Origin of the sequence: Ornithinimicrobium cavernae (genome assembly GCF_003121625.1) — a bacterium.
Lineage (GTDB): Bacteria > Actinomycetota > Actinomycetes > Actinomycetales > Dermatophilaceae > Ornithinicoccus > Ornithinicoccus cavernae.
The window spans coordinates 285,217-335,812 of record NZ_QDDJ01000003.1; the positions used below are offsets into that span (position 1 = coordinate 285,217).

Genomic DNA, 50,596 nt, shown 5'->3' on the forward strand with positions numbered 1-50,596 from the left:
GCCGGGATCGCGACCGCGCTGGTCCACGCGCGCGGCGACGACTGACCGCGCTGGTCTCCACGCGCGCCGCGACGACTGACCGCGCGGCAGGACGCGGCCTCCCCGAGTGACCTTCCGGGGGTCTCAGCTGAGGGCGATGGCGGCGAAGACCCCGCCGGGCCACCACAGCCACCAGCCGACCGAGCGCTGCACGAGGCACAGCCAGCGGTGACCACCGGCCAGTTGGATGACCGTGGTCACCACCAGCGACAGCACCGGTAGCAGTCCGATGACGAGCGCAGCCACGGGCTGGTCTGCAGCGAGCGCCACCCCGACGAGGACCGCCAGGGTGTAGAGCCCCAGCGTGAGGGCCGGGATGATCACGTAGTTGCCCAGCCGCCACCAGAAGCCGTGGGCGTGCGTGGGGACCTCGCGACCGCAGGGGCAGAGTCTCTTGCCCACCCCGATCACGGCCGGGCGGCTGCCTCCGGCCCGCTCCGGACTGCTGGTCACTGACTCGCCGCCGTCCCCCTGCACGGCAGCGACGATACCGCTGCCACGCGGGGAGGAGTCACGTACGCTGACCCGTGCTGGCTGCCCGGTCTGGTGACTGGTAGGCATAGGCCAGGAAGCAAGCCGTCCGATCACCGAGGAGTTCACCGTGCCGAGCACAGTCAAGGGAGTCATCGCCCGCAGCAAGGGGGCCGACGTCGAGGTCGTCGACATCGTCGTGCCGGACCCGGGGCCGGGGGAGGCGGTGGTCCGCGTCGAGGCCTGCGGTGTCTGTCACACCGACCTGCACTACCGGCAGGGTGGCATCAACGACGAGTTCCCGTTCCTGCTCGGGCACGAGGCCGCCGGCACGGTCGAGGCGGTGGGTCCGGGCGTGACCGAGGTGGCACCCGGGGACTTCGTCATCCTGAACTGGCGCGCCGTGTGCGGCCAGTGCCGGGCCTGCGCCAAGGGTGAGCCGTGGTACTGCTTCAACACGGCGAACGCGACCCAGAAGATGACGCTCACGGACGGCACCGAGCTGTCGCCGGCCCTGGGGATCGGTGCCTTCATCGAGAAGACCCTGGTGGCCGCGGGTCAGTGCACCAAGGTCGACAAGGAGGCCTCGGCCGCGGCGGCCGGACTGCTGGGTTGCGGGATCATGGCAGGCTTCGGTGCCGCCGTGAACACCGGCGGCGTGCGGCGTGGGGACTCGGTCGCCGTCATCGGGTGCGGTGGGGTGGGCAACGCCGCGATCGCCGGTGCGGCGCTGGCCGGCGCCACCACGATCATCGCGGTCGACCTGGACGACCGGAAGCTCGAGGGCGCCAAGGGCTTTGGCGCCACCCACACCGTCAACAGCTCGGACCGGGACCCCGTCGTGGCGATCCAGGAGCTGACCGGAGGCTTCGGCGCCGACCTGGTCGTGGACGCGGTCGGTCGGCCGGAGACCTACAAGCAGGCCTTCTACGCCAGGGACCTGGCCGGCACGGTCGTCCTCGTGGGCGTCCCGACCCCCGACATGATGATCGAGCTGCCCCTGCTGGACGTCTTCGGGCGCGGCGGCTCGCTGAAGTCGAGCTGGTACGGCGACTGCCTGCCCTCGCGCGACTTCCCGATGCTGATCGACCTCTACCGCCAGGGACGCTTTGACCTGGATGCCTTCGTGACCGAGACGATCCCGCTGGACGGGGTGGAGCACGCCTTCAGCAAGATGGAGCGCGGCGAGGTGCTGCGTTCGGTGGTGCAGCTGTGAACGGCGCCGGACTGCCCCGCATCGACCACGCGGTGACCTCGGGCACCTTCAGCCTGGACGGTGGCACGTGGGAGGTCGACAACAACGTGTGGGTCGTCGGTGACGACCACGAGTGCGTCGTGATCGACGCCCCGCACGACGTGGACGCGATCCTGGCCGTCGTGGGCGGCCGGACCGTCACGGCGATCCTGCTGACCCACGCGCACGATGACCACATCGATGCTGCGGTGGCGCTGTCCGAGGCCACCGGTGCACCGACGCACCTGCACCCGGAGGACCGGATGCTGTGGGACCGGGTGCACGACCAGGCGCCGGACGAGGAGCTCGCCGACGGCGACACCATCGAGGTGGCCGGCACGGTGCTGCACGTGCTGCACACGCCGGGCCACTCCCCGGGGGCCTGCTGCTTCCACGCGCCCGCCCTGGGCGCCGTGTTCAGCGGCGACACCCTCTTCCAGGGTGGCCCGGGGGCGACGGGCCGCTCGTTCAGCAGCTTCGACACGATCATCGAGTCGATCACCGGCAAGCTGCTCACGCTGCCGCTCGACACGGTCGTGCACACCGGGCACGGCGACACGACCACGATCGGGGCCGAGGCCCCGAACCGCCAGGAGTGGATCGACCGCGGCCACTGAGAGACGGCTGACCGGCGCGCTGCAGCCCTAGCGCGACCGGCGTCGACTGGAGCACACTGGTGTCGTCCGCCCTCAGTGAGGAGAGCCGATGAGCGCGATGGGTGTCGAGCAGCAGGACGTCGAGGCAGGCCCGATCGTCTGCACCCGCCGGGTCGACGTCGATCCGGTCCATGCCTTCGAGGTGTTCACCGAGCGCCTCGGTGACTGGTGGGACCCCCGGTTGACGCCCGACCCGGGGACCTACGAGGGAGCCGATGTCGAGGAGGTGGAGGGCGGCGTGGTGGCCCTCCACCACGACGGCGAGGACTACCCGATCGGCGAGGTGCAGGAGTGGAGCATCGGCGAGCGGTTCGCGATGACCTTCCACCTGACGCTGCCGCGGGACCACCCGACGGTCCTCGAGGTCGACTTCGAGCCGTCCGAGGGTGGCACCCTCGTCACCCTGACCCACGGTGGCTGGGGCCCGGACAACCAGTCGCACCGGGGCCGCTTCACCGAGTGGCCGAACCTGCTCGAGCGGTTCGCGGCCACCGCCGTCAGCGAGTGAGCGCCCCGGCGCGGGAACGTGGCGGAGGCGGGCGCTGCCCGCAGGTAGCCTTGGGCGGGTGAGCCTGCGCCTGTACGACACCGCCACCCGCGCCCTGCGGGACTTCCAGCCCCTCGAGCCCGGGCGGGTCGGCATCTACATCTGTGGTCTCACGACCCAGGGCGCGCCGCACATCGGCCACATCCGCTTCGCGGTGGCCTTCGACATCCTGCGCCGCTGGCTGGTCCGGGGGCACGGGCTGGAGGTCACTCTGGTCCGCAACGTCACCGACATCGACGACAAGATCCTCACGAAGTCGGCCGAGCACGACCGGCCCTGGTGGGCCTGGAGCTACCACCACGAGCGCGAGACGACGCGGGCCCTGGAGACCCTCGGCGTCCTGCCGCCGACCTACGAGCCCAGGGCCACCGGGCACATCACCGAGATGGTGGAGCTGATCGATGCCCTCATCGAGCGAGGCCACGCCTACCCGGCCGAGGACGGCAGCGGCGACGTCTACTTCGACGTCCGGTCCTGGGCCGACTACGGCGAGCTGACCCACCAGCGGATCGAGGACATGGAGCCAGCCGCGGACGCCGACCCGCGCGGCAAGCGAGACCCGCGGGACTTCGCGCTCTGGAAGGGCGTGAAGCCCGGTGAGCCGCCCACGGCCAGCTGGCCGACGCCGTACGGCCGTGGGCGCCCGGGGTGGCACCTGGAGTGCTCGGCCATGGCCCGCAAGTACCTCGGCGACGCCTTCGACATCCACGGCGGCGGTGTCGATCTCCGCTTCCCCCACCACGAGAACGAGCAGGCCCAGTCGCGCGCGGCCGGCCTGGGCTTCGCCCGCTTCTGGCTGCACAACGCCTGGGTCACCCTCAGCGGCGAGAAGATGAGCAAGTCCCTGGGCAACACCCTCACCGTGGCCGAGCTGACCAGGCACGTGCGCCCCCTCGTCCTGCGCTACTACCTCGGGGCGGCGCACTACCGCTCGACGATCGAGTACGGCGACCACTCCCTGGACGAGGCGCGCGCCGCGGTCGAGCGCATCGAGGGCTACGTGCAGCGGGCCCTCGAGGTGGTCGGTGAGCCCGTCGAGGCGCTCCTGGCCGAGGCCGGCAGGGTGGACGTGCCCAGCGGCTTCGCCGCGGCCCTGGACGACGACGTCAACGTCCCCGAGGCGCTCGCCGCCCTGTTCGGCACCGTCCGCGAGGGCAACCGCGCCCTCGAGCAGCCGGGGGCCGCCGACCGGGCGACCGTGCGGCATACCCTCCTGGAGGTCGTGTCGATGACCGACGTCCTGGGCATCAACCCACTGGACCCCGGCTGGGGCGGCGGGGACGAGGCCGGCGCGGCCGAGACCGTCCTCGACGCGCTGGTGCAGGAGCGGCTGGCGGCCAGGGCCGCCGCCCGGGCGGAGCGCGACTTCGCGACCGCCGACGCGATCCGTGACCAGCTCACGGCCGCAGGCGTGGCGATCGAGGACACCCCCGGCGGCGCCCGCTGGTCGCTGAGCCGACCGACAGGATCGAGGTAGATCAGGATGGCAGGAAACTCCCAGCGCAAGGGTGCCGTGCGCAAGACGACCAAGAAGGGCCCGCAGGTCGGCAGCGGCGGTCAGCGCCGCAAGGGCCTGGAGGGACGCGGGCCCACGCCCAAGGCCACCGAGCGGACCGGTCACCCGGCCGCACGGCGGGCGCGGCAGGGCGCCACGACGTCAGCGCGCCGGCCGCAGCAGCGCGCCGGGGCCAGGGCGAGCACCGAGCTCGTCCTCGGCCGCAACTCGGTCCTGGAGGCGCTACGCACGTACGTGCCGGCCACCGCCCTCTACGTCAGCTCCCGGATGGAGTCCGACGACCGGGTGCGGGAGGCGATCAAGCTGGCCACCGAGCAGGGTGTGTCGATCCTGGAGGCGGCCAAGCCCGAGCTGGACCGGCTGACCGACGGAGCGGTGCACCAGGGCCTGGTGATGCAGGTCCCGCCCTACGACTACGCGCACCCCGAGGACCTGCTGTCCGCGGAGCTGCCCGGCACGCCGCTGATCGTGGCCCTCGACGGCATCACCGACCCCCGCAACCTCGGGGCGATCATCCGCTCCGTCGGTGCCTTCGGCGGTCACGGGGTCGTCGTGCCGTCCCGCCGCTCTGCCGGGATGACCGCCGCCGCGTGGAAGACCTCGGCGGGTGCGGCCGCCCGCGTCCGGGTGGCGCAGGCCACGAACCTGACCAACGCCCTCCTGGACTACCGCCGGGCGGGCTGCTTCGTGATCGGGCTCGATGCCGACGGTGACGTGCAGCTGCCGGACCTCGAGCTGGCCGACCTGCCGCTCGTGGTGGTCGTCGGGTCCGAGGGCAAGGGCCTGTCCCGGCTGGTCCGCGAGACCTGTGACCAGATCGTGTCCATCTCCATGGCGGGGGTCACCGAGTCCCTCAACGCCGGCATCGCCGGCGCTGTCACGCTCTACGAGATCGCCCGCAAGCGCCAGCGCTGAGCCCGTGGCCCTCGTCCGCGCAGCCAGCCGCGGCCTCGTCGTGACCGACGCGGGGCTGCTGGTCACCGTGCTGCAGGGCAGGACGGGGGAGTACTGGCTGACCCCTGGCGGCGGACAGAACTTCGGGGAGTCCAAGGTCGAGAACGTGGCCCGGGAGGTGCTGGAGGAGACCGGCTACCGCGTGCGCGTCGGCGACCTGGCCTGCGGACGCGACTACATCGGCGCCCGGCACTTCCCCGACTGGGACACCGCGTTCCAGCAGACCGAGCTGTGGTTCTGGTGCGAGCTGCTCGACGACGAGCAGGACCCCGACGCCATGGTCCCCGACGTCGACCAGCGGGGCGTGCGCTGGGTGCCCCTGCCCGACCTCCTCGGCTCCCCGCTCTATCCCCGCCGCCTGGCGGCGTGGCTCAACGAGGACCCCCGCACCCGGCCGGTCTGGCTGGGCGCCGTCAACTGACCGGGCGGGTCGCCGTCCGCGGGCGCACCCCGGTCAGCCGCGGGTGCGGATCGGGATCTCCTCGGTGTCGACGCCGAGGATCGCCACCTCGTCCGGCTTGCTCGGCAGCACCGTGTCGACGTAGTCCTGCACGGCGGCCTCGAGCGGGACGTCGTAGTCGGCCCGCTCGGAGAGGTACCAGCGGTGCTCCAGCAGCTCGTGGAACAGCTCGGCCGGCTCCAGCTTGCTGCGCAGCTCCGGGGGGACGGTGCGGGTCACCGGCTCGTAGATGCCGGAGAGCCAGTCGTGGGCCACGAGCTCCTCGTCGTCGTTCTGCCGGTTCTGGGAGGCCCGGTAGGCGTCCAGGTCGTTGAGCAGCCGGCGGGCCTGGTTCTCCTCCACGTCGAGGCCGGTGAGCCGCAGCAGCCGGCGGCTGTGGTGACCCGCGTCCACGATCTTGGGCTCGATCTGGATGTGGGTGCCGTCCAGGTCGGTGCTCATCGCGAGCTCACCGACGTCGAAGCCGAGGTTGTTGAGGCGCCGGATCCGCTCGTCCACCCGCCACCGGTCGCCCCGCTCGAACCGCTCCGTGGCGGTGAGCTCGCGCCACAGCAGCTCGTAGCGGTGCATCAGCCGGTCGGCGATCTCCAGGGCGTCGGCGTCCTCGGCCAGCAGCTCACCGGCGGCCAGGTCCATCAGCTCACCGGCGATATTGCCGTGCGCGATGTGCAGGTCGTGGGCACGCTGGCCGTCGCTGAGCTGGTTGTGGATCTCGGCGGTCTCCGCATCGACGAGGTAGGCCGCGAACTCGCCGGCATCCCGCCGGAACAGGGTGTTCGACAGGGAGACGTCACCCCAGTAGACCCCTCCGAGGTGCAGCCGGACGAGCAGGACGGCGAGGGCGTCGAGCACCCTGCGCGCGGTGTCGGGGCGCAGCTTCTGGCTGAAGATCGCGCGGTAGGGCAGGGAGAACTTCAGGTGCCGCGTGACCAGGCACGCGTCCAGCTCGTTGCCCTCGGCATCGGTGCGTCCGGCGATCACCGCCAGCGGCTCGACGGCGGGCTGGTCGATCCGGCGCAGCAGCTGCAGCGTCTGGTACTCGCGCCGGGCGAGCTCGTCCTTGATCTCCTTCACGGCGAGGACACCGCCGGAGAGCCGGACGAAGCGGACCACGTGCCGGGAGATGCCTCGCGGCAGAGCGGCCAGGTGGTGCTCCGGCCAGTCCTCCAGCGGCACCTGCCAGGGCAGGTCGAGGATGGCGGGGTCCGGCCTGGCGGCAGTGATCTGCAGTGCCATGGTTGCCTCCTCGGGAAGGGTGCGGTCTGGCCATTGTCCGCCAGACCGCACCCGCCGGACCAGTCCGGTGCGTCCCGGGACCTCAGTCGCCGAGGCGCAGCCCCGACTCGGCGTGGAAGACGTGCAGGTGGTCGGACTTCGGCGCGAAGTGGACGACCTCGCCCTTCATCGGCGGCGTGCGGCCGTCGACGCGGGCGATGAACGGCTTGTCGTCGGCCTCCTGGCCGGGCACGCGGCCGTAGACGTAGGCGTCCGCGCCGAGCTCCTCGACCACGTCGACCTCGATCGGCAGGCCCGTGCCGTCGGTGGACAGGCTCAGGTCCTCGGGACGCACACCCACGACGACCCGGTCGCCGGCCCCGGCGAGGACCTCGCGGGCGATCGGCAGGATGGTCTCCCCGAACCGCACGCCGCCGTCGGCGACCGCGACGTCCATCAGGTTCATGGCCGGGGAGCCGATGAAGCCGGCCACGAAGGCGTTGTCCGGGTGGTCGTACATGCGGCGCGGGGCGTCGCACTGCTGGAGCACGCCGTCCTTGAGCACGGCGACCCGGTCGCCCATGGTCATCGCCTCCACCTGGTCGTGCGTGACGTAGACGGTGGTGACCCCGAGCCGGCGCTGCAGCGAGGCGATCTGGGTGCGGGTCTGGACGCGGAGCTTGGCGTCCAGGTTGGACAGCGGCTCGTCCATCAGGAACACCTGCGGCTGCCGCACGATGGCCCGGCCCATGGCCACACGCTGGCGCTGCCCGCCGGACAGGGCCTTGGGCTTGCGGTCCAGGTAGGGCTCCAGGTCCAGGATCTTGGCCGCCTCCTCGACCCGCTGGCGGATCTCCGCCTTGGACTTGCCGGCGATGCGCAGGGCGAAGCCCATGTTGTCGGCGACCGACATGTGGGGGTAGAGCGCGTAGTTCTGGAACACCATGGCCACGTCGCGGTCCTTGGGCGGCAGATCGGTGACCTCCCGGTCGCCGATCAGGATGCGGCCGGAGTTCACCTCCTCCAGGCCCGCGAGCATGCGCAGGCTGGTGGACTTGCCGCAGCCGGACGGGCCCACGAGCACGAGGAACTCGCCGTCGGCGATCTCGATGTCGAGGGAGTCCACGGCCGGGGCGTCCGAGCCGGGATAGATCCTGGTGGCCTGGTCAAAGGTCACAGTTGCCATGGTGACTTCTCCTTCACCGGCAGGAACGTGCCGGACGATCCGTTGTAAAGGACGGTCCCGCCGCCGGATGACGACGGGTCAGCCGGGGCCGTGCCCCGTGAAGTCCCGGCCCTGGGGCCGGTCACCGGCGGCACTGCCCGTGACTATGTGCACACAGTACATCTGCAAGTTCTTGCAGAATTTGTAAGGTGGTGTCATGCTAGCCGACGTCCTCACCGGGACGAGCCCTGGCTGCGGCCACCGCGAGCTGCTCGCGGACCACCCTGTTCGAAGGAGAACACATGAAGCGCACGACCGGCGCGATCGCGATGGCGGGCATCACGGCCCTGCTGCTGACCGCCTGCGGTGGCGACACCGAGTCCGAGGACCCGACCAGCCCGGCGGCCGACGAGGCCGACGCGCCCGAGGGTGATGACGAGGGGGCGACGTCCGACGCGGGCGATGCCGCCGACGAGACCGCTGCCGGAGGTGAGGGCGACGCGGCCGGTGAGACCGCCGGCGCCCCCGCGGCCAGCGACGGCACCAGCCTGGTGATCTGGGCGGACGACCTGCGCGCCGCCGCCATCGAGCCGCTGACCGAGACCTTCACGGCGGACACCGGCGTCGAGGTCAAGGTCCAGGTGGTGGCCCAGGAGAAGCTGCGCGAGCAGTTCAAGGACGCTGTCGGCCAGGGAGCCGGCCCGGACATCACCATCGGCGCGCACGACTGGCTGGGTGAGCTCGTCCAGAACAACGTCGTGGCCCCCGTGCAGATCGCCCCGGACGTCGCTGAGCAGTTCGTGCCCGAGTCGATCGAGGCCGTGACCTTCGAGGGCCAGCTCTACGCGGTGCCCTACTCCGTCGAGTCCCTCGCCCTGATCCGCAACACCGACCTCGCGCCGGAGGTGCCGGCCTCCATGGAGGAGCTCGTCGAGAACGGCCAGGCCATGGTCGAGGCCGGCGACACCGAGCTCATCCTGGCCCAGGAGCTGGGCAAGGAGGGCAACGCCTACTCGATGTACCCCTACGTGTCCGCCTACGGCGGCGGCATCTTCCCGCTCCTCGAGGAGGGAGGCTTCGACGGCAGCAAGGCCATCCTGGACTCGCCGGAGACGCTGCAGGGTGCCGAGAAGCTGGCGTGGCTGGGCGAGGTGGGTGCGCTCAGCACCAACCAGGACGCCTCCAACGTCATCCCCAACTTCATCGACGGCAAGGCCGCCTACATGGTGTCCGGCCCGTGGGCGATCGACCAGATCACCGAGGGCGGCATCAACTACGCGATCGACCCGATCCCGGACTTCGCGGACGGTGGCGAGACCGCTCCCTTCCTGGGTGTCCAGACGTTCTACGTCTCCGCGGAGTCGCTGAACCCGCAGATCGCCCAGACCTTCGTGCAGGAGTACGTCCCCACGGAGGAGATCCAGGTCGGCATGTTCGAGGCCGACCGTCGCCCGCCGGCGCTGACCGCCGCGGCCGAGCAGGTCCAGTCCCAGGACGAGGACGTCGAGGCGTGGTCCGCCGCCGCCGAGGGCGGCACGCCGATGCCGAACATCCCGCAGATGAACGCGGTCTGGGGACCGTTGGGCAAGGCCACCGCCGACATCGTCGGCGGCGCCGACCCCGCCGAGCGCATGGCCACCGCACAGACCGAGGTCGCCAGCGCCCTGGGCGGCCGGTAGTCGCTCCGGACCTGGTGTGCCGACCCGGCCGGTCGGCATACCAGGTCCAGGTGGTGCGGGTCCGGTCCGCCGGACCCGCACCGTGACCACCTCCCCCTCCCCGACAACGACGTCCCCTGGAGTCCTCGATGTCCCAAGCTCCCGTCGGCCAGCCGGTAGCGACCCCACCGTGGGTGCTCGCTGTGAAGTGGCTGCTGATCGCGCTCACGCTGGCCGCCTGCACCTACCTGGCCTGGCTCGCGGTCGAGGGCGGCTCGTGGCTCATCGTGACCGTGGTGGCCTTCCTCGCCATGTCCGTGCTGGTGGTGTACTCCACGCGCCGGGGCATCACGATGAAGTACCTGCTGCCCGGGCTCATCCTGCTGGCGCTCTTCCAGGTGTGGCCGATCGCCTACACGGTCGCCACCGCCTTCACCAACTACGGCGACGGGCACTCCCTCAGCAAGGAGGAGGCGATCGAGGCCATCCAGGCGCAGTCGGTCCGGCCCGCGCCGGACTCGGCCCGCTACGGGATGTCCGTGGCGATCCCCGAGGGTGAGGAGATCGCCACCGCCGAGCTCTCCTTCCTGCTCACCCGCCCCGCCCAGGAGGGCGCGACCGGTGAGCACGTCGTGGACGGGCAGGAGCTGTTCGTCGGCACACTGGAGGGACTGGAGCCACTCCCCGTGGAGGGGGTGACGCTGCGCGGCAACGGCACCATCGGTGCGGCACCCGGCTACCGCGTGCTCACCCTGGTGGAGGCCAACGAACGCGCCCAGGACGTCTCCGCGTTCGCCGTGCCCGTGGACGGCGACCTGGGGATCAAGGCGGCCACCGGCACCCAGGCCTTCGTCGGTCGCGCGACGACCACCTACAACCCCGACGCGGACACGATGACCACCCTGGAGGGCACGGTCTACGTCGCCCGGGACGGCAACTTCGTCCCGCAGGACGGGCAGGGCCCGGCCCTGCCGACCGGCTGGACCGAGAACGTGGGGCTGGACAACTTCAGCTCGATCTTCACCGACTCCACCCTGCGCAACGGCTTCGTCAAGATCTTCGTGTGGAACCTGGTCTTCCCGCTGCTCAGCGTCGGGTCGACGTTCCTGCTCGGGATGCTGCTGGCGCTGCTGTTCAACGACCCGCGCCTGCGCGGCAAGGGGATCTACCGGTCCCTGCTGATCCTGCCGTACGCCCTCCCGATCTTCGTCACGGCGATCGTCTGGGCCGCGATGTTCAACCAGGACTTCGGCATGATCAACGAGGTCACCGGACTGAACATCGACTGGCTCGGTGACCCGTGGGCGGCCCGGGCCGCCGTGCTGATCACCAACCTCTGGCTCGGCTTCCCCTACATGTTCCTGATCTGCACCGGTGCGCTGCAGTCGATCCCGACCGACGTCCGGGAGGCCGCCTCGGTCGACGGCGCAGGGCCGTTTCGCACGCTGTGGTCGGTGGTCATGCCGCTGCTGCTGGTCGCGGTCGGGCCGCTGCTGGTGGCCTCGTTCGCGTTCAACTTCAACAACTTCGGGCTGATCTACCTGCTGACCGGGGGTGGGCCGTTCGACGCCACGAACAGCCAGGTCGGCAACACCGACCTGCTGATCACCTTTGCCTACCGGCTCGCGCTGGAGTCGGGCACACCCAACATCGGGCTCGCCTCGGCCGTCAGCATCATCATCTTCCTCCTGGTGGGAGCCCTGAGCTATGTCGGCTTCCGCCAGTCCAAGGCACTCGAAGAGGTGAACTGAGATGTCTCAGCCCACTGCCGCCGGGGTCCCCGGCGCCGTCCCGGCCGAGGTGCCCGGCCCGGCCGTCGGCACGGTGCCCGACACCGGGACCGTCCGGGTGCCGCCCGGCCAGAAGCCGCGCACCGGCGTGTGGTGGCGACACGCGCTGGCGGTCCTGGCGCTCGTCTGGGCGCTCTTCCCGGTGCTGTTCATTCTGTCGGCCGCGCTCAACCCGGCCGGCACGCTCAACAGCGCGTCGCCGGTGCCGACGGCGTTCTCGTTCGACAACTTCTCGGACCTGTTCGCCTCGCAGACCTTCCCCTTCTGGAGCTGGTTCCGCAACTCGCTGGTCGTCGCGGGTCTGGGCACGGTCTTCCAGGTCTTCATCGGTGCGGCCGCGGCCTTCGCCTTCTCCCGCCTGCGGTGGCGCGGGCGCCGGCCCGGCCTGATGGCCCTCCTGCTCTCCCAGATGTTCCCGGCGCTCCTGGCCTTCCCTGCCCTCTACCTGATGTTCCTCAAGATCGGGGACGTCCTGCCGGCGATCGGCCTGAACACCCTGTGGGGCCTGCTGCTGGTCTACCTGGGGGGCGCGATGGGAGCCAACGTGTGGCTGCTCAAGGGCTATTTCGACACCATCCCCAAGGAGCTGGACGAGGCCGCCAAGATGGACGGGGCGAGCCACGCGCGGATCTTCTTCACGATGACGCTGCGCCTGGTGGCCCCGATCCTGGCGACCGTCGGCATCCTGGCGTTCGTCGCCCTCTGGGGCGAGTTCCTGCTCGCCAGCATCTTCCTGCTCGACCAGGAGCGCCGCACACTCGGAGTGGGCCTGTACTCGCTCAACCTGGCCGACCGCAACAAGTACTTCGGCATGTTCTGCGCCGGTGCCCTGATCGCCTCCCTACCCCCGGTGGTCGTCTACCTCACCCTGCAGAAGCAGCTCATCGGCGGGCTCACGCAGGGCTCGGTCAAGTAGCCGTGGCTCCCCGACGCGCGCCCCGCGCCACCCCTGCGACACAGCCGGCAGGTGGACGATGAGCAGGCTGGCCGACCTGGCGCAGTACGCCGGCGTGAGTGAGGCCACGGTCAGCCGTGTCCTCAACGACCGGCCGGGGGTCGCCGCCGCCACCCGGCAGGCCGTGCTCACCGCGCTGGACGTGCTCGGCTACGAGCGGCCGAGCAAGCTGCGCCGCAGCAGCGCGGGACTGGTGGGGCTGATCGTGCCCGAACTCACCAACCCGATCTTCCCGGCCTTCGCGCAGGCCGTGGAGACCCACCTGGCCGCGGCCAACTACACCCCGGTGCTGTGCACGCAGGTCCCGGGCGGCGTCCACGAGGACGAGTACGTCCAGATGCTGCTCGAGCGGGGAGTGGCCAGCATCATCTTCATCAGCGGCTACCACGCGGACACCAAGGCGGGCGTCGAGCGCTACACCACGCTGCGGGAGCGCGGGCTGCCGATCACGATGATCAACGGCTGGCGCGCGGACATCGAGGCCACCTTCATCTCCAACGACGACGTCGCCGGGGTGCACCTGGCCGTCCGGCACCTGCGGGACATGGGGCACACCAGGATCGGGCTCGCCACGGGGCCGTCCCGCTACGTGCCGGTCCAGCGCAAGCTCCGGGGCTACCAGGAGGCGATGGACGACCTGCTGCCCGGCTCGGACCAGTTCGTCCAGACCACCCTGTTCACCGTCGAGGGCGGCGCCGCTGCGGGGCGGCGGCTGCTGGACCAGGGAGTGACCGCGGTGGTCTGCGGGTCGGACATCATGGCGCTCGGCGTCGTCCGCGCGGCCCGGCAGGCAGGGCTGCGGGTTCCCGAGGACGTCTCCGTGGTCGGCTCCGACGACTCCCAGCTCATCGGCTTCACCGACCCGCCGCTGACGACGGTCCGTCAGGACGTCACGGCGATGAGCGAGGCCGCGGTGACGGCGATCCTGGAGGAGATCCAGGGCGAGGAGGTCGCGCACCGGGAGTACCTGTTCGCCCCCGAGCTGATCCTGCGCGGCTCCACCGGCGCGGCCCCCCGGGGCTGAGCCGGCGCGTCAGTCTGCGCGGCGCCGGGCGAGCAGCTCGCGGAGCACCAGCTGCACGTCCGCCTCGTCGGCGACCCGGTGCGTGGCGACGGTGTCACCGCTGCCGACCTTGATGGTCACGTGGGGCGGCGGCAGCACGGCGAAGGCCTCCTCGTCGGTGACGTCGTCGCCGACGAAGAGCACGGCGTCGACCTCCCGCTCCCGCGCCAGGTCGTGCAGGGCCGTTCCCTTGCCGACGTGCTGGGTGGCCATCTCGAGCACCCCCTTGCCGGGGGTCACGACCAGGCCGGTATGCCGTGTGAGCACGGCCTCTGCCGCCCGCACCGCGGCCTCCGCGTCCTGGTCGGACAGCCCCCTCGTGTGCAGCACCAGCGAGTGCGGCTTGCGCTCGATGCGCGCCAGCGGGTGCGCCCTGATCATCTCCGCCAGGTCCTCGTCCAGCGCCTCGAAGCGTGCCCGCTCGGCCGTGTCCGCCCCGGGAGCGGTGGGGTAGTGCGATCCCTCCACGCCGTGGCTGCCGATGAGCACCAGCGGCTCACCCATCCCGGACAGCTCGCGCAGCGTCGCCAGGTCACGCCCGGACACGATGGCCACCAGGGTGTCGGCCAGTGCAGCCAGGCCGCTGAGCAGCTCGCTGCTGCCCGGCAGCGCACGGGCGTCCATCGGCTCGTCGACCAGGGGGGCGAGGGTGCCGTCGAAGTCCATCGCGACGAGGATCCGGGGCAGCCGGGCGAACTGGTCCAGGGCCTCCGACAGGCGGTGCGGCAGCCTGCCGGCGTCCGTCCGACCGGACGTGGGGTCGAGCGTCATCCGCGGCCCGGCTTCCCCGGGGCGGCCTCCAGCGCGGTGAGGTACCGCTGCGCCCAGGCGTGCACATCGTGCGAGCGGACCCGGCGCCGCATCGCCAGCATCCGCTTGCGGAGCGAGGCAGGATCCTCGCGCATCGCCGTGAGGATCGTCCCCTTGAGGCCGGCGATGTCGTGGGGATTGCACAGGAAGGCGCTGTTCAGCTCCTGGGCGGCCCCGGTGAACTCGCTGAGGACCAGGGCGCCGCGTCCGTCCCAGCGGCTGGCGACATACTCCTTGGCGACCAGGTTCATCCCGTCGCGGAGCGGGGTGACCAGCAGGACGTCCGCGGCCTGGAACAGCGCGGCCATCTCTTCCTTGGGGTAGGCGTGGTGCAGGTAGTGCACGGCGGTCGCGCCGATCCCGGAGTGGTCCCCGTTGATGCGGCCGACCTGACCGTCGACCTGGCTGCGGAGGTCCTGGTAGGCGCTCACCCGCTCCCGGCTCGGCGTGGCGATCTGGAGCAGGGTGACCTCGGGGGCCGCGATGTCACCGTCCGCGAAGAGCTCGGAGATCGCGCGCAGCCGGTGCCGGATGCCCTTGGTGTAGTCGAGCCGGTCGATGCCCAGGAGCACCGTGCGCGGGTTGCCGAGGGAGGCGCGGATCTCGCGGGAGCGTCGGCGGACCGCAGGGGTCCTGGCGAGCTCCTCCATCGCGGTGAAGTCGATCGAGATCGGCACGCTGGCGGTGCGGACCCGACGCGGCTCGGCGCCGATCCGGCCGTCATCGGCCCCACGCCAGGAGATGACGTCACCCGTCGAGCTGGTCCCCAGCAGCTGGTGGCAGGCACGGGTGAAGTTGGCGGCATCGTTCGTGCGCTGGAAGCCCAGGAAGTCCGCGCCGAGCAGCCCACGGAGCACGGAGTGCCGCCACGGAAGCTGCCCGAACAGCTCCACCGGGGGGAACGGGATGTGGTTGAACCAGCCGATGCGCAGGTCCGGGCGCAGGCTCCGGAGCATCGCCGGCACGAGCTGCAGCTGGTAGTCGTGCACCCAGACCGTCGCGCCCGTGTTGGCCACCTCGGAGATGGCCTGCGCGAACCGGGTGTTGACGCGTTGGTAGGACGCCCACCAGCTCCGGCGGAAGCGGGGCGGGACGATGACGTCGTGGTAGAGCGGCCAGAGCGTCTCGTTGCTGAAGCCCTCGTAGTGTCCGCGGACGTCCTCGGTGCTCAGTCCGATGGGGTGGAGCCGGACGCCGTTCCGGTCGAACGGCGCGACGTCCTCGCCGGGGTCACCGGCCCAACCGAGCCAGCAGGCGGTGCGGTCCTGCATCACCGCGTCCATGGCCGTCACCAGCCCGCCGGGGCTGGTCTGCCAGTGGGTCACGCCGTCGTCGTCGACCTCCCGGTCGACGGGCAGCCGGTTCGCGGCGACCACGAAGTCGAACCTGTCGTGCGGGGACACCACAACCACTCCATCGCTGTCTGATCGTCTGGGGCTCGCGCGGCGCAACCAGGGCGGCTGCCTGCCGCGGACCGACTCCGGCTCCTGCGCCGGAAACCATTGGGCCGTCCTGGTCGTTCCTGGCCTCGAGCCTAGTCGGGCCCGCAGGGGCCCGCGATCCGACCCCGCAGCCCCGACCGAGGGCCTCGGGGTGCACTACTGAGACGAGGAGACGCAATACGGTGGGAGCCATGAGCGCCGAGTTCACCCCCTCTGCCGGGGGGCCCGACGAGGGGGCAGCCGCGCCGCCGCGGCGTCTCGGGGGCTACACCCTCGGCGCCCGGCTCGGCGCTGGTGGCATGGGCGTGGTGTGGCGGGCCCGTCCCGACGGAGCTCCCGACGACGGCAGCCGCGACGTCGCGGTCAAGGTGCTGCGGCCCCACATCGCTCACGACCCGGACGCCCGCAGACGGCTGGCACGGGAGGTGTCCACGCTCGCCCGCGTGAGCAGCCCGCGGATCGCCGCGGTGCTCGACGCGGACACCGAGGGGCCCTCGCCCTACATCGTCACCGAGTTCGTCCCGGGCCCGCCGCTGGACCAGGTGGTCGCGGCCCGGGGGCCCATCACGGGTGAGGCCCTCGTCGACCTCGGCCGGGGCCTCTCCGACGCGCTCACCGCGATCCACCGGGGCGGCATCGTGCACCGGGACCTCAAGCCCGGCAACGTCCTCATGGTCGGGGCCGACCCGGTGGTGATCGACTTCGGCATCGCCCAGGTCGCCGACGACGTGCGGTTGACGATGACCGGCCTGGTGATGGGCACACCGGGCTACCTCTCGCCGGAGGTCGTCGAGGGCGGAGCCGTGACCGAGGCGACCGACTGGTGGGGATGGGCCGCGACGCTGGCGTTCGCGGCCAGCGGCACACCCCCCTTCGGGCGGGGACCGATGAGCGTGGTCCTGGACCGGGTGATCCGGGGGCGCACCCAGCTGGACGACGTCGACCCCGCGCTGCGACCGCTGCTCGCTGCCGCCCTGGACCCGGAGCCCGACCGACGCCCCCACAGCACGGAGGTGATGCGGGCGCTGGAGCTGTATGCCGCGCACCGCCCGGTCACCGAGGCGCTCACCGTGCACATGCCCCGGCCCGCTGCCAGCCAGCCCGCTCAGGAGGGTCGCCGGCAGGACGGGCGCGCGAACCGCACCCCGCCCGAGGCATGGCCCTCGGTCCCCGCGACCGCCGTGACCCCGCGGACCGACCCGACGCGCGTGCAGCCTGTCCCTCCGACACCACAGACGCGGGCGGCGCCGCAGGCCGCACCGGAGGTGGCGCGGTCGCGGGCCGGGGAGCGCCGCGGTGACCAGCCGTACGGGCCGCCGGGCGCCGCGCCCTACGGTGCACCAGCGGGCTCGCCGTACGGCCCGCCGTCCTACGGTCCACCGTCGGGTTCGCCCTACGCCCGACCGGGCGGTCCGGCCCCTCTGGCGCCCGCCCGCGGACCCGATCCGCGCATCGGGCGGCCGATGCGCACCGGCACGATCCTCACCGCCCTCGTGGCGCTGGTCGGTCTGGCCGCGCTCGCGCCGCTGCTGTCGTGGGGGCTCCTCGTCATCTGGTCGGTCGCCGCGCGGACCGTCGACCATGCCGTGACGGCGCTCGTGCTGCGCAGGCACGAGGCCGGACCACGCCGGTCGGACGTGCCGCTCGCCGTCCTGACCAGTCCGTGGCACCTGTTTGTCTCGGCCCTCTCGACGGGGCTGGCGATCCTCCTGCCGATCGCGTTCGCGGTGGCGGCCACGGTCATCACCGCGGGCGGGCTGACCGAGACGGGCCTGCTCAGGGTGGGCGTGGAGCATCCGGTGCCCGTCGCTGTGGGCAGTCTGCTCGGCATGCTCATGGCCTGGTGGGGGCCGGGTGGGCTGGCGCTGCGCCGCGGCACCCGCACGATGGTCCGCTCGATCCTGCCCGGGCAGCTCCTGACCCAGGTCGTCGCCACCGTGCTGCTCGTGGGTGGGGTGTCGGTCCTGGGATGGACGGTCCTCGACGCCGGCACCGTCTCGTGGTGGCCCACGACGTGGAGCACCGCCCCGTTCGCCGACCTGATCCCGCAGGTGCTCCGCCCGTGAGTCGCGCCGCGACCGCGCCGGCACGCGCCGTGGGGCACGGGCGGACGCCGATCCGCTGCTGGGGGTAGCACGTTCGGGGTGGTCCTGGGTACTGTGGCGCGTGGCCCAGGACGGGCCACAGAAGTGCATAAGCCAGAACACCACACGCACGGCGTGTGCCCCTGAGGCGCCGAACCTCGTCACCAGGGCACAACCTCCGGACCGTCCGGACGCCAGACGAGGGTGGGGGACCCGTGATGACGCCGGCCCCGGCGTCTTGGGGTGAAGCCGCGCCAGCGGCCGGGCACCTGACCGCCCGAACCCGACAGCTAACCCCGCAGGCGCACGTCAGGAAGGTTGAACCCCCTCATGGCCACTGCCAAGCACCGTAAGCCCCGCACGCCCCTTGTCCCGCTCGCCCGGCGGGCCGGTGGTCTCTCCGTCGTCGCGGCGGCCGCCGCCGCCAGCATCGGAGTGTCTGCCCCCGTCGCGAGCGCCGACTCCGTCTGGGACCGTGTCGCCGCCTGTGAGTCCGGCGGCAACTGGTCGATCAACACCGGCAACGGTTACTACGGCGGGCTGCAGTTCAGCGCGCAGACCTGGTCCGGTTTCGGTGGCGGCCAGTACGCGGCCTACGCCCACCAGGCCAGCAGGTCCCAGCAGATCGCCATCGCCCAGAAGGTCCTGGCCACGCAGGGGCCCGGGGCCTGGCCGGTGTGCTCCGTGCGCGCCGGGCTGACCCGCTCCAACGGTGGTGCCGGCTCCACGGCGCCTGCGCCGGCCCCGGCCCCCGAGCAGCCGCGTCAGTCCACCGCCCCCTCGCGTGAGGCCTCGGCGTCCCGCAGCGCGGGGCCGGTCAACCCCACGGTGAGCGTCACGGGTCTGCTGGTCCGGGACGGCATCAGGGGGCCGCTGACCACGGCCACCATCCAGCGCTGGGTGGGCACCCACCCCGATGGCATCTTCGGGCCGATCACCACCAGGGCGCTGCAGAAGACGGTCGGGACCTACCCCGACGGCGTCTGGGGCCCGGACTCCCAGGCCGCGCTCCAGGACTACCTCGGCATCGAGCGGGACGGGTCGACCTCCATGAACCACCGCACCGTGGTCGCCCTGCAGAACTACCTCAACCGCAACGTGATCGGCTGACCTCCGCCGACGCGTCGGGCCCGGCACCGCTCGCCGGTGCCGGGCCCGACCTGTGTTCCCGCGGGAGGCCGCCATGTGCTCGCGGCCCCCTTCGGCAGGTACCATCTCCTCGTTGTCGGCCACTGGCGCTGACACGCCCCTGTAGCTCAGTTGGTAGAGCATCCGCCTTGTAAGCGGACGGTCGCGGGTTCGACTCCTGTCGGGGGCTCCCACCCGCTCCTGCCGTGACGGCGCGGGCGACCGCACCGGACGACCGGCTCAGAGGTGAACGGTCACGTCGGCCTCCGCGCGCAGGTCCTCGAGCAGCACCTGCACCGCCTCGTTCTCCTTCTCCGACGTCAGCTGTGCCGCGAGCTGCTCCTTGACCTCCTCGAAGGGCGGGACCTCCGCGCCCCCCGAGCCGGACTCGGCGCCTCCCGCGCCCTGCTGGGCCGACAGCTCGTCGTAGAGCGCCCGCAGCTCCTCCTCGGTCGGCTCCTCGACCTTGGCCTCCTGCTCGATGAGCTGGTCGATCTTGACCTTCTTCTCGACCTCGGCATCGACCTCGTCGGCAGTCATCCCCTGCTCCTCGAGGGCGGTGAGGAACTCCTCGCCGGAGGCCATGCCGCTGCTCTTGGCCAGCTCCTCGAGCTCGGCGTCGATGTCCTCGGGGGTGGCCTCGAAGCCGTGTTCGGCGGAGGCCTGGAGCAGCAGCTCGCTGCTGACCAGGCTCTCGACCGTCTGCTCCCGAAGGGCCGCCTCGTCAACCGGCTGCCCGGTCATTTCCGTCTGTGCCGAGGCCTGTTCAAAACTGCTCTGATAGGCCTCGCTGAACTCGTCCTTGGAGATCTCGGTGTCATTCACCTGGGCGACCACGTCGGGCACGTCCGACAGGTCGGGTGCCTGGGCCTGCCCGTCCGGCCCAGCGGTGCCCGCCGCGCCGTCCGGACCCCCGCTCGCCGCCGACCCGTCCGGTGCGGCCGACTGCGCCGCATCCTCGGATCCTGGTGCAGCAGAGGCATTCTGAGTTGCTCCTGCGTCGTCGGCGCCGGTCTGCTCATCGGTGCTGCAGGAGGCAGTCCCGAGCAGGCAGACGGCCAGCCCGAGGCTGGTGAGCCATGTCGTCTTCCGCATTGTTCTCCCTCGTGTCGAAATGGTCGGCCAACGTATCACGAATGAATAAATGATCACCCTCAGAATTCTCAGAGAATTGCCAGGAAGGCGTTCAGGATATTGCCAGAAAAGGCTGTGTGAATTGTTCAGCCCAGTGGTGGGCGGTTGCCCACGATCTCGCGCACAGCGCGGACCTCCGCCTCGGCAGGCACGTCACCGCGCCCGATCCGGGTGGCCAGCTCGCGGGCCGTCGCCTCGGCGGGGAGCACCCGCTCGAGCGGCTCACCCGGGGCCTCCTGGGAGGCGGTGGCGAGCACGGTGAAGCCGAGCCAGGCGGTGGCGTCGCGGACCGGGACCAGGTCGGTGACGCGCTCCGGCTCGTCGCGGATCGCCCGGCCCGCGAGGGCCGAGAGCTCCTGCAGGTCCAGGGCCAGCTCGCGCTGGGCGGCGAGCCCCGCCGGCTCCTGGTGCCGGCCGCGACCGAGCAGCGCGATCACCTCGGCGCTCGCCGCGACCGCTCGTGCCAGGTGGGCAGTGAGCATGCCGCGGCTGGACCGCCATCCGACGAGCCAGGGGACCAGGACGCCGCAGAGCACCCCGATCCCGGTGTCGAGAAGGCGGTCCTGGGCGATCGCCAGGGCGGCCTGCCCGGAGCCCGCCGTCCCGATGGTCAGGGCGAGCGGCGTCATGAACACGACGGCCAGCGTGTAGTTGCGGACGACGCACAGCTCGACCAGCCCCTGCAGCGTCACGATGGTGACCACGACCATCCACGGCCCGCTCTCGGAGAAGCCGCCGAGCAGGAACAGCCCGATCCCCAGGGTCGTGCCCACGAGCCGCTCGACGGAGCGGATGGTGGTGGCCCGGCGGTCCATCCCGGTGTGCAGGACCAGCGCGGCGGCGGCCATCGCCCAGTACATGTGGGAGCTGCCGACCAGCACCCCTGCGGTGACACCGGCTGCCGCGATCCCGGCCGCGACGCGGACGGCAGCCTGCAGCGCCGCGGTCGGCCAGCGGAGGGCGCGGGCGATCAGGCGGCGCAGCTGCGGTCGTCCCAACGGCGCCGCGGTCGGCTCGCCCCCGAGGTCCGGGTTCGGCTGGTGGCCGGGGAGCAAGCGCTGGGAGTAGCGCTGCTGGTGGATGATCAGGTCGGTCGCGAGCTCCGCCCTGCGGTCCTGGTCGGTGACCCGCACCGCGGCGCCCGGCGGCTGGTCGTCCGTCAGGAGCTCGGGCTCACCGCCGTCCCACAGGGTGGTCCAGGCGTCGTGGATGGCGTTGGTGGCCGCAGTGCTGAGGTCCTCCGCCTCGTCGTCACCGGGCTCGGTCGCCAGGAACCGGTCGACCGCCCGGCCCGCCGCCGCGACGGCCGCCCGCTCCGGCCCGAGGCGGTCGAGCAGCAGGTCGAACAGCGCGATGGGCACCGCCACGAGGGCGCCGGTGGTGGTGGCCAGCACCAGGCTCCCGGGGTCGAGACCGCGGGTGGGCAGGTAGCCGCCGATGCCGACGATGAGCACGAAGAAGAAGGCTCCCGGCGGGCCGAGGCGCAGCGCGTGGGCCAGGAAGGTCGCGAACGCGCCCACGGCGGCGGTGGCGCCGATCGACAGCAGGAGGTTGCCGGAGACCAGCACCCCCAGGGACATGCCGGCGATCAGGCCCAGGGCCACCAGTGCCAGCACCCGGATCCGGCTGCGGAGCGGTCGACCGGCGCCGTAGAGCACGGTGAACGCGCCCGTGCCGCAGAGCAGCCCCCACGCCTGGTGGCCGGCCGCCGTGGCGATGGTCAGGGGGACCGCGAACGCGATCGCCGCCCGCAGCGCCACGGGCCACCGGGTCGGGGGACGCACCTCCCAGCGCAGGCCACGGAAGGGGGTCACCGCCGCGGACGCCAGCTGCTCGGCACCCCGGACCGCCCGCCGACGGGCCCGGCGCACCGCGCGGCGGGAGAAGCTCACACGGCCCCCCGCGCGGTCGTCATCAGCCCCACCACGCTCACGGCATCAGCGCGGCGGCATCCGCAGCGCGCCGTCGAGCCGGATCACCTCGCCGTTGAGCAGCGGGTTCTCCACGATGTGGGCCACCAGCGCGGCATACTCCTCCGGCCTGCCCAGCCGTGACGGGTGCGGCACGAGGGCCTCCAGGGAGGCTCGCACGTCCTCGCCCAGCCCCGCCATCATCGGGGTCTCGAAGATCCCCGGCGCGATGGTCGCCACCCGGATGCCCTTGTCCGCCAGGTCCCGCGCGGCCGTGAGGGTGAGGCCGGCGACCCCGGCCTTGGACGAGGCGTAGGCCGCCTGCCCGATCTGTCCGTCGAAGGCCGCGACGGAGGCGGTCAGGAGGATGACGCCGCGGTCGCCGTCGACGGGCTCGTTGCCGGCCATCGTCTCCGCCGTGAGCCGCAGCACGTTGAAGGTGCCGATGAGGTTGATCTCGATCACGGTGCGGTAGGCGTCCAGCTCGAGCGTGCCCCGCCGGGACAGGATGCGCCCGGGCGTCGCCACCCCGGCGCAGTTCACCGCGACCCGCAGGTCACCGAGCCCGGACGCCACCGCGAGCGCCGCCCGCACCTGGTCCTCGTCGCGCACGTCCGCCGGCGCGAAGCGCACCCGGTCGCCGAGCTCGTCGGCCAGCTCCTGACCCCGCCCACCGGGCAGGTCGACCAGCACGACGGACGCTCCGTCGGCGAGCAGGCGACGGGCGGTGGCCTCGCCGAGACCGCTGGCACCTCCGGTGACCAGCGCGACGGTGTTGTGGGTGATCTGCACGGCGGCTCTCCTGACGACGGGGACGGACTGGTATGACGGGTGGCTGGCTCAGCGGAGCAGCTGGCGGGAGATGACGAGGCGCTGGATCTGGTTGGTGCCCTCGAAGATCTGGGTGACCTTGGCCTCGCGCATGAAGCGCTCGACCGGGAAGTCCTTGGTGTAGCCGTAGCCGCCGAGCACCTGCACGGCGTCGGTGGTCACCCGCATGGCGGCATCGGTCGCCACGAGCTTGGCCACCGACGCCTCCTGGGTGTGCGGCTGCCCGGCGTCCTTCAGGCGGGCCGCGTGCAGGTAGGACGCGCGCGCCGACCCGACCGCTGCCGCCATGTCGGCCAGCAGGAAGGCCAGGCCCTGGTTGTCGGCGATCGGTCGACCGAACTGCTCACGCTCGGCGGCGTAGGCGACCGCCTCGTCGAGGGCGCGCTGGGCCAGACCGGTCGCCGCGGCGGCGATGCCCAGCCGGCCGGAGTCCAGGGCAGCGAGCGCGATCGACATGCCCTGGCCGGGCTCGCCGACGAGACGGTCGGCCTCGACGAACACCCGGTCGAAGAGCACCTCGCGGACCGTGTCGCAGTCCAGTCCCATCTTGCGCTCCGGCTCGGCGAAGGTGAGGCCCTCGGCGCCGGCCGGGACGACGAAGCAGCTCAGCCCCCGCCCACCGTCGTCGGAGGTCCGGGCGAAGGTCGTGTAGAAGTCGGCGTGCCCCGCGTGGCTGATCCACGCCTTGCCCCCGGTGATCTCGTAGCCACCGTCGACAGCCGTGGCGCGGGTGCGGATGGCCGCGACGTCCGAGCCGGCGCTCGCCTCCGAGAGGCAGTAGGCGCCGAGCTGGTCCCCGGAGAGCATGCCGGTAAGGTACTTCTCCTGCTGCTCCGGGGTGCCGAAGTGGGCAAGGGGTGCACAGGTGAGCGAGTGGACCGAGACGCCCACCGCGACCGACATCCACGCGTGGGCGATCTCCTCGACCACCTGGAGGTAGACCTCGTAGGGCTGACCACCCCCACCCAGCCCCTCGGCATACGGCAGGGAGAGCAGCCCCGCCTGGCCGAGCAGGGCGAACACCTCCCGGGGAAAGCGCGCAGCGGCCTCAGCCTCGTCCACCTGGGGCAGCAGCTGCTCCCGCGCGATGTCCCGGACCAGGGCGATGAGCTCGGTGGACTCCTCCGTGGGCAGGACGCGCGACACTGGCATGGGCGAAGACTACCCGGGCGACTCGCCGTGCTGGTACATACCGCAAGTGCGGAACTATGATGCGGTACATGCCGCAACTGAGGATCAGCGACGCCGCCTCTCTGCTGGGCGTGAGCGATGACACCGTGCGGCGGTGGATCGACCAGGGGCGGCTGCCGGCGACCCGCTCGGGCACCGGCCGGATGGCGGTCGAGGGCCGGGACCTGGCCGAGCTGGCCCAGGAGCTGGCCGGCGAGGAGGACGGCGCCCTGCGCACCTCGGCCCGCAACCAGCTGCGCGGCATCGTCACCAAGGTCACCCGGGACACGGTGATGGCCCAGGTCGAGCTGCAGGCGGGCCCGTTCCGGGTCGTCTCCCTGATGAGCGCCGAGGCGGTGGACGAGCTCGGGCTGGAGCCCGGCGTCCTGGCGATCGCCTCGATCAAGGCCACGCAGGTCGTCATCGCCCTGCCACCAGGGCGCTAGGGGGTCGCCGTGCCCCGCCACCGTCCTGTCACGACAGCCGGTCCCGTGCTGGCCCTCCTGCTCACGGGCTGCGGCGAAGGGTCCGCACCGGACGCCGGTCACGGCCCGCCCGGTGAGATCACCGTCTTCGCCGCCGCGTCGCTGAGCGGCGCCTTCACCGAGCTGGGCGAGCAGTTCGAGGACGCGCACCCGGGTGCCACGGTGACCTTCGGCTTCGCGGGCAGCTCGACCCTGGCGCACCAGGTCCTCGGCGGTGCCCCGACCGACGTCCTCGCCACCGCCTCGCCGGAGACCATGGGACGGGTCACCCGGGCCGGCCTGGTCGAGGGTGATCCCGCCGTGTTCGCGCGCAACAGCCTGCAGATCGCCGTGCCGGCGGGCAACCCGGGCGGTGTCCGCACCCTGGCAGACCTCACCCGCGAGGAGCTGACCATCGCCCTGTGTGCCCCGGAGGTCCCCTGCGGTGCGGCGGCGGCCGAGCTCCTCGCGGCGGCGGGGCTGACAGCGGCGCCGGACACCTACGAGGACGACGTGCGGGCCGCGCTGACGCGGGTGCGTCTGGACGAGGTGGACGCCGCGCTGGTCTATCGCACCGACATCCTGGCCGCCGGCGCGGACGTCGAGGGACTCGAGGTCCCGGGTGCGGGCGACGCGGCCAACGACTACCCGATCGCGGTGCTGACGGGGGCGCCCGACCCGGACGGGGCGACGGCCTTCGTCGACTTCGTCCTCTCGGCGAGCGGCCGGGAGGTCCTGGGGGAGGCCGGCTTTGACCTCCCCTGAGCGCAGGGCAGGCGGCATCCCGCCGGTGCTGCTGCTCCCGGCCGCCCTGGGACTGCTGTTCCTGCTCCTGCCCCTGGTGGCCCTGCTCGTGCGCACCCCGTGGGGCGACCTCGGCGCCCACCTGTCGACCCCGGGGGTCCTGCAGGCCCTGCGACTCTCCCTGGTCTCGGCCGGGCTCGCGACGCTCCTGTGCCTGCTCCTGGGGGTGCCGCTGGCCTGGGTACTGGCCCGCGCTGAGGTGCCGGGCACCCGCCTGCTCCGCGCCCTCGTCACGGTCCCGCTCGTGCTGCCGCCGGTCGTCGGTGGCCTCGCGCTGCTCCTCCTGCTGGGTCGACGCGGACTGGTCGGCCAGCACCTCTATGCCGCCTTCGGGGTCAGTCTGCCGTTCACCACCGCGGCCGTGGTGCTGGCCGAGGCGTTCGTGGCCATGCCCTTCCTGGTGATCGCCGTCGAGGGGGCGCTGCGCGGGGCCGACCGACGCTACGAGGACGCCGCGGCCACGCTCGGTGCGGGTCGGTGGACGACCTTCCGGAGGGTCACCCTGCCCCTGGTCGCACCGGGCATCTCGGCGGGCGCGGTCCTGTGCTTCGCCCGGGCGCTCGGCGAGTTCGGGGCGACCCTCACCTTCGCCGGGAACTTCCCGGGCGTCACGCGCACCATGCCCCTGGCGGTCTACCTCACCCTGGAGTCCGACCCCGAGGCCGCGATCGTGCTGGCCCTGCTCCTGCTCCTGGTCTCGGTCGTGGTGCTGGTCGCCCTCCGCGGCCGGTGGGTCGGGGGAGGAACACCGTGAACCCCACCCCCGGTCCCCTGCTGTCCCCGGCCGCCGGCCGGCCGGAGGTCACCGCCGACGGTGACCTCGCGGCATACCTGCGCCTCACCCGCGGGACCTTCCGCCTGGAGGTGGACCTGCAGGTCCCCGCCGGCCAGGTGGTGGCCCTGCTCGGACCCAACGGGGCCGGCAAGACCACGGTCCTGCACACGCTCGCCGGCCTGCTGCGGCTGCGGTCCGGCCGGATCATGCTGGGGAGCCGCGTGCTGGACGACCCGGCCGCGGCCACCCACGTGGCGCCGGCGCGGCGCGAGGTGGGGATGGTGTTCCAGGACTACCTGCTGTTCCCGCACCTCACCGTCCTGGACAACGTCGCCTTCGGTCCCCGCGCCCGCGGCGCACGTCGCAGGGTCGCCCGGGACGAGGCCTCGGCCTGGCTGGACCGGGTGGGCCTGCGCGAGCAGGCCGGTTCCCTGCCCGCGCGGCTCTCCGGCGGCCAGCGGCAGCGCGTCGCCCTGGCCCGGGCGCTGGCGACGCACCCCCGGCTGGTGCTGCTCGACGAGCCGCTGGCCGCGCTGGACGCGGCGACCCGGCTCGGGGTCAGGTCCGACCTGGCCCGGCACCTGCGGGAGTTCGGGGGCAGCGCCCTCCTGGTCACCCACGACCCGATCGACGCGATGGTCGTCGCGGACCGCATCGTCGTGCTCGAGGACGGCCGGGTCGTGCAGGACGGGACCCCGGCGGAGGTGGCCCGGGCCCCGCGGACGGAGTATGTCGCGCGCCTGGTCGGTCTGAACCTGCACCGTGGCAGGGGCTCGGGCGAGACGGTCACCCTCGACGCCGGCGGGGTGCTGCACGTCGCCGACCAGGTCGAGGGCGCCGCCCTGGTCGCGTTCCCGCCCACCTCGGTCACGCTGCACCGCCGCCGGCCCGAGGGCTCCGCACGCAACGTGTGGGCCGGTCAGGTGACCGGTCTGGAGCAGCACGCGCACACCGTGCGTGTCCAGGTGGCCGCACCCCGGCACCCGCCCGTGCTGGCGGACGTCACGCCCGCCGCGGTCGCGGAGCTGGACCTGGCCGCCGGGGCCGCGGTGTGGGTGTCGTTCAAGGCCACGGACACCCACGTCTACCCGGGGTAGCCGGAGGGCTGTGGGTTGCGGCTCACGCTCCGCCCACGACGATCTCGACCTCGAACCCCTGCCCGTCCTCCAGGAACAGCGCGGTGTGCTCCGTGCCACCGGCGTGCGGGTAGCGGTCCCCGAACAGCTCGTGCCACCCGTGCTCACCGGCAGCCGAACGCAGGCTGTCGAGGGCCGCACGGTCCGCGCAGGTCAGCGCAAGGTGGTTCAGCCCGGCCCGGTGGCGGTCGTGCCCTCCCGGCACCAGGTCGGGGGACTGCTCCAGCCCGAGGTACGTGCCGTCCGGGTGGATCCAGCTCCGGCCCGTGCCCCAGCCCTGGTGCGGGGACCATCCCAGCCGGCCCAGCAGCCAGCCCCACTGGGCCTCCGCCCGGTCCAGGTCGTCGACCCAGAGGTCGACGTGGTGCAGCGCCCGGCTCACTGGTCCGTCCCGACGGGGCCGAGGACGGGCCGCTTGGGGTCGATGTGGTCCCCGGAGGACCGGCCGCGCAGGCGCCGTCCGACCCAGGGGGCGGCATACTGCCTGGCCCAGACCACGTTGTCGCGCAGGGACTCAAGGCGGCCCGGCTGTGGTTGCGGGGGCAGCGGGATCCTCCAGTCGGCCTCTGCCGCGGTGTGCCCGAGGGTCTCGTAGGCCGCCAGCGCCACCCTCCGGTGCCCCTCCGTGCTCATGTGGATCCGGTCCGGCTCCCACATCCGCCAGTCCCGGAGGAAGCGGAAGGACCACTGGTTCATCAGGTAGGCACCCTGTCGCTCGGCGATCGACCAGAGGTGACCGAGGTAGATCGCGGCGCGCCCGCGGGTGCGCTCGACGACCGGGGCGCCGGCCGGGTCGGACGGGGTGGCCATCAGCACGTCGGCCCCGGTGGCGCGGAGGCGGGCGACGCCCTCCTCGAGCTCGGCGGCGAGGGCGTCGGGGTCCGCGCCCGGCCGGAGGATGTCGTTGCCGCCGCCGATGATGCTCACCAGGTCCGGTCGGAGACCCAGCCCGACGTCGATCTGCCGTCCGGCGATGTCGTGCAGCCTGCGTCCCCGCACCGCGAGGTTGGCGTAGCTGAAGTCCGGGGCATGGGCGGACAGCAGCGCCGCCAGCCGGTCGGCCCAGCCGATCAGACCGCCGTCGGGCCCCGGATCACCCAGGCCCTCGGTCATGGAGTCGCCGAGGGCGACGTATCGACGCCAGGGGCGGGGCTCGGGTCGGATGCTTCCGGTGCGTGCGCTTCCTGCCATGGGTCCATCCTGGCGCGTCCCACCGGGCTGTCCGGCGCGGCGTTGCCGTCTGCCGGGCACGGCCGGTCAGCCGAGGTGGGCGACCAGGGCCTCGAGCCCGTTCTCGCCGAGCACCTCACCGGGCAGGAGGGGGATCTCGGTGACCGGGAGGGCGGGAAGGGCCGCGGTGAGCTGCGCGACATACCCGTCCTCGACCTGCCGGCGGGTGGCGAGCAGCTCCCCTGCGTCGGCGGGTGAGCGCTTGTTGACCACCAGGGCAGCCACGTCCATCCCCGAGCGCGTGAGCTGCTCGTGCAGCTCGATGGACTCCAGGACCGGCAGCCGCTCGGCAGCCGCGACGACCACGAACCCCGTGCGCGACCGGTCCTGCAGCACCTCCCGCAGCTGCCGGAAGCGGTGCTGGCGGCGGTCCAGCACCGTCCTGATCTCCTCATCCCGCCGGGCCCGGCGGTCCTGGGTGCGTCGGGGGCCGATGGAGGTGCCTGAGCCAGGCAGCCGCCGCGAGCCGATGAGCTCGGCGGCGTCGTAGTCGGCGCCCTCCAGGCCGCGCAGGGCGGCGCCGAACCGGGCGGACCGGTCCTGCCTGCGCAGCAGCCCCTCCGTCCAGGCCTGCATCAGCTCGGGCAGGGCGATGAGCCGGGTCGTGTGACCGCTGGGGGCCGTGTCGAAGATCACCAGCTCCTCCGAGGGGCGCTGCTCGACAACCTCGGCGATGCGCTCGAGGACGGCGGCCTCGTGCGTGCCCGGGGCGTCCCGGGCCAGGTCGAGGTGCTTGTCGACCTCGCCCTGCAGGTGGTCGGCCATGAGGCGGCGCAGGGTGGCGCGGACCGCGCCGAGGTGCTCGTCGGTCGTGCGCGCCGGGTCGATCTCCAGCCCACGCAGCCGCGGGGCGAGATCGACGGGGGAGTCACCGACCGTGCGCTGCCAGAGGTGCCCGAGGTTGTGGGCCGGGTCGGTGGAGACGACGAGGACCGGTCGGCCCGTGCGGGCCACGGACAGGCCCAGGGCGGAGGCCACCGCGGTCTTGCCGACACCGCCCTTGCCGCCGACGAAGAGCACGTCCCGCTGCCGGGCGAGATCGGTGAGGGGGCGGGCCATCGGGCTCCTCCGTAGGTCGGTGCTGGGCCGGGGGTGGTGCGGTGGGCTCAGCAGCACGAGAAGTGGTCGAGCGGTGAGCGGTCCAGGCCCATCCGGCGGTGCCACTCGTGGAACTGGTCGTAGACGACGGGCAGGAGCTCCACCGTGTAGTAGCTCGCCGGGTTCGGGACGCCGAGGGCCTCGGCCATGACGATGACCAGGAACAGGTCGTCCTCGTCCTGCTGGGCGCGGGCGAAGGTGCGCCGGTAGGGGCCGCTGTAGAAGTCACGCAGCCCCGCAGCCACCTGTGACAGGCGGCTGCGGGGCTGGTCGGAGTCCTCCATCACCGGGAGGCTACCTGTGTCAGTCGCGGACTGTGTGGTCGCCCGCCCGTTCGGCGGACGCCTCCGTGGCCAGCTCGGCCAGCTCTGCGTCGTCGTCGCCGTCGTAGCTGCGGGCCGACCGCATCGCGGCGAAGGCCTCCACGATCACCCAGAGGGCGGCGATGAGGATGACGACGTCCATGACCAGCAGCAGCCAGTTCCCCTCGCGGTAGAACGTGCCCAGCTGGACGAACAGTGCGTAGATCGTCATGACGCCGACGAACACCAGTGGGATCAGCGCCGGCAGCGGCGTGCGTCCGCGCCGCAGCAGCATGATCGCGATGATCGCCAGGGTCAGCGCGGCCATCAGCTGGTTGGTGGTGCCGAACAGCGGCCAGATGAGCATGCCGCCGGAGCCGTCCGCGCCGGCGCCGAAGGTGAGCGCCAGGCCGACGCCCACTGCGATGACGGTCGCGAGGTTCTTGCGCAGGGTGACGCCGGCGATGTCGCCGATCTCCTGGACGACGAAGCGCTGCAGCCGCACCCCGGTGTCCATGGTCGTCGCCGCGAACAGGATCGCGGTCGTGGCCATGATCGTCGCGGACAGGGACTGGGGCAGGCCCAGACCGGCCTCGATGATGGCTCCACCACCGTTGACGAAGGCGCTCACGCCGCCGTCGTTGAAGGCCTGGTAGACGTTCTCCCAGTCGGCCAGCGTCCGGAAGCCCGCCGTCGTGGCGATGATCGCGCCCAGGGCGAGCAGTCCCTCGCCGACCGCGCCGAAGTAGCCGACGAAGCGGGCGTCGCTCTCCTTGGCCAGCTGCTTGGAGCTGGTGCCCGAGCTGACCATGCCGTGGAAGCCGGAGATGGCGCCGCACGCGATGGTGACGAACAGCAGCGGCAGGATGCCCGGCGTGCCCTCCGGGACGTTCTCGTTGTACGCGGGGGCCACGACCTGCGGGCGGGCGATCAGGACCGAGCCGTAGAGGATGCCCAGTGCGATGAACAGCTGCAGACCGTTGATGTAGTCACGCGGCTGCAGGAGCATCCAGACGGGCAGCATCGAGGCGATGCCGGCATACACGAACAGGACGATGATCCAGAAGGCGTTGGCCGGCAGGCCCATCACGGTCTCCGGGAGCGCGAGCGGCACGTTGTCGCCGATCACGATCAGGGCGTAGAGCGCCACGACACCGACCACGGACACGAGCGGCAGGCTCCACTTGTAGCGGTAGATGGCCTGACCGACGAGGAACGCCACGATCAGGGCACCCCAGGTCGGGATCACGGCGGTCGGGGTCGCGATGAGCAGGTTGGCGATGACGACCGCGAAGGCGGCGTTGACCATCAGCAGGAGCAGGAAGATGACCACCAGGAACAGGTTGCGGCCTCGGGCACCGATGTACCGGCCAGACAGGGCGCCGATCGACTGTCCACGGTTGCGGACCGAGGCCCACAGTGCGCCGAGGTCGTGCATGCCGGCGAAGAAGACGGTGCCCAGGGTCACCCACAGGAACGCCGGTAGCCAGCCCCAGATCACGGCCACGGCCGGACCGACGATGGGGGCGGCGCCGGCCACCGAGGTGAAGTGGTGGCCCCACAGCACGTACTTGTTGGTCGGCACGTAGTCCACGCCGTCCTCGAACTGGTGGGCGGGCGTGGGGCGGGCGTCGTCGAGGGCGTAGATCCGGTTGGCCAGGTACTTCGAGTACAGGAAGTAGCCGGCCAGGATCATGCCCACACCGATGAGGGCGAGGACCAACGAGTTCATGGTGGGAGCCTTAGCAGTCCGGGGGCGTGGTTCCGGTCACCATAGCGACTGCCAGCAGATCTGGCTGGGATCAGGGGAGCATCCAGTCGACGGGCGTGCCGCCCTGCGCGACGAGCAGTTCGTTGGCGCGGCTGAACGGTCGGGAGCCGAAGAACCCGCCGCGCGCGGACAGCGGCGAGGGGTGTGCGCTCTGGATGGTGGGCACGTCCCCCAGCGCCGGCGCCAGCGAACGCGCGTCGCGCCCCCACAGGATCGCGACCAGGGGACCGCCGCGGGCGGCGAGCGCGGCGATCGCCAGGTCGGTGAGCTGCTCCCAACCCTTGCCGCGGTGGCTGGCGGGGGCGCCCGGCCGGACCGTCAGCACCCGGTTGAGCAGCAGCACGCCGTGCTCCGCCCAGGGTGAGAGGTCCCCGGTGGCGGGTGTCGGTATACCCAGGTCGGTGGACAGCTCGGCGTAGATGTTCTGCAGGCTGCGCGGGACCGGCCGGACGTCCGGGGCCACCGAGAACGACAGGCCGACGGCGTGACCCGGTGTGGGGTACGGGTCCTGGCCGACGATGAGCACACGCACCCGGTCCAGCGGCTGCTCGAAGACCCGCAGGATGTGCTCGCCGGCGGGCAGGTAACCGCGGCCGGCGGCCACCTCGGCGCGGAGGAACTCGCCGAGCTCGCGGACGATCCCGCTGGCGGGCTCCAGGGCGCGCGCCCAGGACGGGTGGACGAGGTCGGCCAGGGTGGCGGTGGGCTGCGGGCTCACGGCCCCAGGGTATGCCGCGTGGCCGGCACGGTGCTGTCCGGCACGTCGGAATGACATCAGTGTCATTCGGGACGTAGAGTGGGCGCGAAGCAGTCGGGTCCACACCGACGGACGACGAGCACAGAAGGATCGCACATGGGAGCCGCACCGAGGATCACCGGCGCCGACGCACCCCAGGGGCTGACCGAGCGCGACCGCGAGATCATCGACTTCGAGCGCCAGTGGTGGAAGTACGCCGGTGCCAAGGAGCAGGCGATCAAGGACCTGTTCGACATGAGCGCGACGCGCTACTACCAGCTGCTCAACCAGCTCATCGACTCGCAGGAGGCGCTCGAGCACGACCCGATGCTGGTCAAGCGCCTGCGCCGGATGCGCACCCAGCGCCAGAAGTCGCGCTCCGCGCGCCGGCTGGGCGTGCAGCTCTGAGCTGCGCCACCCGCTGAGCCCGGCCCCGTTCCGGGGACGCACGTCGATCGGCCCGGGAGTCACCTGACTCCCGGGCCGATCTGTGTGGCTGTGCCGGCGCTGGCCCGCCGTGCGGGACCGCTGCGAGGCCGCGTGGTGGGGGTCACCGGCGGCGGGTGGTGCTCCGCGTGGTGCGGTCGCGGGCGGTGAGGGCGAGACGGTTCTCGACCTCCAGCGTGCGGCTGCGCTCGGCGTGCAGGTCGCGGGCGAGGTCGACGTCCATCGGGTAGCACATGGCGTTCCTCCTCTCAGAGGGTCCGGGTCGGATCGGTGGTGACGGGCCTGGTCGGCTCGGCCGGTGGCTGGTCGTCGGGCTGGTCGTCCGTGGGTCGGACACCGCCCGCTGGGCGGGTCGCGCCGTGCGGCTCGCCGGGCAGGTGACCGACGATGATGTCGCCAGAGACCGAGCGCAGCCGCAGCTCGACGAAGGGGGCGCCCTCGGCCGGCTGCCCGAGCTGGGCGAGCGTCGAGGTGACGTCGCCGGTCATCGTGTGGATGTCCGTCCACGCCGGCAGCCCCGCCGTGACCGCGACGCCGACGTCTCCGGAGGCGGTGCGGGCGTCCAGGCGTCCGCCGCTGAGCTCGGCGACGTGGATGTCGCCGCTGGCGGTGGTGATCCCTGCGCCGCGCTCGCAGCGCTCGACGCGCACGTCACCCGAGCCGCTCTTGACGCTGGACTCGCGGCCGAGGCTGCCCAGGAGGACGTCGCCGCTGCCCGTGACGGCCTGCAGGGCGCCGGTGACGCTGCCGACGCGGAGGTCACCGGACCCGCTGCGCAGCGAGGCGTCGCCGGTGACGCTGCCGACGTGCAGGGTGCCGGAGCCGCAGGTGGCCTCGAGGGTGCCGGTGTCCTCGAGCTGGCTGTCGCCCGAGCCGGACCGCAGGGAACAGGTGCCCAGCGCACCCGTCGCGACGAGGTCGGCCGAGCCCAGCTTCGTGCGCAGACCGCTGCCGCGGGGGGTGCTGATCCGGACCGTCAGCTGGCTGCTGCCGAAGGTGAAGCTGAAGCCGTGGCGGGAGCGGGGGCCGATCACGGCGATCGCGTTGCCCTGCTGCTCGATGGTCGTCTCCTCGGCACCCTTGCCGGTGACGGTGACCAGGGTGCGGCCGTTGGTCTCGCCGGCCAGGATCTCGACGTGGCCGCTGCCGATCTCGACGACGAGGTCGGGCGGGCGGGGGGTCTCGAAGGTGCGGTCCATGGTGTGTCCTCGTTCTCTTGAAGGTGTCGGTCGGGAGGGGCGTCGGCGCTGCTGCGCCCGGGCCGGCGCGGGTGGGTCAGGACCAGCCGGTCATCCGTCGGCCGGGTCCCGTGGAGGAGCCCGGCGGTCGCGGCGGCCGGGGCGCTCCGGGGGGAGTCGGGTAGTCGAACCGGACGCCGTGACCACGCAGGTTGATCCGCAGGCCGCCGGTGGTCGCGTCGCGGACCGCGTCCACGAGCCAGCTGTTGAGGGACTGGCCCACCTCGCTGGCCAGCTCCTCCGCCCGCTGCTTCAGGCCCTCGGGGAGACGCAGCGTGATGCGGATCTGGTCGCCGCTCTCGTCGACCGGCTCCCGCTCGGTGTCGTGGGGGTAGGCGTCCTCCGGCCCCTCGGGGGAGCCGACGCCGTCCAGCACGAACTCCACCGCGCGACCACGCAACCGGGTCTCGATGCTCCCGGACGGCAGCTCGGTCGTGATCTCGGCCGCGGCGTCGGTGAGCGCCTCCAGCAGGACCAGACGGATCGCCGGGTCCACGGCCGAGAGCACGCGCTGGGCCGCGGCCGTGATCTCCGGTCCACCCAGCTCGGTGGCCGCAGCGACCTCGGCCCGGAGCCGCTCGACATATGTGGTGAGTTCCATGACGCCAACTATGACACCATGATGACGTCATGTCAACACCATTGTGGTGTCGAATCTGACGACAGTCCGATGTCACCTGGCTCGGAAGCGGCCGTGGGGCCGTCCCGTGCTTGGGCGGTGGGGCGGACTCGCCTAGGGTGAAGGTCATGTCCGCGTCTGCCCTCCGGGAGATCGCGCCCGGGACCTATGTGCGCAGACACTCCGAGCTGGATCTCAACTGCGGCCTGGTCGTGGGCTCCGAGCGGGCGCTGGTCATCGATACCCGCAGCACCACCGAGCGGGGTGAGGCACTGGCCGCGGCCGTGCGCGAGATCACCCCGCTGGAGCAGGTCGTGGTCAACACCCACGCCCACTACGACCACTGCTTCGGCAACGCCGCGTTTCGCGACTCCCAGATCTATGCCCATGTCGGCGCCGCGGAGAGCCTGCAGCGCACGGCCGAGCACCAGCGCAGCCAGGTCGTGGAGCACCTGCGCCGCACCGAGCGCCCCGAGCTCGCGCAGACCTACGTCGACACCGAGGTGGTCCTGCCCTTCTACCTGGTCGAGGCGGAGACGACGCCGATCGACCTGGGTGACCGCACGGCATACCTGATCTTCGGTGGCCGGGGGCACACCGACCACGACCTGCTGGTCGCCGTCCCCGACGTCTCCACCGTCTTCTGGGCCGACCTGATCGAGCAGGGGGCCGACCCGGCGATGGACGACTCCTTCCCGCTGGAGTGGGGGGAGACCCTCACCCGGCTGCAGGAGCACCCGCACGTGCGCGGCGCGCGGCTCAACGTGCCCGGTCACGGCGAGGTCGTCGGCCCGGAGTTCGTGGACCAGCAGCGGCAGGTGCTGACGCATCTCGCGACCGAGCTCGCCGCCGCCCTCGACCTGGGTGTCCAGGACGTCGACGGGCTGGTGGCCAAGACCCGCGGTCTCGGCCTGCAGGACAGCACGCTGCGCGACGCGGCGGTCCGCACCCTGGAGACCCGCTCTCGCGAGGCGGGCGCCGACGCAGCACGATAGGGGCATGAGCAACGATGCCCGCGCTGACCGCACCGCCACGACCCAGGGCGAGGAGGCCCTGGCCAGCTATCGCGACGTGGTCGCGAGCAGTCTGCGTGACCCGGAGGCGTTCTGGGGTGCCGCTGCGCAGGACCTGACCTGGATCCACCGGCCGCGGACCGTGCTGGACTCCTCGCGGGAGCCGTTCCACGCCTGGTTCCCCGACGGCGTGCTCAACGTCTGCTTCAACGCGCTCGACCGGCACGTGGTGCACGGCAGGGCGGACCAGACGGCACTCATCTACGACAGCCCGGTCACCGGCACCCAGCGGCGCTACACCTACGCCGAGCTGCTCGACGAGGTGGCACGGTTCGGCGGCGTGCTGCGTCACCTGGGTGTGTCCAAGGGCGACCGCGTGGTCCTCTACCTGCCGATGATCCCGGAGGCGGTCATCGCGATGCTGGCGTGCGCCCGCATCGGGGCGGTCCACTCGGTCGTCTTCGGCGGCTTCGCCCCGGCCGAGCTGGCGGCGCGGATCGAGGACGCCGAGCCGGTCGTGGTGGTCTCCGCGTCGTGCGGCATCGAGCCCACCCGTGTCGTGGAGTACAAGCCGATGCTGGACGAGGCGATCCGGCGCTCCAGCCACAAGCCGGCGCACACCGTCATCGTCCAGCGGGAGCAGGCGCCGGCCGAGCTGGGGGAGCACGACCTGGACTGGAGCCTGCTGATGAAGCCGGGGGCGATCGACCCGGCCGAGTGCGTCGCGGTGGCGGCCACCGACCCGCTCTACGTGCTCTACACCTCCGGCACCACGGGCCGGCCGAAGGGGATCGTGCGGGACAGTGGCGGCTATGCCGTCGCCCTGCGCTGGTCGATGACCAACCTGTATGACGTGCAGCCGGGTGAGACGTGGTTCTGCGGCTCCGACGTGGGCTGGGTGGTGGGCCACTCCTACATCGTCTACGGGCCGCTGCTGACGGGGGCCACGACGGTTCTCTACGAGGGCAAGCCCGTCGGGACACCCGACGCGGGCGCCTACTGGCGGCTGGTGCAGGAGCACGGCGTGGTCGGCGTGTTCTCGGCGCCGACCGCGATCCGGGCCATCAAGAAGCTGGACCCGGACGCGGCGCTGCTGGCCGACTACGACGTCTCCTCGCTGCGCACGCTCTTCCTCGCGGGTGAGCGGCTGGACCCCGACACCTGGCAGTGGGCCACCGACGCCCTCGGCATCCCGGTCATCGACAACTGGTGGCAGACCGAGACGGGGTGGCCCATCACGATCAACCCGATGGGCCTGGGGCAGCTGCCCATCAGGCCGGGGTCCTCCGGGCCGGCCACGGCGGGCTACGACGTGCAGGTCCTGGACCCCACCGGGCAGCCGGTGGGTCCCGGCGTGGAGGGGGCGATCTGCATCCGGCAGCCGCTGCCGCCCGGCACCCTGCCGACCCTGTGGCAGGACGACGACCGTTATGTGTCCGCCTACCTGTCGGCCTTCCCCGGCTACTACCTGTCCGGGGACGGCGGCTACGTCGACGAGGACGGCTACGTCTTCGTGATGGGCCGCACCGACGACGTCCTCAACGTGGCCGGTCACCGGCTGTCCACCGGGTCGATCGAGGAGGCACTGGCGGGCCACCCGTCGGTGGCCGAGTGCGCGGTGATCGGGGTGCGCGATGCCCTCAAGGGGCAGGTGCCGCGGGCGCTGGTGGTCCTCAAGGCCGGGGTCGAGCCGGACGCCGACGGCGCCGAGACGATCCGGACCGAGCTGGTCCAGCGGGTGCGCGCCGAGGTGGGCGCCGTCGCCGCCCTCAACCGGGTGGACATCGTCGACGCACTGCCCAAGACGCGCTCGGGCAAGATCCTGCGCAAGACGATGCGGCAGATCGCCGACGGGGACGAGGCGGTGGTGCCCTCCACCATCGAGGACCCCGCAGTCCTCGACGGGCTGCGCGGCGTCCTGGAGGCCGAGCGCTGAGGCCAAGCAACCCGACACGTGCCCCGGAACTACCCCGGCCGGCGCCGAATCGTGGGTAGTTGCCGTGCACGTGCCCCGGAACGACCGCTGACGCCGCCCAGCAACCCGACACGTGCCCCGGAACTACCCCGGCCGGCGCCGAATCGTGGGTAGTCGCCGTGCACGTGTCAGGGCGACGCTCGTGCCGTGGCGGTGACATGCGTGGTGAGGCGCGCGGAGAGGTGCGCGAGCGGCATACGGAGGCCTGTTTCGTGCTCAGATCGGCCCAGACATTTGCACTCGGACCCCGAGAGTGCTAATCATTGACTTAGCACTCGACCCATGAGAGTGACAATGACCGACCGAGCGAGGGTCGGCCGCGCCGGCGCGACGTGAGCCCGGCGGGGCCGGTTCGTCCGTCGCGGGCGTGAGGCCGGTCTCCAACCCGTTCAGCCTGTGGGAGGAACCACCCAAATGGCCAAGACCATTGCTTTCGATGAGGAGGCGCGTCGCGGACTGGAGAGGGGTATGAACACCCTCGCCGACGCCGTGCGCGTGACTCTCGGCCCGAAGGGCCGCAACGTTGTCCTCGAGAAGAAGTGGGGCGCGCCCACCATCACCAACGATGGTGTGAGCATCGCCAAGGAGATCGAGCTCGAGGACCCCTACGAGAAGATCGGCGCCGAGCTGGTCAAGGAGGTCGCCAAGAAGACCGACGACGTCGCCGGTGACGGCACGACGACGGCGACCGTGCTGGCCCAGGCCATGGTCCGCGAGGGCCTGCGCAACGTGGCCGCCGGGGCCAACCCGATGGCGCTGAAGCGTGGCATCGAGAAGGCCGTCGAGGTCGTCAGCGCCGAGCTGCTCGCGATGGCCACCGAGGTCGACACCAAGGAGCAGATCGCGCAGTCCGCGTCCATCTCCGCGGCCGACACCGAGATCGGCGAGATGATCGCCGAGGCCATGGACAAGGTCGGCAACGAGGGTGTCATCACCGTCGAGGAGTCCCAGACCTTCGGCCTGGAGCTCGAGCTCACCGAGGGCATGCGCTTCGACAAGGGCTACATCTCGCCCTACTTCGTCACCGACACCGAGCGCATGGAGACGGTCCTGGAGGACCCCTACATCCTGGTGCTCAACTCCAAGATCAGCGCGATCAAGGACATGCTGCCCATCCTCGAGAAGGTCATGCAGTCCGGCAAGCCGCTGGCGATCATCGCCGAGGACGTCGAGGGCGAGGCCCTGGCCACCCTGGTCGTCAACAAGATCAAGGGCAACTTCAAGTCCGTCGCCGTCAAGGCTCCGGGCTTCGGTGACCGTCGCAAGGCCATGCTGGCCGACATCGCCATCCTCACCGGTGGCCAGGTCATCTCCGAGGAGGTCGGCCTCTCCCTGGAGACCGCCGAGCTCGACCTGCTGGGCCGCGCCCGCAAGGTCGTCGTCTCCAAGGACGAGACCACCATCGTCGAGGGCTCGGGCGACGCCGACGCGATCTCCGGTCGCGTCAACCAGATCCGCGCCGAGATCGAGAACTCGGACAGCGACTACGACCGCGAGAAGCTGCAGGAGCGCCTGGCCAAGCTGGCCGGCGGTGTGGCAGTCATCAAGGCCGGCGCCGCGACCGAGGTCGAGCTCAAGGAGCGCAAGCACCGCATCGAGGACGCCGTCCGCAACGCGAAGGCTGCTGTCGAGGAGGGCATCGTCGCCGGCGGTGGCGTCGCCCTGATCCAGGCGTCCAGCGCGTTCGACAAGCTCTCCCTCGAGGGCGATGAGGCCACTGGCGCCAACATCGTCAAGGTGGCCATCGAGGCCCCGCTCAAGCAGATCGCCGTCAACGGTGGTCTCGAGGGCGGCGTCGTCGCCGAGAAGGTGCGCAACCTCACCCCGGGTCACGGCCTCAACGCCGCGACCGGCGAGTACGGCGACATGCTGGGCTTCGGCGTGGCCGACCCGGTGAAGGTCACCCGCTCCGCCCTGCAGAACGCCGCCTCCATCGCCGCGCTGTTCCTCACCACCGAGGCCGTCATCGCCGACAAGCCGGAGCCGGCTCCGGCCATGCCGGGTGGCGACGGTGGCATGGGCGACATGGGCGGCATGGGCTTCTGACCCAGCCACCCCGCTAGTTCCCGCGTTCCTCGCGGACAACAGCAACGGGGCGGTCTCCTTCGGGAGGCCGCCCCGTTGTGCTGTCCGCGGCCACGTGTGCGCCCGGCGTCGGGGTGGCTCTCAGGCTGTCGGAGAATGCCTCTTGACAAATGGGCGGGATATGCCGACCATACTGGTATGACCGAACGTCCGGGAAAAATCGACTATCAGGGTGACGGGGGTGACACTGACGCGGCTGAGGAAGACGCGCCTGAGGTCGGTATGGCTGAGGTAGACGCGACTGAGGCAGGCGCGGCTGAGGCCGGTGCGGCTGAGGCCGGTGCGGCTCGGGCCGAGCAGGCACCGCGCAGCCCGGACTACGAGCTGGCCGACCAGCTCGTGCTCCAGGATCCGGCGCAGTACCGCGCCCTCTTCGAGGAGACCCGCCAGGCGATCGTGCGGATGCTGAGCGACCGAGCCGCCACCGTCACCGAGCTGGCCGCCGCGCTGGACAAGCCCAAGGGCACCGTGGGCCACCATGTGCAGGTGCTGGCCGACGCCGGGCTCGTCACCGTGGTCCGGACCGAGAAGGTGCGGGCCCTCGAGGCGAGGTACTGGGGGCGGACTGCACGGATCTTCTTCTACGAGCGGGTGGGGGAGGCCGTCTCGCACGGGCAGCGTCTGCTCGACAGGTCCGCTGCCGAGTTCGGTCAGATCGAGGCGCGGATCGCGGCCGGCGAGGACGTCCAGGGCGTGGTCGACGTCAACCGTCGCGACGTGCGTGTCCCGCACGCGCGGGCAGGCGAGTTCCGCCGTCGGCTGGCCGATCTGCTCCTGGAGTTCGCGGACGAGCCGCGCGCCGGCGACACGACGTATGCCGTGGTGTGGGGCGTCTTCCCCAGCTCGGCCGCCTCCCTGCCGGACCGGAAGGAGCGGTCATGACGGCGACCCGCAGCAAGCCCGCCCCGCTGGGCGCGAACTACTGGAAGCTGTTCACCGCCTCCACGATGACCAACCTCGGGGACGGCCTGATGGCGGTCGCCGTGGTCTGGCTGGCCTCTGCGCTGACCCGTGACCCGACGCTGATCGCCCTCGTCGGCCTCGCGTCGCGGCTGCCGTGGCTGGTGTTCTCGCTGCCGGCAGGCGTCATCACCGACCGGTTCGACCGCCGGGTGCTGGTGGCCTGGATGGACGTCGTGCGGGTCGTCATCATCGCCGGCTTCGCCGTGGTCGTGGTGCTCCACCAGAACACGCTGCCGACACCCGAGCAGCTTGCCGCCGGAGCGCCCGCACCCGAGCGGGCAGGGTTCCTGCTGTTCATGCTGGCGCTGGCCTCCCTGCTGCTCGGGTTCGCCGAGGTGGTGCGGGACAACGCCGCCCAGACCCTGATGGCCTCGGTCGTCCAGAAGTCGCAGCTGGAACGGGCCAACGGGCGGTTGTGGGGCGCCGAGACCGCGATGAACAACTTCGTCGGCCCGCCGCTGGGTGGAGTCATCATCGCGGTGGGGCTGGCCCTGCCGTTCTTCCTGAACGCCGGGCTGCTGGCGGCCGGCGCCGCCCTGATCTTCGGGCTGACCGGCACGTTCCTGCCCAAGGGCGAGCGCACCGAGGGCAAGATCCGCTGGCGTGCCGAGATGGGCGAGGGCTTCCGGTGGCTCTGGAACCACGCGCTCCTGCGCACCCTGGCCATCGTGCTGGGCGCGATGAACATGCTGTCGGCCCTCGCCTTCGTGATCATGGTGCTCTTCGTCCAGGAGATCCTCGGGCTGTTCGAGGGCTGGCAGTTCGGGATCGTCATCACCGGCACGGCGGTCGGGGCCGTCGTGGGGTCCCTGGTCGCCGAGCGCGTGTCGGCGCGGCTGACCCCGGGCACCAGCCTGTTCGTCTCGATCGTCGGGATGGGCGTGACCTTCCTGGTGATCGGCCTGACGTCCTCGGCGGTGCTCGTGTGGCTGGTGGGAGTCGTGAGCGGGTTGTTCATCGTGCTGTGGAACGTCATCACGGTGTCGCTGCGGCAGCGGATCATCCCCGACCACCTGCTGGGGCGCGTCAACTCGGTCTACCGCTTCTTCGGCTGGGGGACGATCTCACTGGGCACGCTGCTCGGGGGTGTCCTCGTGTCGTTGGGCGAGCCGGTGCTGGGGCGGGAGTGGGCGCTGCGGATGCCCTTCCTCCTCGCCGGCGTCGCGCAGCTGTGCCTGCTGGTCGTGGCCCTGCCACGGCTGAACACCTCCCGGATCGAGGCTGCTCAGGCCGCGGCCGAGGCCGAGCAGGCCGCGGCGGCACCGACCGGGGCGGAACAGCCACCGTCAGGGCAGACGACGTCCGGGGCGGAGACCGGCCCCGGGGCCGAGCCCGCGGTCATCGGTCAGGAGGTGCCGCCGCCGGCGACGGGTGGCTCGGGCCTCGGCCAGATCGGTGCCAGCGACCCGGACGAGGCACCCGAGCGGCGGTGACGCCATGTCCCCGTCGTGCGGCACCGGCCCGCCGCGCGGCACCCGCCCCGTGGTGACGGTGACCGGTCCGTCGTGCGGCACCGGCCCGTCGTGACGGTGACCGGCGTGGGGACGGTCACCAGGCCGAGCACCCGACACCTCACACGTGTCGGGTGCCGTCTCCTCACTGGGCGGTGAACCGCTGCCGGTTGGCCTGCTCGACCAGGTCGTAGTCGTCGCCAGCGGTCTTCAGCGCCACCGAGATCTGCTGCAGTGACGCACGGACCTGCTCCTGGGTGGCGCTCCACTGCTGGGTGATGTGTGCGAAGTTGCCGGCCGCACCGCCGCGCCAGCAGTCCTGCAGCCCGTTGAGCCGCGCCATCATGGCGCGGACGTCGCCCTCGATCTGTGCCGAGATCCGCTGGATGTCGCCCGACGCCGCGGCGATCCGGGCGGTGTCGACGGCAAAGGTGTTGCTCATGGTCCCTCCCCTTCCTCGGGCGGCCCGACCCGGCTGGTCGGACCGTTGCCCGAGAAGGTAGGCGCAATCGGCCCCGTGCCGCAGAACTTGTCCACAACCCGGCTACGCTCACCTCGATGACCGTCACGCGTTCCCTGCTGCTCTTCGCCCTGGCCGCCTTCCTGGAGATCGGCGGGGCCTGGCTGATCTGGCAGGGCATCCGCGAGCACCGTGGCTGGCTGTGGATCGGCCTCGGGGTGGTCAGCCTCGGCCTCTACGGGGTGGTGGCCACCCTCCAACCCGACGCCCACTTCGGACGCATCCTCGCGGCATACGGCGGGGTCTTTGTGGCCGGGTCCCTGGCCTGGGGCATGGTCGTCGACGGGTTCCGGCCCGACCGCTACGACGTCATCGGTGCGCTCGTCTGCCTGGCCGGCGTGGCCGTCATCATGTATGCGCCGCGCGCGGTGGTCTGAGCCGCCCGCACCGAGGAGGGAGACCCGCGTGATCCTGATCGACCCGCCGACCTGGCCGGCGCACGGTCGGCTCTGGTCGCACGTGATCAGCGACACCTCGCTGGAGGAGCTGCACACGTTCGCGCGGGCGGCCGGGATCCCGTCGCGTTCCTTCGAGGGCGACCACTACGACGTGCCGGGAGAGCGCCACGAGGAGCTGGTCGCGGCCGGGGCGGTGCCGGTCGGCAACCGGGAGCTGGCGCGGGTCCTCCGGGCCAGCGGGCTGAGGTTCCGCAAGCGCAAGGGCGAGCACCCGCTCGCGCGGGTCGTCGACGGGCTGGCCGCTGTGGGTGGTCCGCACGTCCTCGACGTGGTCGGCTCGCCCCACGAGCCCGTTGCCACGGCCGGTGCCTCCGTCGTGCTGGTGGCCGACCCCGCGGACTGGATGGTGCTGGTGCAGAGCGTCGGTCGCGACGGCTGGGCACCGCCGGGCGGCAAGCGGGACGAGGGGGAGACGCCGCGGCTCGCCGCCGTCCGGGAGGTGGCCGAGGAGACCGGTCTGGTGCTCGATCCGGCGGTGCTGCGGCCGGTCGGCTACGAGCGGATCACCGTCGCCGAGGGCCAGCAGCGGGGCCCGTGGGGTGTCGGCGACAACCACATCGCGGTGTTCGGCACGCGCGTCGCCGACCGGCAGCCGGTGGCGCCGGTGGCGGACGACATCCTGGCGGCCGAGTGGGTGGACCGCGCGACCCTGCAGGACCGGTGCGCGGACCAGCCGTGGTGGCCCCTGGTCGAGCGCTTCCTGGCGCAGGCCTAACCGCGCAGCCGGTCCAGCTCGGTGGCGAGGTTCGCGCGGGCCGCCGGCTCCCAGTGGGTCCGGGCGTGCGCCGTGCGGTACAGCACCTCCCGGCCGGCGAACCCGGAGAGAACCGCCGAGCGACCCTGCCTGAACAGCTCGTCCGGCACGTGGGCGTACTCGGACCGGACCTGCTCGGCATACTGCCGGTAGCGGTCGGCGGGGGAGGACAGGATCCACAGGTCCGCGTCGTGCAGCACCGAGACCGTATGCCGTCGGCTGGCCAGGAGGGCGGGCCCACCCGCAGCGTCGTGGTCGACGGTCATGAGGACCAGGGCCTCCACGACGTCGACGGTGCCCCGGGCGACGCCGAGGGAGTTGAGGTGGTCGCGGGCCAGGGCGGCGCTGCGGTGCTCGTTGCTCCCGGCCTCAGCCCGTGGGTCGTAGGCGACGTCGTGGTACCAGCCCGCCAACCGCGCCAGGCGCGCGCCGACCGTGTCGACCTCACCCGCGGCCGCCAGCTCCCCGACGGCACTCAGGACCTCTGCGAGGTGCTGCACCGTGTGGTAGCGCCGCTGCGGCTCGGACCACCGGGTGAGCACGAACTCCAGCTCCGCCGCGCGCAGCGCCTCGGGTGCCTCGGGGGCGAGCACCGTGGTGTCCGCGGACCAGGAGGCCTTGAGCGCCTCGAGGGTGCACTCGTCCGGCGCGAGGGGTCGGTCGGTCACGCGACCAGTCTGCCTGCTGGTGCGGGACCGCTGCAGCAGGGGCCGACCAGTGGTCAGGCGGCGAGCGGGTCGTGCAGCCCCTCGGGCAGGGGCTCGTCGTGCACGACGGTCAGGCCCGAGACCGCGCGGGTGAGCACGACATAGAGCCGGCGCAGCCCGGTCCGTTCGTCCGGCTCGGCGGCCACGATGGCCGCGGGTTCGACCACGACGACCTGGTCGAACTCCAGCCCCTTGGCCACGGTCGCCGGCACCAGCTGCACGCGCGGCTCGTGGAACCCGGCCCCGTCCCCCTCGACCTCGGACGGGGGCTCCGCTGCGTCAACGCCGAGCAGGGTGTGCTCGAGGTCCGCGGCGTGCAGGGCCCGCGCGACGGCTGGGACGGTGTCGTCGGCGACGATGACGCCGACCGTGCCCGGTGCGCCCTCCAGGGCTGCCCGCACGGCGTCGACCGTGGCGGGCAGCAGCCGTCCACCCGCACGGAGGAGGTCGAGGCGACCACGGTTGGACCGGACCGACTCGGGCAGCGCCAGACCGGGCGCGATCCGCGGGAGGAGGCGCGCGGCATACTCGATGACGGCCGCGGGCACCCGGAAGCCGCGCGTCAGCTCCTCGAGGTGGGCGCCGGTCTTGCCGAGGTGCTCCATGGACTCCGTCCACGAGCGGGTGGCCCAGGGTGTGGTGCCCTGCGCCAGGTCACCGAGCACGGTCAGCGATCCGGTGGAGGCGCGGCGGCCCACCGCCCGCAGCTGCATGGGGGAGAGGTCCTGCGCCTCGTCCAGGATGATGTGCCCGAGGCTCGTGGTGCGCTCCAGGACGTCCCCGATCTCATCCAGCAGCACCGTGTCGGCGGGCGTCCAGCGGGCCGAGCCCTTGCTCCGGGGAGCCTTCTCCCACAGCAGCAGCTGCTGCTCCGCCCCGGTCAGCACACGGTCGGCCGCCTCGGCCAGGGCGGCGGCGTCGGACCACAGCCCGAACAGGACCGCCGCGGGGTCCAGGGCGGGCCAGAGCGTCCTGGCGTAGTCCCGCACCGGTTTGCTCCGGGCCACCGCGTCCTGCACCCGGTCGTCCGGGGTGTCCCCGGCGCGTTCCATCCGCACCAGCACGGCGTGCGCGAGCCGGCGCGGCAGCATCTCCCTGGCCGCGTCGTAGCGGACTCCCCGGGAGGTGAGCTCGTCGAGGATCTCCTGCACGTCATACTCCGGTACCCGCCAGCGGCGGGACCCGCGCGGGACCACGAGGGCCTCGGTCGCCCGCTGGACGCGCGACCAGACCGCGCGGTGGAGCACCACCGCCAGGCGGGCGTCCCCCTTCAGCGTGGCGACGTGCGCGGGGTCGGTGCCGCGTGCGCGCCCGGTCAGCTCCTCCACCGTGGTGTGCCCGACCTCGATCTCACCGAGGGTCGGGAGGACGGCGCCCACGTGCTCGAGGAAGGCCCGGTTGGGTCCGATGACGAGCACACCGGTGCGGGAGAGACGGTCGCGGTAGGAGTAGAGCAGCCAGGCGGCGCGGTGCAGGCCCACCGCGGTCTTGCCGGTGCCGGGCGCGCCCTGCACGCAGATGGTGGTCCCGACGTCTGCGCGGACGATCTCGTCCTGCTCGGGCTGGATGGTCGCCACGATGTCGCGCATCGGACCGGAGCGGGGCCGCTCGATCTCCCGCGCCAGGATCTGGCTGTGCCCGGTGTCGGCGACGTCGCCGGCCTGGGGTGCGGTGAGGTGCTCGTCCTCGTATGCCGTGAGCTGGCCGCGGTCCACCCCGAACCGGCGGCGCAGGCTCACTCCCATCGGCTCCCGTGGCGAGGCCCGGTAGAAGGGTGTGGACACGGCGGCGCGCCAGTCGACCACGACGGGCTCGCCGTCGGCGTCGGAGATGTGGCGGCGGCCGATGTAGTGCCGCTCAGCGACGTGGGAGTGGTCCGGGCCGGTGTCGATCCGGCCGAAGAACAGGGTGCTGGTCGGGTCGTCCAGCAGGGACTGGGCGCGGCGCCAGAGCGTGTAGGCGAGGTACTCCCCGGCGATCTTGTCGCCGGCCTGGGCCTGCAGGCCGAGGGTGTGCTCGCGCATCCGGGCCATCTCGCCCCTGGCGGCGACGAGGTACTGCTGCTCGCGGGCCAGCTCGGGGTCGGTGGTGTCGTGGGGCGGGGCGGAGGTCTCCGCCGTCGGATCTGGGGGGTGGGCGTGCTCGGACATGGGTGGGCCACCTCGGATCGGCGGGGAACGGGGGGAAAGCGACCCTAGCCGATCCGAGGTGGCCAGAACAGGGGTCTGGGCCGGTCTAGCCGTCGGCCCGGGCGTCCAGGGCGACCGTCAGCGTGAGCTCCTCGCCGTCGCGGATGTAGGTCAGCTCGATCTCGTCACCGGCGGTCCGCTGCCGGACCTGCGCCACCAGGGCCAGCGAGCCGTTGACCCGCTCGCCGTCGATCTGGGTGATCGCGTCGCCCTCCGCCAGGCCGGCGGTGTCGGCGGGCGAGCCCGGCTCCACCCGGCTGATGCCGGCGGCGTGCAGCGTCGCGCCGTCCTTCTCTGCCGTGGCGTCGGTCAGCCCCACACCGAGGAAGGCGTGCTCGGCGGTCCCGTCCTCGATGAGCTGCTCCACGATCGAGGAGACCTCCCCGACCGGGATCGCGAAGCCGATGCCGATGTTGCCGCTCTGCCCACCCATCGAGCCGAGGCTGGCGATGGAGGAGTTGATGCCGATCAGCGCGCCGTTGCTGTCGACCAGAGCACCACCGGAGTTGCCGGGGTTGATGGCGGCGCTGGTCTGGATGGCGTTGGTGACCACCGGCTCGGCCTGCTCGACCGCGCCGGGCCGCACGCCGCCCCCGCCCGCTGCCTGGGTCGTGACCGGACGGTCCAGCGCGCTGACGATGCCGGTCGTGACGGTGCCGCTGAGGCCGAGCGGGTTGCCGATCGCCATGACCGGGTCGCCCACGCGGAGCTCCTCGTCGTCACCCACGCTGATCGGGTGCAGGTCGCCGGGCGGGGTCGTGAGGGTCAGCACGGCGAGGTCCGTCGACGGGTCGGACCCGGCGATCTCCGCCTCGTAGCTCCGGCCGTCGGCCAGCGTGACCTGGACCTTCTCGGCGCCCGCGACGACGTGGGCGTTGGTGACGATGTGCCCGGACTCGTCCCAGACGACACCCGAGCCGGCGCCCCCACCGGTGCCGGACTCGACGCTGATGGCCACGACGCTGGGCGTGACGTTGGCGGCCACGCCACCCCAGTCGGTGGAGGGCGAGTAGGTCGCGTTGCTGGCGCTGGTGGGCGAGGAGCCGGAGGTGGTCTCGAGGACGACCGGCTGCTCGTCGGTGCTGGCCTGCACCACGGCATACGTGCCGCCGGAGGCGAGGATCGCGGACAGCAGGCCGACCGCTGTCACCTGCGTCCAGATGGTCGGGTTGGTCTTGCTCATGACTGCTCCTTGTCTCGCGGTGAGTCCCAGGTAAGCGCACCGATCTCGTAGGAGGCTGGGACCGTCCTGCGGTTTTCCTGAGAGTCCAGGGGTGTCGCGCGGAAATCTTTGGGACGGTTGTCGATTCCGGGTGTCCTCGTCCGTCATGGGGTTGAGGTCGCGCCCGCGACCCCGGTCGGCGAGCGACGCCGGCCCGGAGCAGAGAGGATCGGACACATGACGGAATACATGGTGGTGATCGTGGGGGACGCCGACCGGTGGTGGTCGACGATGAGCCGGCAGGAGCGCGCGGACGGCTACTCGGAGTACACCCGGTTCGGGCAGGAGCTCACGCAGCGGGGTCACCGGATCACCGGCGGCGCCGAGCTGCACGCCACGTCGGAGGCGCGGACCGTCCAGCCGGGCGGGCAGACCGTCACGGACGGGCCGTTCGCGGAGACCGCCGAGCACGTCGGTGGCTTCTACCTGGTGGAGACCGAGGACCTGGACGACCTGGCCGAGTGCTGCAAGATCATCGCGGCGCTGGGCGACGCCGTCGAGATCCGCCGGACCGTGGCCCCCGAGGAACGGGTCTCGTGAAGCGCTACCTGATCCTCATCGCCTACGAGCCATGGGACTGGAGCAGCGCCTCGGAGGAGGTCCGGGCGGCGTTCTTCGAGGCGCACGGTGCCTTCTCCGCCTTTGTCGCCGAGCGCGGGAAGGAGCTGGCCAGCGCTGCACTGGACGACACGGACACCGCGACCACGGTGCGCCACGTCGACGGTGAGGTGGTCGTCACAGACGGGCCGTTCGCCGAGACCACGGAGATGATCGGCGGCTACTACGAGGTCGAGCTGCCCGACCTGGACACCGCCATCGAGGCCGTGACGCTGCTGCCGCCGTCCTACTCCCTCGAGATCCGCCCGGTCATCGCCATCACGTGACCGACGAGGCGCTCGAGCGAGTGGTCCGCGAGGAGTGGGGCCGGCTGGTGGCCCTGCTCCTCGCGCGGTACCGGCGGCTCGACCTGGTGGAGGACGCCCTCGGCGACGCCGTGGAGGCGGCGGCCCGGGTCTGGCCCGTCGAGGGTGTGCCCGACAGCCCGGCGGCGTGGCTGCACACCGCTGCCGGGCGACGGGTCCTGGACCGGTTGCGGGCCGAGGCCATGCGGCAGCGGCGGGTGCCGCTGCTGGTCACCGAGGCGGAGCGGAGCGGGACGGGAGCCGGTGCCATGGTCGACCCAGGGGACCTGGTCGAGGACGATGTCCTGCGGCTGGTCCTCATGTGCACCCACCCGGCACTGGCCCCTGAGGCGTCCAGTGCCCTGGCCCTGCGGCTGGTCCTCGGGGTGAGCACGTATGACGTGGCGCGGCTGTTCCTGGTCCCCGAGGCCACGATGGCGGCCCGGATCACCCGGGCCAAGAAGAAGATCGTGGCTGCCGGCATCCCGTTCGCGGTGCCCGGGACCGACGCCCTGCCGGCGCGGCTCGAGGTGGTCGCCCAGACCGCCTACCTCGCTTTTACCGCCGGCTACGCCCCCGGCAGCGGCACCGACCTGCTGCGGGTCGACCTGGCGGGGGAGGCCGTGCGGCTGGTCCGGGTGGTCCTCGGGCTGCGCCCGGCCGAGCCGGTCCTGGTCGCCCTGCTCGCCCTCATGCTGCTCCAGCACTCGCGACGGGACGCCCGGGTCGGGACCAGCGGTGAGCTCGTCCTCCTTGCGGACCAGGACCGCTTGCGGTGGCACGCCGACGAGGTCGCCGAGGCGCTGGCCCTGCTGCGCAGTCTCGGTGGGGTGCGCACGCTCTCGCGGGCGACCGTCGCCTACGTGCTGCAGGCGCAGGTCGCGGCCGAGCACGCCACCTCCCCGAGCAGCACCGACACCCGCTGGGACCGGATCGTGGGCCACTACGACCTCCTCCTGCGGGTCGCGCCCTCGCCGGGGGCCCGGTTGGCTCGGGCCGTCGCGGTGGCCGAGGCGAACGGTCCGGAGGCCGGCCTGGCTGCCCTCGACGAGGTGGGTATGCCGGACAGTCACCGGCCCGCGGCCGTGCGCGCCGAGCTCCTGACCAGGACGGGGCGCGCGGCGGCGGCGCAGCAGGCCTACGACGAGGCGATCGCGCTGTGCCGCAACGACGCAGAGCTCGAGCACCTTCGACAGCGGCGCAGTGCCCTGCGTCCCTGAGCGAGCGCTCGTCCCTCACGTAAGCGGGTGGAGATCTGCCACTGCAGAAGTGCTCGGGGCCACTGGCCTTCGGAGTCAACCGCAGGATTGCTCCTGCAGATGCTTGCCCAGGCCAGTTACGGGGTGGATCCAACGCAACGCGGCATTATGCACGTGATCGGTGTGGGTGGGTCCTTCCTCGGTGGCCAGTGTCTGGCGGTGCTGGTCGGTGTCAACGTCGTTCATGCTCGCTGCGCTGCGCGTGCTCCATGTTGACGCCTCGGGCGCACCGCCATGGGGCGTCCT

51 protein-coding genes, 1 tRNA gene and 1 riboswitch (1 of these 53 cut by a window edge) are annotated in these 50,596 nt (G+C 72.2%); of the genes, 29 read left to right on the forward strand and 23 right to left on the reverse strand.

Annotated elements, in window-relative coordinates; translation table 11 throughout:
• On the forward strand, positions 1-45 hold the 3' end of the coding sequence (gene ispF / locus DA085_RS04660) for a 2-C-methyl-D-erythritol 2,4-cyclodiphosphate synthase (RefSeq protein ID WP_109471757.1). The gene continues 459 nt to the left of window position 1, outside the view; the window shows 45 of its 504 coding nt (coding positions 460-504); its start codon lies beyond the left edge, outside the window; the stop codon is at positions 43-45.
• A gap of 78 nt (positions 46-123) precedes the next feature.
• On the opposite strand, the gene DA085_RS04665 is transcribed toward ispF, so the two are convergent.
• A complete protein-coding gene (locus tag DA085_RS04665; RefSeq protein WP_109471758.1) occupies positions 124-516 on the reverse strand; it encodes a hypothetical protein in 393 nt (130 codons plus the stop codon).
• A 124-nt stretch (positions 517-640) separates the two neighbouring features.
• On the opposite strand from DA085_RS04665, the gene DA085_RS04670 reads away from it, so the two are divergent.
• From DA085_RS04670 to DA085_RS04695, 6 genes are all read left to right on the forward strand, one after another.
• Positions 641-1,726 carry an S-(hydroxymethyl)mycothiol dehydrogenase gene (locus DA085_RS04670; protein WP_109471759.1) on the forward strand — a complete coding sequence of 362 codons (1,086 nt, stop codon included), beginning with the start codon at positions 641-643 and terminating at the stop codon, positions 1,724-1,726.
• Positions 1,723-2,361, forward strand: coding sequence for an MBL fold metallo-hydrolase (locus DA085_RS04675; protein ID WP_237565312.1), 639 nt, complete (start codon positions 1,723-1,725; stop codon positions 2,359-2,361). Before DA085_RS04670 ends, DA085_RS04675 begins: the two co-directional genes overlap by 4 nt.
• 88 nt (positions 2,362-2,449) lie before the next feature.
• Complete coding sequence (locus DA085_RS04680) at positions 2,450-2,908, forward strand: SRPBCC domain-containing protein (protein ID WP_109471760.1); 459 nt, start codon at positions 2,450-2,452, stop codon at positions 2,906-2,908.
• 58 nt (positions 2,909-2,966) lie between these two features.
• Positions 2,967-4,424: a cysteine--tRNA ligase gene (cysS, locus tag DA085_RS04685; protein WP_109471761.1), complete on the forward strand. Its 1,458-nt coding sequence runs from the start codon at positions 2,967-2,969 to the stop codon at positions 4,422-4,424.
• 6 nt (positions 4,425-4,430) lie between these two features.
• Positions 4,431-5,378, forward strand: coding sequence for a 23S rRNA (guanosine(2251)-2'-O)-methyltransferase RlmB (rlmB, locus tag DA085_RS04690; RefSeq protein ID WP_109471762.1), 948 nt, complete (start codon positions 4,431-4,433; stop codon positions 5,376-5,378).
• A 4-nt stretch (positions 5,379-5,382) separates the two neighbouring features.
• On the forward strand, positions 5,383-5,838 hold the full coding sequence (locus tag DA085_RS04695; RefSeq protein ID WP_109471763.1) for an NUDIX domain-containing protein: 456 nt from the start codon (positions 5,383-5,385) through the stop codon (positions 5,836-5,838).
• Positions 5,839-5,871: 33 nt separating this feature from the next.
• On the opposite strand, the gene DA085_RS04700 is transcribed toward DA085_RS04695, so the two are convergent.
• Together DA085_RS04700 and DA085_RS04705 are read right to left on the reverse strand one after the other, a co-directional pair.
• On the reverse strand, positions 5,872-7,113 hold the full coding sequence (locus DA085_RS04700; protein WP_109471764.1) for a DUF4032 domain-containing protein: 1,242 nt from the start codon (positions 7,111-7,113) through the stop codon (positions 5,872-5,874).
• 82 nt (positions 7,114-7,195) lie between these two features.
• Positions 7,196-8,278 (reverse strand): ABC transporter ATP-binding protein, encoded by a 1,083-nt coding sequence (locus DA085_RS04705; protein ID WP_109471765.1) that lies wholly within the window; start codon positions 8,276-8,278, stop codon positions 7,196-7,198.
• 281 nt (positions 8,279-8,559) lie between these two features.
• On the opposite strand from DA085_RS04705, the gene DA085_RS04710 reads away from it, so the two are divergent.
• The 4 genes from DA085_RS04710 (at position 8,560) to DA085_RS04725 (ending at position 13,684) form a co-directional block, all read left to right on the forward strand.
• Complete coding sequence (locus DA085_RS04710; protein ID WP_109471766.1) at positions 8,560-9,936, forward strand: sugar ABC transporter substrate-binding protein; 1,377 nt, start codon at positions 8,560-8,562, stop codon at positions 9,934-9,936.
• 128 nt (positions 9,937-10,064) lie between these two features.
• Positions 10,065-11,666 (forward strand): ABC transporter permease subunit, encoded by a 1,602-nt coding sequence (locus tag DA085_RS04715; RefSeq protein ID WP_109471767.1) that lies wholly within the window; start codon positions 10,065-10,067, stop codon positions 11,664-11,666.
• A gap of 1 nt (position 11,667) precedes the next feature.
• The gene (locus DA085_RS04720; protein ID WP_109471768.1) at positions 11,668-12,621 is read left to right on the forward strand and encodes a sugar ABC transporter permease; all 954 of its coding nucleotides are present in this window, start codon (positions 11,668-11,670) and stop codon (positions 12,619-12,621) included.
• A gap of 58 nt (positions 12,622-12,679) precedes the next feature.
• Positions 12,680-13,684: a LacI family DNA-binding transcriptional regulator gene (locus DA085_RS04725; RefSeq protein WP_109471769.1), complete on the forward strand. Its 1,005-nt coding sequence runs from the start codon at positions 12,680-12,682 to the stop codon at positions 13,682-13,684.
• Between the two features lie 9 nt (positions 13,685-13,693).
• Here DA085_RS04725 and otsB read toward each other — a convergent pair whose 3' ends face one another.
• Together otsB and DA085_RS04735 are read right to left on the reverse strand one after the other, a co-directional pair.
• Positions 13,694-14,494, reverse strand: a complete 801-nt coding sequence (gene otsB / locus DA085_RS04730; RefSeq protein WP_109471770.1) for a trehalose-phosphatase — start codon at positions 14,492-14,494, stop codon at positions 13,694-13,696.
• The gene (locus DA085_RS04735) at positions 14,491-15,939 is read right to left on the reverse strand and encodes an alpha,alpha-trehalose-phosphate synthase (UDP-forming) (protein WP_419866497.1); all 1,449 of its coding nucleotides are present in this window, start codon (positions 15,937-15,939) and stop codon (positions 14,491-14,493) included. Before DA085_RS04735 ends, otsB begins: the two co-directional genes overlap by 4 nt.
• Before the next feature lie 227 nt (positions 15,940-16,166).
• Between DA085_RS04735 and DA085_RS04740 the strand changes: the two genes are divergently transcribed.
• From DA085_RS04740 to DA085_RS04750, 3 genes are all read left to right on the forward strand, one after another.
• A complete protein-coding gene (locus DA085_RS04740) occupies positions 16,167-18,041 on the forward strand; it encodes a serine/threonine-protein kinase (RefSeq protein ID WP_109471771.1) in 1,875 nt (624 codons plus the stop codon).
• A 200-nt stretch (positions 18,042-18,241) separates the two neighbouring features.
• Positions 18,242-18,379, forward strand: a riboswitch (cyclic di-AMP (ydaO/yuaA leader).
• Positions 18,380-18,389: 10 nt separating this feature from the next.
• Positions 18,390-19,169 (forward strand): transglycosylase family protein, encoded by a 780-nt coding sequence (locus DA085_RS21795; protein ID WP_109471772.1) that lies wholly within the window; start codon positions 18,390-18,392, stop codon positions 19,167-19,169.
• 135 nt (positions 19,170-19,304) lie between these two features.
• A tRNA-Thr gene (locus tag DA085_RS04750) sits at positions 19,305-19,377 on the forward strand.
• Between the two features lie 50 nt (positions 19,378-19,427).
• On the opposite strand, the gene DA085_RS04755 is transcribed toward DA085_RS04750, so the two are convergent.
• The 4 genes from DA085_RS04755 to DA085_RS04770 form a co-directional block, all read right to left on the reverse strand.
• Positions 19,428-20,282, reverse strand: a complete 855-nt coding sequence (locus tag DA085_RS04755) for a SurA N-terminal domain-containing protein (RefSeq protein WP_109471773.1) — start codon at positions 20,280-20,282, stop codon at positions 19,428-19,430.
• A gap of 125 nt (positions 20,283-20,407) precedes the next feature.
• Positions 20,408-22,213, reverse strand: a complete 1,806-nt coding sequence (locus DA085_RS21800; RefSeq protein WP_109471774.1) for an FUSC family protein — start codon at positions 22,211-22,213, stop codon at positions 20,408-20,410.
• A gap of 45 nt (positions 22,214-22,258) precedes the next feature.
• Complete coding sequence (locus DA085_RS04765) at positions 22,259-23,023, reverse strand: SDR family NAD(P)-dependent oxidoreductase (protein ID WP_109471775.1); 765 nt, start codon at positions 23,021-23,023, stop codon at positions 22,259-22,261.
• 48 nt (positions 23,024-23,071) lie between these two features.
• On the reverse strand, positions 23,072-24,214 hold the full coding sequence (locus DA085_RS04770) for an acyl-CoA dehydrogenase family protein (protein WP_109471776.1): 1,143 nt from the start codon (positions 24,212-24,214) through the stop codon (positions 23,072-23,074).
• Positions 24,215-24,282: 68 nt separating this feature from the next.
• Between DA085_RS04770 and DA085_RS04775 the strand changes: the two genes are divergently transcribed.
• The 4 genes from DA085_RS04775 to DA085_RS04790 are packed head-to-tail and all read left to right on the forward strand — an operon-like array spanning position 24,283 to position 27,372.
• Positions 24,283-24,678: a TOBE domain-containing protein gene (locus tag DA085_RS04775; protein ID WP_109471777.1), complete on the forward strand. Its 396-nt coding sequence runs from the start codon at positions 24,283-24,285 to the stop codon at positions 24,676-24,678.
• A gap of 9 nt (positions 24,679-24,687) precedes the next feature.
• Positions 24,688-25,461 carry a molybdate ABC transporter substrate-binding protein gene (gene modA, locus DA085_RS04780; RefSeq protein ID WP_109471778.1) on the forward strand — a complete coding sequence of 258 codons (774 nt, stop codon included), beginning with the start codon at positions 24,688-24,690 and terminating at the stop codon, positions 25,459-25,461.
• Entirely contained in the window at positions 25,448-26,254 is an 807-nt protein-coding gene (locus DA085_RS04785) for an ABC transporter permease (RefSeq protein WP_109471779.1), read from the forward strand. Before modA ends, DA085_RS04785 begins: the two co-directional genes overlap by 14 nt.
• Positions 26,251-27,372 carry an ABC transporter ATP-binding protein gene (locus tag DA085_RS04790; RefSeq protein ID WP_237565313.1) on the forward strand — a complete coding sequence of 374 codons (1,122 nt, stop codon included), beginning with the start codon at positions 26,251-26,253 and terminating at the stop codon, positions 27,370-27,372. The genes DA085_RS04785 and DA085_RS04790 overlap by 4 nt, the downstream gene beginning before the upstream one ends.
• A 22-nt stretch (positions 27,373-27,394) precedes the next feature.
• Here the strand turns inward: DA085_RS04790 and DA085_RS04795 are convergent, their stop codons facing one another.
• The 6 genes from DA085_RS04795 to DA085_RS04820 all read right to left on the reverse strand — a co-directional run bounded on the left by DA085_RS04795 (position 27,395) and on the right by DA085_RS04820 (position 32,530).
• Positions 27,395-27,793 carry a VOC family protein gene (locus DA085_RS04795; RefSeq protein WP_109471780.1) on the reverse strand — a complete coding sequence of 133 codons (399 nt, stop codon included), beginning with the start codon at positions 27,791-27,793 and terminating at the stop codon, positions 27,395-27,397.
• Complete coding sequence (locus DA085_RS04800) at positions 27,790-28,602, reverse strand: SGNH/GDSL hydrolase family protein (RefSeq protein WP_109471781.1); 813 nt, start codon at positions 28,600-28,602, stop codon at positions 27,790-27,792. Before DA085_RS04800 ends, DA085_RS04795 begins: the two co-directional genes overlap by 4 nt.
• 66 nt (positions 28,603-28,668) lie before the next feature.
• On the reverse strand, positions 28,669-29,700 hold the full coding sequence (locus tag DA085_RS04805; RefSeq protein ID WP_109471782.1) for an ArsA family ATPase: 1,032 nt from the start codon (positions 29,698-29,700) through the stop codon (positions 28,669-28,671).
• A 47-nt stretch (positions 29,701-29,747) separates the two neighbouring features.
• On the reverse strand, positions 29,748-30,023 hold the full coding sequence (locus DA085_RS04810) for a cory-CC-star protein (protein ID WP_109471783.1): 276 nt from the start codon (positions 30,021-30,023) through the stop codon (positions 29,748-29,750).
• Between the two features lie 19 nt (positions 30,024-30,042).
• Positions 30,043-31,773, reverse strand: coding sequence for a carbon starvation CstA family protein (locus DA085_RS04815; protein ID WP_109471784.1), 1,731 nt, complete (start codon positions 31,771-31,773; stop codon positions 30,043-30,045).
• A 70-nt stretch (positions 31,774-31,843) separates the two neighbouring features.
• Positions 31,844-32,530 (reverse strand): uracil-DNA glycosylase, encoded by a 687-nt coding sequence (locus DA085_RS04820; protein ID WP_237565314.1) that lies wholly within the window; start codon positions 32,528-32,530, stop codon positions 31,844-31,846.
• A gap of 135 nt (positions 32,531-32,665) precedes the next feature.
• On the opposite strand from DA085_RS04820, the gene DA085_RS04825 reads away from it, so the two are divergent.
• Positions 32,666-32,956, forward strand: a complete 291-nt coding sequence (locus DA085_RS04825; protein WP_109471786.1) for a DUF3263 domain-containing protein — start codon at positions 32,666-32,668, stop codon at positions 32,954-32,956.
• Between the two features lie 142 nt (positions 32,957-33,098).
• Here DA085_RS04825 and DA085_RS21805 read toward each other — a convergent pair whose 3' ends face one another.
• The 3 genes from DA085_RS21805 to DA085_RS04835 all read right to left on the reverse strand — a co-directional run bounded on the left by DA085_RS21805 (position 33,099) and on the right by DA085_RS04835 (position 34,834).
• Positions 33,099-33,230, reverse strand: coding sequence for a hypothetical protein (locus DA085_RS21805; RefSeq protein WP_272914474.1), 132 nt, complete (start codon positions 33,228-33,230; stop codon positions 33,099-33,101).
• 13 nt (positions 33,231-33,243) lie between these two features.
• The gene (locus DA085_RS04830; RefSeq protein WP_109471787.1) at positions 33,244-34,194 is read right to left on the reverse strand and encodes a DUF4097 family beta strand repeat-containing protein; all 951 of its coding nucleotides are present in this window, start codon (positions 34,192-34,194) and stop codon (positions 33,244-33,246) included.
• Positions 34,195-34,270: 76 nt separating this feature from the next.
• Positions 34,271-34,834: a pilus assembly protein HicB gene (locus DA085_RS04835; protein ID WP_109471788.1), complete on the reverse strand. Its 564-nt coding sequence runs from the start codon at positions 34,832-34,834 to the stop codon at positions 34,271-34,273.
• 146 nt (positions 34,835-34,980) lie between these two features.
• Between DA085_RS04835 and DA085_RS04840 the strand changes: the two genes are divergently transcribed.
• From DA085_RS04840 to DA085_RS04860, 5 genes are all read left to right on the forward strand, one after another.
• Positions 34,981-35,847: an MBL fold metallo-hydrolase gene (locus DA085_RS04840; RefSeq protein WP_109471789.1), complete on the forward strand. Its 867-nt coding sequence runs from the start codon at positions 34,981-34,983 to the stop codon at positions 35,845-35,847.
• A 4-nt stretch (positions 35,848-35,851) separates the two neighbouring features.
• Complete coding sequence (locus tag DA085_RS04845; RefSeq protein ID WP_109471790.1) at positions 35,852-37,801, forward strand: propionyl-CoA synthetase; 1,950 nt, start codon at positions 35,852-35,854, stop codon at positions 37,799-37,801.
• 453 nt (positions 37,802-38,254) lie between these two features.
• Positions 38,255-39,886 carry a chaperonin GroEL gene (gene groL / locus DA085_RS04850; RefSeq protein ID WP_109471791.1) on the forward strand — a complete coding sequence of 544 codons (1,632 nt, stop codon included), beginning with the start codon at positions 38,255-38,257 and terminating at the stop codon, positions 39,884-39,886.
• A 261-nt stretch (positions 39,887-40,147) separates the two neighbouring features.
• On the forward strand, positions 40,148-40,807 hold the full coding sequence (locus DA085_RS04855; protein WP_109471792.1) for an ArsR/SmtB family transcription factor: 660 nt from the start codon (positions 40,148-40,150) through the stop codon (positions 40,805-40,807).
• On the forward strand, positions 40,804-42,321 hold the full coding sequence (locus DA085_RS04860) for an MFS transporter (RefSeq protein WP_109471793.1): 1,518 nt from the start codon (positions 40,804-40,806) through the stop codon (positions 42,319-42,321). The genes DA085_RS04855 and DA085_RS04860 overlap by 4 nt, the downstream gene beginning before the upstream one ends.
• A 163-nt stretch (positions 42,322-42,484) precedes the next feature.
• Here DA085_RS04860 and DA085_RS04865 read toward each other — a convergent pair whose 3' ends face one another.
• Entirely contained in the window at positions 42,485-42,781 is a 297-nt protein-coding gene (locus DA085_RS04865) for a WXG100 family type VII secretion target (RefSeq protein ID WP_109471794.1), read from the reverse strand.
• Positions 42,782-42,897: 116 nt separating this feature from the next.
• Here DA085_RS04865 and DA085_RS04870 point away from each other — a divergent pair, with 116 nt between their 5' ends.
• Positions 42,898-43,236 (forward strand): YnfA family protein, encoded by a 339-nt coding sequence (locus tag DA085_RS04870; protein ID WP_109471795.1) that lies wholly within the window; start codon positions 42,898-42,900, stop codon positions 43,234-43,236.
• Positions 43,237-43,264: 28 nt separating this feature from the next.
• A complete protein-coding gene (locus DA085_RS04875; protein WP_419866498.1) occupies positions 43,265-44,032 on the forward strand; it encodes a DUF4031 domain-containing protein in 768 nt (255 codons plus the stop codon).
• Here the strand turns inward: DA085_RS04875 and DA085_RS04880 are convergent.
• The 3 genes from DA085_RS04880 to DA085_RS04890 all read right to left on the reverse strand — a co-directional run bounded on the left by DA085_RS04880 (position 44,029) and on the right by DA085_RS04890 (position 48,150).
• Positions 44,029-44,739, reverse strand: coding sequence for an HD domain-containing protein (locus tag DA085_RS04880; protein WP_109471797.1), 711 nt, complete (start codon positions 44,737-44,739; stop codon positions 44,029-44,031). The two genes, DA085_RS04875 and DA085_RS04880, sit on opposite strands and share 4 nt — an antisense overlap.
• Before the next feature lie 53 nt (positions 44,740-44,792).
• Positions 44,793-46,928, reverse strand: a complete 2,136-nt coding sequence (locus DA085_RS04885; protein ID WP_109471798.1) for a HelD family protein — start codon at positions 46,926-46,928, stop codon at positions 44,793-44,795.
• An 85-nt stretch (positions 46,929-47,013) separates the two neighbouring features.
• Positions 47,014-48,150: a S1C family serine protease gene (locus DA085_RS04890; protein WP_237565315.1), complete on the reverse strand. Its 1,137-nt coding sequence runs from the start codon at positions 48,148-48,150 to the stop codon at positions 47,014-47,016.
• A 216-nt stretch (positions 48,151-48,366) separates the two neighbouring features.
• Here DA085_RS04890 and DA085_RS04895 point away from each other — a divergent pair, with 216 nt between their 5' ends.
• The 3 genes from DA085_RS04895 to DA085_RS04905 are packed head-to-tail and all read left to right on the forward strand — an operon-like array spanning position 48,367 to position 50,311.
• Positions 48,367-48,729: a YciI family protein gene (locus tag DA085_RS04895; protein ID WP_109471799.1), complete on the forward strand. Its 363-nt coding sequence runs from the start codon at positions 48,367-48,369 to the stop codon at positions 48,727-48,729.
• Positions 48,726-49,073 carry a YciI family protein gene (locus tag DA085_RS04900; RefSeq protein ID WP_109471800.1) on the forward strand — a complete coding sequence of 116 codons (348 nt, stop codon included), beginning with the start codon at positions 48,726-48,728 and terminating at the stop codon, positions 49,071-49,073. Before DA085_RS04895 ends, DA085_RS04900 begins: the two co-directional genes overlap by 4 nt.
• On the forward strand, positions 49,070-50,311 hold the full coding sequence (locus DA085_RS04905) for an RNA polymerase sigma factor (RefSeq protein ID WP_109471801.1): 1,242 nt from the start codon (positions 49,070-49,072) through the stop codon (positions 50,309-50,311). The genes DA085_RS04900 and DA085_RS04905 overlap by 4 nt, the downstream gene beginning before the upstream one ends.
• A gap of 75 nt (positions 50,312-50,386) precedes the next feature.
• Here DA085_RS04905 and DA085_RS20870 read toward each other — a convergent pair.
• Positions 50,387-50,596, reverse strand: a 210-nt coding sequence (locus tag DA085_RS20870) for a hypothetical protein (RefSeq protein ID WP_237565316.1), incomplete at its 5' end; no start/stop codon positions are given.

Excerpts from the sequence above, each read along its gene's own strand:
- groL (WP_109471791.1), top strand. The coding sequence starts at position 38,255 with ATGGCCAAGACCATTGCTTTCGATGAGGAGGCGCGTCGCGGACTGGAG.
- DA085_RS04825 (WP_109471786.1), top strand. The coding sequence starts at position 32,666 with ATGGGAGCCGCACCGAGGATCACCGGCGCCGACGCACCCCAGGGGCTG.
- DA085_RS04895 (WP_109471799.1), top strand. The coding sequence starts at position 48,367 with ATGACGGAATACATGGTGGTGATCGTGGGGGACGCCGACCGGTGGTGG.
- DA085_RS04775 (WP_109471777.1), top strand. The coding sequence starts at position 24,283 with ATGCCGCAACTGAGGATCAGCGACGCCGCCTCTCTGCTGGGCGTGAGC.
- DA085_RS04865 (WP_109471794.1), bottom strand. The coding sequence starts at position 42,781 with ATGAGCAACACCTTTGCCGTCGACACCGCCCGGATCGCCGCGGCGTCG.
- DA085_RS04870 (WP_109471795.1), top strand. The coding sequence starts at position 42,898 with ATGACCGTCACGCGTTCCCTGCTGCTCTTCGCCCTGGCCGCCTTCCTG.
- DA085_RS04855 (WP_109471792.1), top strand. The coding sequence starts at position 40,148 with ATGGCTGAGGTAGACGCGACTGAGGCAGGCGCGGCTGAGGCCGGTGCG.
- DA085_RS04715 (WP_109471767.1), top strand. The coding sequence starts at position 10,065 with ATGTCCCAAGCTCCCGTCGGCCAGCCGGTAGCGACCCCACCGTGGGTG.
- DA085_RS04755 (WP_109471773.1), bottom strand. The coding sequence starts at position 20,282 with ATGCGGAAGACGACATGGCTCACCAGCCTCGGGCTGGCCGTCTGCCTG.
- DA085_RS04800 (WP_109471781.1), bottom strand. The coding sequence starts at position 28,602 with ATGGCAGGAAGCGCACGCACCGGAAGCATCCGACCCGAGCCCCGCCCC.
- DA085_RS04720 (WP_109471768.1), top strand. The coding sequence starts at position 11,668 with ATGTCTCAGCCCACTGCCGCCGGGGTCCCCGGCGCCGTCCCGGCCGAG.
- DA085_RS04680 (WP_109471760.1), top strand. The coding sequence starts at position 2,450 with ATGAGCGCGATGGGTGTCGAGCAGCAGGACGTCGAGGCAGGCCCGATC.
- DA085_RS04815 (WP_109471784.1), bottom strand. The coding sequence starts at position 31,773 with ATGAACTCGTTGGTCCTCGCCCTCATCGGTGTGGGCATGATCCTGGCC.
- DA085_RS04830 (WP_109471787.1), bottom strand. The coding sequence starts at position 34,194 with ATGGACCGCACCTTCGAGACCCCCCGCCCGCCCGACCTCGTCGTCGAG.
- DA085_RS04805 (WP_109471782.1), bottom strand. The coding sequence starts at position 29,700 with ATGGCCCGCCCCCTCACCGATCTCGCCCGGCAGCGGGACGTGCTCTTC.
- DA085_RS04845 (WP_109471790.1), top strand. The coding sequence starts at position 35,852 with ATGAGCAACGATGCCCGCGCTGACCGCACCGCCACGACCCAGGGCGAG.
- DA085_RS04740 (WP_109471771.1), top strand. The coding sequence starts at position 16,167 with ATGAGCGCCGAGTTCACCCCCTCTGCCGGGGGGCCCGACGAGGGGGCA.
- DA085_RS04860 (WP_109471793.1), top strand. The coding sequence starts at position 40,804 with ATGACGGCGACCCGCAGCAAGCCCGCCCCGCTGGGCGCGAACTACTGG.
- DA085_RS04885 (WP_109471798.1), bottom strand. The coding sequence starts at position 46,928 with ATGTCCGAGCACGCCCACCCCCCAGATCCGACGGCGGAGACCTCCGCC.
- DA085_RS04710 (WP_109471766.1), top strand. The coding sequence starts at position 8,560 with ATGAAGCGCACGACCGGCGCGATCGCGATGGCGGGCATCACGGCCCTG.
- DA085_RS21795 (WP_109471772.1), top strand. The coding sequence starts at position 18,390 with ATGGCCACTGCCAAGCACCGTAAGCCCCGCACGCCCCTTGTCCCGCTC.
- DA085_RS04770 (WP_109471776.1), bottom strand. The coding sequence starts at position 24,214 with ATGCCAGTGTCGCGCGTCCTGCCCACGGAGGAGTCCACCGAGCTCATC.
- rlmB (WP_109471762.1), top strand. The coding sequence starts at position 4,431 with ATGGCAGGAAACTCCCAGCGCAAGGGTGCCGTGCGCAAGACGACCAAG.
- otsB (WP_109471770.1), bottom strand. The coding sequence starts at position 14,494 with ATGACGCTCGACCCCACGTCCGGTCGGACGGACGCCGGCAGGCTGCCG.
- DA085_RS04890 (WP_237565315.1), bottom strand. The coding sequence starts at position 48,150 with ATGAGCAAGACCAACCCGACCATCTGGACGCAGGTGACAGCGGTCGGC.
- DA085_RS04705 (WP_109471765.1), bottom strand. The coding sequence starts at position 8,278 with ATGGCAACTGTGACCTTTGACCAGGCCACCAGGATCTATCCCGGCTCG.
- DA085_RS04725 (WP_109471769.1), top strand. The coding sequence starts at position 12,680 with ATGAGCAGGCTGGCCGACCTGGCGCAGTACGCCGGCGTGAGTGAGGCC.
- DA085_RS04840 (WP_109471789.1), top strand. The coding sequence starts at position 34,981 with ATGTCCGCGTCTGCCCTCCGGGAGATCGCGCCCGGGACCTATGTGCGC.
- DA085_RS04700 (WP_109471764.1), bottom strand. The coding sequence starts at position 7,113 with ATGGCACTGCAGATCACTGCCGCCAGGCCGGACCCCGCCATCCTCGAC.
- DA085_RS04810 (WP_109471783.1), bottom strand. The coding sequence starts at position 30,023 with ATGGAGGACTCCGACCAGCCCCGCAGCCGCCTGTCACAGGTGGCTGCG.
- DA085_RS04835 (WP_109471788.1), bottom strand. The coding sequence starts at position 34,834 with ATGGAACTCACCACATATGTCGAGCGGCTCCGGGCCGAGGTCGCTGCG.
- DA085_RS21805 (WP_272914474.1), bottom strand. The coding sequence starts at position 33,230 with ATGTGCTACCCGATGGACGTCGACCTCGCCCGCGACCTGCACGCCGAG.